The sequence below is a fragment of the Streptococcus pseudopneumoniae genome (assembly GCF_001074565.1).
GTDB lineage: Bacteria > Bacillota > Bacilli > Lactobacillales > Streptococcaceae > Streptococcus > Streptococcus pseudopneumoniae_J.
Window position 1 is genome coordinate 1 of record NZ_JUQX01000072.1, and the last position, 44,818, is coordinate 44,818.

The 44,818-nt window shown below is 36.6% G+C and carries 48 protein-coding genes and 1 pseudogene; 48 read left to right on the forward strand and 1 reads right to left on the reverse strand.

Annotated features, from left to right (window positions below; all coding sequences use genetic code 11):
• Positions 1-174: 174 nt before the first annotated feature.
• The 43 genes and pseudogenes from ADI74_RS10305 to gap all read left to right on the forward strand — a co-directional run bounded on the left by ADI74_RS10305 (position 175) and on the right by gap (position 39,972).
• Entirely contained in the window at positions 175-2,007 is a 1,833-nt protein-coding gene (locus ADI74_RS10305; protein WP_049538724.1) for an SEC10/PgrA surface exclusion domain-containing protein, read from the forward strand.
• Between the two features lie 151 nt (positions 2,008-2,158).
• Complete coding sequence (locus tag ADI74_RS10310) at positions 2,159-5,281, forward strand: SspB-related isopeptide-forming adhesin (protein ID WP_049538725.1); 3,123 nt, start codon at positions 2,159-2,161, stop codon at positions 5,279-5,281.
• A gap of 94 nt (positions 5,282-5,375) precedes the next feature.
• The gene (locus ADI74_RS10315; RefSeq protein WP_049538726.1) at positions 5,376-5,684 is read left to right on the forward strand and encodes a hypothetical protein; all 309 of its coding nucleotides are present in this window, start codon (positions 5,376-5,378) and stop codon (positions 5,682-5,684) included.
• 23 nt (positions 5,685-5,707) lie between these two features.
• The gene (locus ADI74_RS10320) at positions 5,708-6,136 is read left to right on the forward strand and encodes a hypothetical protein (protein WP_049538727.1); all 429 of its coding nucleotides are present in this window, start codon (positions 5,708-5,710) and stop codon (positions 6,134-6,136) included.
• 19 nt (positions 6,137-6,155) lie between these two features.
• Positions 6,156-7,913 (forward strand): FtsK/SpoIIIE domain-containing protein, encoded by a 1,758-nt coding sequence (locus tag ADI74_RS10325; protein WP_049538728.1) that lies wholly within the window; start codon positions 6,156-6,158, stop codon positions 7,911-7,913.
• 463 nt (positions 7,914-8,376) lie between these two features.
• Entirely contained in the window at positions 8,377-9,594 is a 1,218-nt protein-coding gene (locus tag ADI74_RS10330; protein WP_049538729.1) for a replication initiation factor domain-containing protein, read from the forward strand.
• Positions 9,563-9,817, forward strand: a complete 255-nt coding sequence (locus ADI74_RS10335; protein ID WP_049538730.1) for a hypothetical protein — start codon at positions 9,563-9,565, stop codon at positions 9,815-9,817. Before ADI74_RS10330 ends, ADI74_RS10335 begins: the two co-directional genes overlap by 32 nt.
• A gap of 11 nt (positions 9,818-9,828) precedes the next feature.
• Positions 9,829-10,023, forward strand: coding sequence for a hypothetical protein (locus ADI74_RS10340; protein WP_152906322.1), 195 nt, complete (start codon positions 9,829-9,831; stop codon positions 10,021-10,023).
• On the forward strand, positions 10,020-10,352 hold the full coding sequence (locus tag ADI74_RS10345) for a hypothetical protein (RefSeq protein WP_049538732.1): 333 nt from the start codon (positions 10,020-10,022) through the stop codon (positions 10,350-10,352). Before ADI74_RS10340 ends, ADI74_RS10345 begins: the two co-directional genes overlap by 4 nt.
• 3 nt (positions 10,353-10,355) lie before the next feature.
• Positions 10,356-10,799 carry a helix-turn-helix domain-containing protein gene (locus tag ADI74_RS10580; protein ID WP_053092585.1) on the forward strand — a complete coding sequence of 148 codons (444 nt, stop codon included), beginning with the start codon at positions 10,356-10,358 and terminating at the stop codon, positions 10,797-10,799.
• Positions 10,800-10,875: 76 nt separating this feature from the next.
• Positions 10,876-11,148, forward strand: a complete 273-nt coding sequence (locus ADI74_RS10355) for a hypothetical protein (protein WP_049538733.1) — start codon at positions 10,876-10,878, stop codon at positions 11,146-11,148.
• A 59-nt stretch (positions 11,149-11,207) separates the two neighbouring features.
• Complete coding sequence (locus ADI74_RS10360) at positions 11,208-11,708, forward strand: hypothetical protein (protein WP_049538734.1); 501 nt, start codon at positions 11,208-11,210, stop codon at positions 11,706-11,708.
• A 13-nt stretch (positions 11,709-11,721) separates the two neighbouring features.
• Complete coding sequence (locus ADI74_RS10365) at positions 11,722-12,090, forward strand: hypothetical protein (RefSeq protein WP_049538735.1); 369 nt, start codon at positions 11,722-11,724, stop codon at positions 12,088-12,090.
• 19 nt (positions 12,091-12,109) lie between these two features.
• Positions 12,110-12,322 carry a hypothetical protein gene (locus ADI74_RS10370; RefSeq protein ID WP_049538762.1) on the forward strand — a complete coding sequence of 71 codons (213 nt, stop codon included), beginning with the start codon at positions 12,110-12,112 and terminating at the stop codon, positions 12,320-12,322.
• Between the two features lie 23 nt (positions 12,323-12,345).
• Complete coding sequence (locus ADI74_RS10375; protein ID WP_049538736.1) at positions 12,346-12,813, forward strand: antirestriction protein ArdA; 468 nt, start codon at positions 12,346-12,348, stop codon at positions 12,811-12,813.
• Positions 12,810-13,284 (forward strand): annotated as a pseudogene (locus tag ADI74_RS10380) (hypothetical protein). Before ADI74_RS10375 ends, ADI74_RS10380 begins: the two are co-directional and overlap by 4 nt.
• A gap of 25 nt (positions 13,285-13,309) precedes the next feature.
• Positions 13,310-14,245, forward strand: coding sequence for a conjugal transfer protein (locus tag ADI74_RS10385; RefSeq protein WP_049538737.1), 936 nt, complete (start codon positions 13,310-13,312; stop codon positions 14,243-14,245).
• A gap of 5 nt (positions 14,246-14,250) precedes the next feature.
• Entirely contained in the window at positions 14,251-14,469 is a 219-nt protein-coding gene (locus ADI74_RS10390) for a TcpD family membrane protein (RefSeq protein WP_049538738.1), read from the forward strand.
• Between the two features lie 8 nt (positions 14,470-14,477).
• On the forward strand, positions 14,478-14,870 hold the full coding sequence (locus ADI74_RS10395; RefSeq protein WP_049538739.1) for a TcpE family conjugal transfer membrane protein: 393 nt from the start codon (positions 14,478-14,480) through the stop codon (positions 14,868-14,870).
• Complete coding sequence (locus ADI74_RS10400; RefSeq protein WP_049538740.1) at positions 14,854-17,358, forward strand: ATP-binding protein; 2,505 nt, start codon at positions 14,854-14,856, stop codon at positions 17,356-17,358. The genes ADI74_RS10395 and ADI74_RS10400 overlap by 17 nt, the downstream gene beginning before the upstream one ends.
• 10 nt (positions 17,359-17,368) lie before the next feature.
• Entirely contained in the window at positions 17,369-19,411 is a 2,043-nt protein-coding gene (locus ADI74_RS10405) for a hypothetical protein (protein ID WP_049538741.1), read from the forward strand.
• The gene (locus ADI74_RS10410) at positions 19,411-20,511 is read left to right on the forward strand and encodes a phage tail tip lysozyme (protein WP_049538742.1); all 1,101 of its coding nucleotides are present in this window, start codon (positions 19,411-19,413) and stop codon (positions 20,509-20,511) included. The genes ADI74_RS10405 and ADI74_RS10410 overlap by 1 nt, the downstream gene beginning before the upstream one ends.
• Positions 20,512-20,528: 17 nt before the next feature.
• Entirely contained in the window at positions 20,529-21,323 is a 795-nt protein-coding gene (locus ADI74_RS10415) for an LPXTG cell wall anchor domain-containing protein (protein WP_049538743.1), read from the forward strand.
• A 12-nt stretch (positions 21,324-21,335) separates the two neighbouring features.
• Positions 21,336-21,563 (forward strand): hypothetical protein, encoded by a 228-nt coding sequence (locus tag ADI74_RS10420; protein ID WP_049538744.1) that lies wholly within the window; start codon positions 21,336-21,338, stop codon positions 21,561-21,563.
• Entirely contained in the window at positions 21,560-22,057 is a 498-nt protein-coding gene (locus ADI74_RS10425) for a YgjV family protein (RefSeq protein ID WP_080980413.1), read from the forward strand. Before ADI74_RS10420 ends, ADI74_RS10425 begins: the two co-directional genes overlap by 4 nt.
• Before the next feature lie 92 nt (positions 22,058-22,149).
• On the forward strand, positions 22,150-22,377 hold the full coding sequence (locus ADI74_RS10430) for a hypothetical protein (RefSeq protein ID WP_004244165.1): 228 nt from the start codon (positions 22,150-22,152) through the stop codon (positions 22,375-22,377).
• Positions 22,378-22,440: 63 nt separating this feature from the next.
• The gene (locus ADI74_RS10435; RefSeq protein WP_049538746.1) at positions 22,441-23,574 is read left to right on the forward strand and encodes a tyrosine-type recombinase/integrase; all 1,134 of its coding nucleotides are present in this window, start codon (positions 22,441-22,443) and stop codon (positions 23,572-23,574) included.
• A 170-nt stretch (positions 23,575-23,744) separates the two neighbouring features.
• On the forward strand, positions 23,745-24,116 hold the full coding sequence (gene rnpA / locus ADI74_RS10440; RefSeq protein WP_000739254.1) for a ribonuclease P protein component: 372 nt from the start codon (positions 23,745-23,747) through the stop codon (positions 24,114-24,116).
• The gene (locus tag ADI74_RS10445) at positions 24,091-24,918 is read left to right on the forward strand and encodes a YidC/Oxa1 family membrane protein insertase (RefSeq protein ID WP_192833044.1); all 828 of its coding nucleotides are present in this window, start codon (positions 24,091-24,093) and stop codon (positions 24,916-24,918) included. Before rnpA ends, ADI74_RS10445 begins: the two co-directional genes overlap by 26 nt.
• A gap of 14 nt (positions 24,919-24,932) precedes the next feature.
• A complete protein-coding gene (gene jag / locus ADI74_RS10450) occupies positions 24,933-25,919 on the forward strand; it encodes an RNA-binding cell elongation regulator Jag/EloR (RefSeq protein ID WP_049538748.1) in 987 nt (328 codons plus the stop codon).
• 51 nt (positions 25,920-25,970) lie between these two features.
• Positions 25,971-26,594 carry a hypothetical protein gene (locus ADI74_RS10455; RefSeq protein ID WP_049538749.1) on the forward strand — a complete coding sequence of 208 codons (624 nt, stop codon included), beginning with the start codon at positions 25,971-25,973 and terminating at the stop codon, positions 26,592-26,594.
• Positions 26,595-26,712: 118 nt separating this feature from the next.
• On the forward strand, positions 26,713-28,689 hold the full coding sequence (gene tkt / locus ADI74_RS10460; RefSeq protein ID WP_049538750.1) for a transketolase: 1,977 nt from the start codon (positions 26,713-26,715) through the stop codon (positions 28,687-28,689).
• A gap of 129 nt (positions 28,690-28,818) precedes the next feature.
• Positions 28,819-29,139, forward strand: coding sequence for a preprotein translocase subunit YajC (yajC, locus tag ADI74_RS10465; RefSeq protein WP_025168480.1), 321 nt, complete (start codon positions 28,819-28,821; stop codon positions 29,137-29,139).
• A 48-nt stretch (positions 29,140-29,187) separates the two neighbouring features.
• Positions 29,188-29,631, forward strand: a complete 444-nt coding sequence (locus tag ADI74_RS10470; RefSeq protein WP_049538751.1) for a low molecular weight protein-tyrosine-phosphatase — start codon at positions 29,188-29,190, stop codon at positions 29,629-29,631.
• Positions 29,618-30,031 carry an MORN repeat-containing protein gene (locus tag ADI74_RS10475; RefSeq protein ID WP_049538752.1) on the forward strand — a complete coding sequence of 138 codons (414 nt, stop codon included), beginning with the start codon at positions 29,618-29,620 and terminating at the stop codon, positions 30,029-30,031. Before ADI74_RS10470 ends, ADI74_RS10475 begins: the two co-directional genes overlap by 14 nt.
• A 295-nt stretch (positions 30,032-30,326) precedes the next feature.
• A complete protein-coding gene (adhE, locus tag ADI74_RS10480; protein WP_049538753.1) occupies positions 30,327-32,978 on the forward strand; it encodes a bifunctional acetaldehyde-CoA/alcohol dehydrogenase in 2,652 nt (883 codons plus the stop codon).
• A gap of 124 nt (positions 32,979-33,102) precedes the next feature.
• The gene (locus ADI74_RS10485; RefSeq protein ID WP_049538754.1) at positions 33,103-34,023 is read left to right on the forward strand and encodes a helix-turn-helix domain-containing protein; all 921 of its coding nucleotides are present in this window, start codon (positions 33,103-33,105) and stop codon (positions 34,021-34,023) included.
• 244 nt (positions 34,024-34,267) lie between these two features.
• Positions 34,268-34,558 carry a hypothetical protein gene (locus tag ADI74_RS10490; RefSeq protein WP_061410132.1) on the forward strand — a complete coding sequence of 97 codons (291 nt, stop codon included), beginning with the start codon at positions 34,268-34,270 and terminating at the stop codon, positions 34,556-34,558.
• A gap of 490 nt (positions 34,559-35,048) precedes the next feature.
• Complete coding sequence (locus tag ADI74_RS11025) at positions 35,049-35,633, forward strand: ABC transporter ATP-binding protein (protein WP_152906323.1); 585 nt, start codon at positions 35,049-35,051, stop codon at positions 35,631-35,633.
• 11 nt (positions 35,634-35,644) lie between these two features.
• Entirely contained in the window at positions 35,645-36,892 is a 1,248-nt protein-coding gene (locus ADI74_RS10500) for a hypothetical protein (RefSeq protein ID WP_049538756.1), read from the forward strand.
• A complete protein-coding gene (locus tag ADI74_RS10505) occupies positions 36,834-37,517 on the forward strand; it encodes an ABC transporter ATP-binding protein (protein ID WP_049538757.1) in 684 nt (227 codons plus the stop codon). The genes ADI74_RS10500 and ADI74_RS10505 overlap by 59 nt, the downstream gene beginning before the upstream one ends.
• Entirely contained in the window at positions 37,486-38,787 is a 1,302-nt protein-coding gene (locus ADI74_RS10510) for an ABC transporter permease (protein ID WP_192833045.1), read from the forward strand. Before ADI74_RS10505 ends, ADI74_RS10510 begins: the two co-directional genes overlap by 32 nt.
• Before the next feature lie 177 nt (positions 38,788-38,964).
• Positions 38,965-39,972 carry a type I glyceraldehyde-3-phosphate dehydrogenase gene (gene gap, locus ADI74_RS10515; protein WP_000260681.1) on the forward strand — a complete coding sequence of 336 codons (1,008 nt, stop codon included), beginning with the start codon at positions 38,965-38,967 and terminating at the stop codon, positions 39,970-39,972.
• 78 nt (positions 39,973-40,050) lie between these two features.
• On the opposite strand, the gene ADI74_RS10520 is transcribed toward gap, so the two are convergent.
• A complete protein-coding gene (locus tag ADI74_RS10520) occupies positions 40,051-40,926 on the reverse strand; it encodes an RluA family pseudouridine synthase (RefSeq protein ID WP_080980415.1) in 876 nt (291 codons plus the stop codon).
• Positions 40,927-41,012: 86 nt separating this feature from the next.
• Between ADI74_RS10520 and pbp2a the strand changes: the two genes are divergently transcribed.
• From pbp2a to ADI74_RS10545, 5 genes are all read left to right on the forward strand, one after another.
• Entirely contained in the window at positions 41,013-43,208 is a 2,196-nt protein-coding gene (pbp2a, locus tag ADI74_RS10525) for a penicillin-binding protein PBP2A (RefSeq protein ID WP_049538759.1), read from the forward strand.
• A gap of 52 nt (positions 43,209-43,260) precedes the next feature.
• Positions 43,261-43,413, forward strand: a complete 153-nt coding sequence (gene rpmG, locus ADI74_RS10530) for a 50S ribosomal protein L33 (RefSeq protein ID WP_001809375.1) — start codon at positions 43,261-43,263, stop codon at positions 43,411-43,413.
• 9 nt (positions 43,414-43,422) lie between these two features.
• Positions 43,423-43,599, forward strand: coding sequence for a preprotein translocase subunit SecE (gene secE / locus ADI74_RS10535; protein ID WP_000505776.1), 177 nt, complete (start codon positions 43,423-43,425; stop codon positions 43,597-43,599).
• 52 nt (positions 43,600-43,651) lie between these two features.
• Positions 43,652-44,188: a transcription termination/antitermination protein NusG gene (gene nusG / locus ADI74_RS10540; RefSeq protein WP_000376729.1), complete on the forward strand. Its 537-nt coding sequence runs from the start codon at positions 43,652-43,654 to the stop codon at positions 44,186-44,188.
• Between the two features lie 120 nt (positions 44,189-44,308).
• Positions 44,309-44,782 carry a hypothetical protein gene (locus ADI74_RS10545; protein ID WP_049538760.1) on the forward strand — a complete coding sequence of 158 codons (474 nt, stop codon included), beginning with the start codon at positions 44,309-44,311 and terminating at the stop codon, positions 44,780-44,782.
• The last annotated feature ends 36 nt before the right edge of the window (positions 44,783-44,818 follow it).

Sequence of the window (44,818 nt, forward strand, 5' to 3'; positions counted from 1 at the left end):
TGCTGTAGGTCAACTTACACGAAGTTATTACAGTAAGATTATGTCTAAGATTGAAAGAACATATAATCGTTTCAGAGAAGATGGAGTGATTATTGAATTTTAAAATAATAAAATTTATTTTTAAAGAGATATGATATAATGTATATAACATTTTAAAAAAAAGGGGATATTTGAATGAAATATAAAAAGTCAATAGCTTTTTTATCAACTGCTATATTGTTGGCATTTAGTAGTGTTGTTCATGCTGATTCTGCAAGACAATCTAAGATTAAAGAATTAGATAATCAAAGAAGTGAACTTGCTAAGAAGAATGGTGTTACTGGCTATCTAGGTGATGGTCGTTGGTATTCACTTGTTGAGTCTGAGAATAAGGTTGATACCTTGAAGAAACAAGTTGAAGCCTTGAAAGTTCCATATAGTGAAAAGAATACTATAAAGGTGAGTCCTGCTTATGTGAAAGCATTAAAGGATCATTTTGTTTTTAGTAAGAGTGAACAAGAACGAGATCAGGCAGAAGAAATTTTGAAAAGCGAAAGTGCGAAGTTAGCTTTACAAAAGAATGACTTTGTAACTGTTGGTTCAGATGAAGCTGAGGTCTATGATCTAGATAATCTTCCTAAAGAAGTATTGATTGAATTGAACTATTTTGCCTTTGATATGATAAATCAAGTAAGAAGGCAAATGGGAACTAAGGAACTAGTTCTTGCTGAATCGTCGATTGATTTTGCTAGTAAACTGTCTGTTAAAATGCAAAAAGCAGATAGAAGTGTACGAGATTGGCACTATGTAAAAGGAATCAATGAGGTGGCTAGAGAGTATGGTTTGCTTACCTCTACTAAGGAAGATGAAGAAAAAAAACATGGTGATCAATATTATGAAAATGCCGCAAGTACTAGTTGGCGATTAAAAGAAGTTACGAAAGCAGAATTAAAACGAGTTATTTATGATGCCATTTTAGATTTTATGTATAGTGGTTATGAATACCTTCATGCTCAATCTATTGCTGGTGTGAATTGGGGGAAGCCGAATGATGTAGATTATTTTGGTCTTTCAATGTTCTTGTTGAAAGACGGAACTCGAATGAGTTTTATTACTGTTTCGGACAAGGAAATTTCAAAATCAACTAAGAATAATTTTAGTACAAAAACTCCTGCTAATACTACAGAAAGTAACAGAAAATCAACTCTTAGAAAGAAAGAGAAGGAGTTGGAATCAGAAAAAGGGAAGTTGGATAAACTAAATACTTCCTATAAAGATTATGAAAAAATTTCTAAAGAAATTGATAAGTTAAACGAAGAAGAAGAAAAAGAAAAGGAGAAAGAACGTAAAGCGAAAGAAGCCTTAAAAGAGAAAAAAGGCTGGATAAGAGAAGGAAACGATTGGTATTTTTATAAGAATAATCAACCTATAAAGAATACATGGGAAAGTGATTATTGGTTCGGTTCTGATGGAAAAATGGCTACCGATTCATGGGTAGACAATGGACGTTATTACGTTGACAAGTCAGGAAAATATGTTCAAAATAAAAATCAAAAGTATGGCTGGGTTCAAGAAGGAACAGCATGGTATTTCTATAAGAATAATCAGCCATTGAAAAATACATGGCAAGGTTCATATTTCTTGAAATCAGATGGGAAAATGGCTGTAAGTGAATGGGTTTATGATTCATATTATCAAGCATGGTACTATTTGAAGTCTGATGGAAGTTATTCACGTAGTGCATGGCAGGGTTCATATTATCTGAAATCTAATGGAAAGATGGCAGAAAGTGAATGGATTTATGATAGTTCTTATCAAGCGTGGTATTATCTAAAATCGAATGGAGTTTATGCGAATAGTGCATGGCAGGGTTCATATTATCTTAAATCCAATGGTAAGATGGCAAAAAGTGAATGGATTTATGATAATTATTATCAAGCATGGTTCTATTTGAAGTCTAATGGTATCTATGCTCGTTCTGAATGGGTACAAGGCTATTGGGTTGATAATTTTGGTAAATGGAAATAGATTAAGAGTCAGTTTTACTGGCTCTTTTTATTTGTAGAAAAAAAGGAGAAAATATGATTGAAGTAGTTTATAAACGCTCTCGCTCACCGTCTTAAAGAGTGAAAGTAGATAAAAAAAAATAGATTTTAAAATAAAAAGGAGAAAAAATATAATGTCAAAGACACAAGAATTTAAGGCTTACGGTTCAATTCGTAAAATGAAGGTTGGTGGTGCATGTGGGGTTATCCTTGCACTTGCAATGTTGGGTATGGTAGTTTCTACAGGTTCGGTTTCTGCTGATGAAGTTGTATCGGATAAAACTGTAGCTGTTGAGAAGAAAAGTGAGGTAGATGTTCCTATTTCTCATGATTTTCTTGATAAAGCTGTAAAAGAAGCGAAAGAAGCTGGTGTCAAGGTAGAAGTTGGCGCTGTTCAGGATAAAGGAGTTGCAACCTCTGAAACAGTCGCAGAAAAGCAAAAAGAAATTGAAGCTGATTATGTTAATCAGGAAAAAAATGTCAAAATTGTGACTGATGATTATTCTTCTAAGGTAGATAAAACTACTAAAGAACGTGAAGTAATCGAAAAAGAAAACAAGGAAAAACAAGATAAGTTTGAAAAAGCTGTAAAAGATCATGAAGCAGAAATCAAACGTATTGAAGCTGAAAATAAGGCTATTCTTGCCGACAATGATAAGAAGAAAAAAGAAACTGAAGCAGAAAATTCACGTATTAAACGTGATAATGCTCAGAAAGAAGCTAAATACAATAAAGATTTAGCTGACCAAAAAGCTTACAATGAGATGGTCGAAAAGGAAAACGCTGAGTTAAAGGCTGATTATGACAAGAAATTTGCAGTCTATGAAAAAGCGCTCGCTGAGTACAATAAGCAAAAAAAAGAACTTGCTAAGAAGGGTGTAAAAGCTGAAAAACCTCATATCAAAGTTTATGGTGATTATGATGAATCAAACCGTGGAAGTGTAAACTATTATAAGAAAATGACTGCTTCATTTGAAGGGGTAGAGGGGCTTTTAAAAGTAAAAGACTATATTGGATTGCATTCAGATTCAACTATTTCAGGTAGTCGTGAAGGGTTGGTATCTTTTGGTAAAGGTCTTTTAGGAGAAATTTTTGAGCCAAAATCAGGAGATTCGTTTACGATTCATAATGTAGCTGAGACTGAAAAGGGAGAAAAAATTTCTGCTCGTTTTACTTTACAAAATGTTGTTCGTGAATGGGTTGAAAATGGGAAATCTTTAATGGATACTAAAATCAGGATTTATGAATACGAAAAAGATGGTTCAATCAATTTTGGTTTTTGGAATCTTGTAGAATTTAATCCTAAGATTGAGTTTTTCCTTGAGAAAAATAAACAAAAAGCTATCTTGACTATGGCTTCAATGTTTAATGACATTGACTACGGACAAGAGTTGCGTTTGACTTACGAAGATGGAACAGAAGGGATTGTATTGAATCCTAAAGGTTCTGATGTGAAGAAAGTTAAGCGTGATGGCAAAGATTATTACAAGGGAGAATATAAAACAGCTTGGACTTATGATGTTCCTGATCTTGGTGTTAAGGCAGGTGATCTTGGGTACACTAATGTTAATGATGAAGCTGATATTCCCCGTGGTTCAATTCTTTCTGTTGGTTATGGCTCTACATTAAATCTTTTTTATTATAATGGAGTAGGTGTGCATTCTCAATCTGAAATTGATTATGTTCGTAAAAAAGCTAAAAATAAAGCACTTAAAGAAGGTAAAGCTATTCCTTCAGATAAAGAAATCTTTGATCCTACGAACTGGGCTGTAGGTATTTTTGGTAAAGCAAGCGCAACTGTTCCTACTGTAGTTTGGATTTATCCACTTAATAAACCTGAGTATAAGCCAAAAGATACTAAGGAAATTCCTAAACCTAAATTGGAAAAACCAAAAGAGTTTGTACCTCGTCCAACGCTTCCAACTCCACCAGCTCCAACTCCACCAGAGAAGAAAAAAATTCCTGAAATGCCTTTACCTGCTAAAGTAAAAGTGAACTACTCACGTTTGCGTGTGAAACCATCAACTCCAAAACCTGTGAAGGCTATCAAAGATACTTATGAGCGTAGTATTGACGGTTCAAACACATTTGATAAAAATGTGAAGTTCAGTTTGACAACTGATTATAAGCCATATTCAACGTTTACAACTGATTCTAAAACTTATGGTAAAACATGGGCTATGGTAGATGATGTTCAAGATGGTGCTTACAAGGTAGATGAAAGTAAAATCACTATGAAGGATTCTACTGGTAAAAATGTTAAGGATTTGTTTAAGATGTACCATGTTCTTTCTGATAAGGAACGTACACAAGAAATTCAAAACATTTTGAAGGAAGCTGGTTTGAATCCAAAAGGTGAGTTCTATATGTTTGTAGCTAAAGATTCTGCTTCATTCTATAAGAACTATGTAAAACAAGCTAAGAATATCACGATTGATCTTCCTGCTCGTTTGCTTGTTAAGAAGGCTGAGTTGGTTAAAAATGACTTTTATCAAGTTGATTATGGAAATAGCTATATTTCTAACTTGGTAAGTGTTCAAGTTCCTGATGGGAAGCCTGAAAAACACGCTGTGGATCAAAAAGATGATAAGAAGATTCGTGATGGTCAAGAAATTCAAATTGGTGAATACCTACGCTATCTTTTGGACGGTGTGACCGTCCCTAGTAAGCACGATACACTTTATCAGTATGATGGTATTGATAAGTTAGATGTGAAGCATGATCGCTATACTGGCAACTGGAAGGGTATCATTCGTGGTACAGAATATCTTGCTGAAAAAGACCTGGTTCTCCCTTATGATGTAGTCTTGTCTGACGGTAAAGTGGTCAAGGCAGGAGATAAGATTGTCAAGGGTTCTTCTTATGCGTTCCAATTTGAGTTTGACCAAAGTACAAACTCTGACTTTATCAAGAAAATTGTTAAAGTAACTTGGAACGAAAAAGATGGTAAGTGGGCTTATACGATTGACAAAGAGTTCTTGAACTCTCTAGGTGTTAAAGGTACGTTCGACGCTGACTTCTATATTGAAGTAGAACGTATTGCAAGTGGTGATGTTGAAAATACATTTGTGAATGTGGTTAATGGTCAAGAAATGGAAGCTAAGGTTGTGACTAACACTCCTGAGCAACCTAAACCACAAGAACCGAAAAAACCATCATTACCGAATACTGGTACAGCTTCTAGTATGCTTGGATTCGTTGGTACGGGTATCTTGTCAATGCTAGGTCTAGTTGGTATGAAGCGTAAGAAAGATTAAGAATGTTGTCTATAGGACGGTAAGTAAACAGGAATTATCGTCCTTTTTTTTTAAAAAAAAGAAAAAAATGTAAATAGAAAAGGAAATTAAAAAAATGGCAAAAATTAAAAAAATCCCTGTTGGGTTGGAAGCGATTGGAACAAAAGTAGTAGTGAATCCAAAGTTTCGTGAAGTGTTGACTGGTAACGGAGAAAATTTCGTTCCTTACCGTGAGTTTGAAGTTTCAGGTGATCAGCAAAATAGTGTTACTATTCGTGTTTATGGGATTGGAAATTCTGACATTCCAAAAACAAAAGGTTTGACAATGGTTAAGTCTGTTAATGGACTTAACTTTGTAACTCGATTGGTTGGTCGTAAAGAAGAAATTCAATTTGAAGCAAGTGAATTGCGTTTTGAAAAATAATTAGAAGATAGGAGAAAAAAATAATGGCTTTTAATATTCGTAAATTTAATAGTGCGGAAATCCCTGTGAATGTAAAGGAAAAGTTTGGTACATTGACTTTCCTTGGTTTTGATGAAAACTGGAAAATGGTAGATGGAAATCAAGTTGATTATCCTACACATGCTGAAGTGTTCTCTGAAAAAATGCAAGAAACGATTGCTATCAAATTGGAAGAAGGGATTGTTATTGAAGAAATTCCTTTCATGTCTGAAGTTGAAATTGTTGGTGAAGCGACAATTTGGATTTATGACTATGAAGATACGGTTTACCGTGGGAATAACAATGTATCTGAAATCAAGGCGCTTGCTTTCTCATTGCGTGCTGAAAGTGTTAAGCGTGTAGGTGCTGGTCAACCAAAACAGGAACAGAAGCACGATCAAAAACCTGAGCAAAAACAGGAACATAAGGGATAATTTCTAAAGGAGAAAAGATATGAGTTTATTTCCTGCATATCGTGGAATTAAGATTAAACCTTATATGGTGAATCTAAGGTACTATATCTTTTCTTTTTTCTTTTTGTTGTTTAGTCCTATACTAGCTTTTTTTGTTTATTCCAATTTTGAGAAAATCAAGAATGTAGATATTTTTTCTATTGTTGTTTCAGTAGTTATGCTGATTTTGATAGTTAGTGTAAGTATTTATTTGACTTGGTTATCACAAGAAAGAGTTTTCCTCTTTCAAAAGATAGAAAGACTTGCTAAGTTAGCTTTCTTCCTTAAGGAGAATGGCTATATCTATAATAAAAAGGTTAAGACAGAATCAGGAACTAGAGATAAAGTTGTTTTTCCTGTTGTTTACATGAAGCAAAATCGCTATGATTTGGAAATTGCTTTTAAAATGGCTGGAAATAAGTTTCAGGATAAGTTTAAGAAGATTGGTAGTGATTTAGAAACTACTTTCTTCATGGACTTTATGGAAGTTCAGGACGATATTAAGTTCAAAACCTATAAGATGGCTTATTCTGCTTTCTTGAATCGAATCAAGGTAACTGATGTGGAGTATTCTGATAAGGGTATTCAACTGATGAAAAACCTTTGGTGGAATCCTATTGATGATCCTCATTTGTTAGTTGTCGGTGGTACTGGTGGTGGTAAGACTGTACTATTAAGAACATTGATTCGTGCATTGGCAAAAGTCGGTGTCGCTGATATTGGTGATCCGAAACAAGCAGATTTTGTAACAATGGCTGAACAGAAGGCTTTTGAAGGGCGAATTTCATATAAGGCAGAAGATATAGTAGCTATGATTGAAAGAGGAGTAGATATTATGTTTGCTCGATATGCCTATATTCGTCAAAAGCGTGCTGAAAATGGCGACAAGGACATGAAGAAGTTCTATGAGTATGGTCTTGAACCTTATTTTTTAGTCTGTGATGAATATAATGCTTTGTGCGCTATGCTTGATTTTCAAACTAGACAGCGTTTGGATAATGCGATGGGACAATTTTTGCTTCTTGGAAGGCAAGCTGGCTGTTTTGGAATAATAGCTATGCAGAAGCCTTCACGAGAAGATTTAGGCTCAAAATTGCAAGCGAATATCAATTTCCGAATTTCTGTTGGTCGATTGGACGAGGTTGGATATGATTTAGCCTTCGGAGAAGTCAATAGGAATAAGGAATTTAAGTATGTGAAATATCTAGCTGGTAAGCGAGTATATGGTCGAGGTTATGCTTGTGTGTATGGAGAAGTAGCAAGGGAGTTTTATTCACCATTACTTGAAAAGAAATTCTCTTTCTATGATGAATATGAGAAAATTGAGCGACGAGAAAATCCATTCAATCCTTTAGAAAATCCTAATGCTGAATTATCAGAAGAAGAAAAAGAAAATCTTCAAGCTGAAATGGAAGCACAAGAGGAATTGGAAAAAGGAGAAGTTAAGAAGGCTGATCCTGGGTTTGTTCAGGAATTGATGTCTAGTAAACAAAAAGAAACTGGAAATGATTTAGTAAGAACGTTTGCGTTTTCTAAAGAAATTGGTGTGTCTGCTGGTTCAATGAGGAATTTAGTAGATAAGTTAGATGGTATTTTAGAATTTGAAAAGGAAGATAATGTAGTGTATTTGGACAAAGTTCAAAGAAATATTATAAAAGATTTGTTTGAATTGAAACAGAGTACAACTCAAAATTGGAGCGAGATTTTGGAGGATTTTCCTCTCTTGCGAAATTTGGTTAAGAGAAAAGTATTGCTCTAGGATTATGTCACATTTACACTAAAAAAGACGGAGGTTTTAGAAAAACCACCGCTTTTTTTGTGTCCTCTGGAGTGGTAACGGAAGACAATCAGCGCTTATTTTTGAAGTAGGACTCCAGATAGGAGCGTATAACAGCCTTGTCTTCCTCTCAAAATTGGAGTGAGATTTTGGAAGATTTTCCTTTTGATGAATACGATTTTAGTTAGTTTTGAGGGGATTTCCCCCTCTTTTTGGTTACTGTGCTAGTTGGTGCAATCCAGCTTGCTAGTAGCTAGTAGCAGGAGCGAGGAAGCGAGTGCGACGAGCGACTGCGTGTACTAGCGTGTACTAGCAAGCTGGATTGTGCGAATTAACCCCCTATGACTAATAGGGGGGTAGAAGATGTGCATAGAAGCATAAAGCCTTGATAATACTGACTTTTTGGCTTCAAAAAATGCGACACTATTGAAAAGTAAGGAGAAATATGGAATTTGAGAATCTAAACAAGGTGCAAAAGATGTACGCTTTTTCAGATCAAGAAATGTCTAGCTATTTAGAAATAGACAGGGCGACATTCTATAGATGGAAAGAAGCTGGGGAGATTCCTGAGTTTTATGACTCAAAAGTGAATGCGTTGATAGCTTTTAAGGAAGGTGTCCGAGATAGTGGGTTTTCTTTGGAAGGGAAAGTTGACTACGTGAAGGTTACATTTAAAACGCAAGATTATATAGATGTGATAGCAAATGTTTTGTGTCTGCAAAATAAGCCTTTTCTTGAAGAAGAAAAGGGTGGTTCAGGATATGATACAAAATTTACATTTCAGAATATAAATGTTTTCATTTCAAAGAAAAGGGAAGATATGGGCTGTATGATTGAGTTAAAAGGTCAAGCATGCAGACAGTATGAGTGGTATTTTGAGAATGAGCAGAAGTCAAGCTGGAGAGATTTCTTTATTCGTTGTTTCGAGTATGAACGTGCCATTTCACAAGGTGAAGGGAAATTCATGAATATTCCTCGGCTTGATATAGCGCTAGATGAAAAATATAGTGAAAATGGAAATTTTGAACTTGGTAAGCTGGTTGACCTTTGGGATAGTGGTTTTGTTGAAAGTCGATTGACAATGAAACAGATTGAAGATAATGGTCAATATGGAAAAGCAAAAACGATTTACTTTGGTTCTCGTCAGTCTGCTTATCATTTCTGTTTTTATCAAAAGGATATTGAGCAGGCAAAGAAGCTAGGTCTTGATATAGATTTGATTCATTCGTCATTGAAATTCAAAAATCGTTATGAAGTAAGAATGTGTGATGATGTCGCTTTGGACTTTGTTAGAAAATCATTGAATGAAAGAATTGATATGGCTAGACTTGCTGTTTGGGTGATTAACAGTAAGATAAAAGTATTTGAAAGATTGAATGGAGATAAAATTCTGAATCGTGAGTGGTATTCACTTCTAGGTGAAGTTGATAGAATTGGTTTTTCAACCTCACCTGTAGAAACTGGTTTCTTTGACAAACAGTATAGATGGCTGAATGAAAATGTTTCAGGTGTGACTGCTTTGATAAAAAAGTGGGAGAATATCACTGGTGATAATAAGCTAAAGAAGATACTCTTTGATGGAGAAATAAGTGATAAAAATTGGAAAAAATTGGAGCAAGCGAGGGTAGCTTATGAGAAAAGTATACAAGAAAGTAGGTACTGATTTTGTAGTAGTAAATAACAGTAACTTGGTATGTTCAACTGTTCGTGGGCTAAAATCAATTAGTCATTATTTACCTTCATTTGAAGGGAATGAAAATCTAACAGTTATACCTATAGAATCTGAGCGAATGTTTTTGCCTTATTTTAGAGATTATGTGATTGACTGGTCAAGAATGCCTGATGAAGTGAATGCGATTCTTGATATTAAGAAGAAGGCAGATTGAGAGGTCAGTATATGAAAAATGAGAAGAAAAAACCTGTTGGTAGTTTGTTGGCGCAGAAAGTTTTAAAAGCTGAAGTTATTAGTTCAGAAGAAGAGTTTGCATTTTGTGTAGGTCTAGTGTTTGCTTTTCTTATAGTTATACTAATTCTTACTATGCTTATAACAAAATGGAGTCCTTTTGATATATTTGAGGATATTTATCTATGAGTAAGAAAAAAATTACTGATGAAAAATTGAGAAAGTTAGTTTTTTTAATTCCTGCTCGGTATTTCTATGAAGGGGTCGTGACAAGTGATAAAGCTAGAAATTATCAAGATTATATAGATATTCAATGCCAGACCTATAGAAAAACGAAAAGTCGTAAAGATTGGCAAGAGGTAAAAAGACTTACTAAAGAGTATGAGGAGTTTTTAGCCAATGAAGTAGATATTAAGCGAAAGTTGTTGCTTTTTGGGTTGATGAAACGTGATCAGAAAGAAAGACAAAGTGTGTATTTGTTGCTGGTTAAGAAATATCATTTAGAAAGATGGGTTTAGAATATGGAGAAATTTCATGAAAAGTTAAAAGTGTTGAGGAAGAAAAAAGGACTTACACAAAAAAGTCTTTCTAATATGTTAAACATATCTCAAAGTGCTTATGCACATTGGGAACAGGGAAATGGTGAGCCTAACTTTGAGAAATTAAGTATGTTAGCTTGTATATTTGATGTTTCTATTGATTATTTGTTAAGTGAAAATTTAGAAATATCAAAAGAAAGTTATTTAAAGTTAAAAGAAGAAAAAAAGAATTTATTTTCAGTCAGACTAAAAGAATTACGTTTACAGCATGGATTTAGTCAAGAAGAATTATCAGAACAAATTAGTATAAAACAGAGTTCTTATAGTGATTGGGAAAATGGTAAGTGTAAACCTAACTATGAAAAATTAGAAAAAATAGCTGATTATTTTGGTGTTTCGTTGGATTGGTTGGTTGGGAGAAAATAAATGAAAGTTAAGAAGCGTTCTCCTGCTTAGTTGCTGGATAATGAAAAAAAATATAGAGAAATAAGAGGTATAAAAAATGGCATTACAAGGAAAAGATAAACAAGTTATTGAATTGTCGAATGAACTTGCTAAAAATTTGAAATCAAAAGAATTTGATTTGGCTTGGAAGCATGCTGGTGAATTAAGTTCACTACTTAAAAATGATGAAGAATTGCAACTACCGTATCAAGTTATTGAGTGTATCAAGCGTGATTTGAACAGTTACTATGATATGAACAAGCAACTGAACAAGGTAACAACTCGTGCTTTTGCGATTGGTAGTAGCTTTGAGCGTTCAGCTTCAATTTAAGTAAAGGAATGAAGGAAGTCAAGTTTGGCTTCCTTTTCTATATAGAAAGAAGGAGTAAAATGGAATTTAGTTGTCAAGCAAAGGGAATTTTTCCTATTGTGGATAGAGAAAGTGTTTTTGACATTGTTTTGGTTCAGCAAGCATTTGTGGTATGTAATGCTTTACGGAGTGAAGCGTATTCTTATGAAAAATTTTTGGTAGAATATGAACTTTTAAAATCAAATGTATTCAAGGTTTTAAAAATTAGAGAAGAAGAAGGTTTTCCAGATGATTTATCTTATCTTGAAGAAGGTTCAGATATGTTTTCTCGTGTTTATCAGACTTATCTTTGGTCTAAATTCAATGTGAATATGTGTGAATTGTCAGAAGAAGATTTCTTAAAAGAATTATCTAACCTTCAAATTGGAGTTAAAGTGGACGATCCTATGGAAGTTAATAATATGTTTTGGACTCTTTCTGATATTCTTAGTCTGTTGAAAAAAAAATATGTTCATTTTGAAGGTATAAAAGTTGTAGAAAGTGATATTGAAAATTATTCAATGATTTTAGATGATTTTTAGTAAGGAGAAAAAAATGAGTATTAAAGTAGTTTACGATAACTATTCTGATGTATGTAAAAATTATACTTTTGGAAAAAAGTTGCTTGACGAACCTGCGAAGATTATTGATCGCTTAGATGAACACTTTGACGGTGTGGAGTTTGGACAATTTGATGGCTGCAATCCTGACAATGTGTATATCAATTCGTTTACAGAAGTTGATACGCAGGAAGCATTGATTGATTTTGCAGGTATTTTGAATCATGGAGAATATGAGCAGTTAGTCAATGAAGATCGTTTGTCAGCTTATGTAGAAGAACACGAAGAAGAAATTACTAGTCGTTTAGGAGATTCCTATGTGTTTCTCGGTCATGAAGGCGATAGCTGGTACTTCTTGCAATAAAGAATGGTTGGTGCTGAATATGGCTTCAAAAGTATTGATTAGGAATCCAAAGAATCGAAGGCAGGCTTGGTTTGTGTTGCCTTTGTATTTTGGAAGGTTATCTCATATTGGTTTGACTGGCTCTTATGATGAAGAAATTCAAATTGTTGATTATGAGGGTTCAGCATTTATTGGTTACGGTCTATTTAGTGTTGCTGATTTGGAACAGTTAAATAAGCAGGTAGAAGGTTAATAAAGGAAGGAAAAAATAAAAAAATGGATTTAATGGCTTTAGTTATTTATAAAGGTGTTGCTAGACGAGTTTTGCTTCCAATTTCTAGTGAAGAACTTGCTGAACGCTTTGGCTATGAAGGTGAAGAAATTGAGGTTGCGTTTGATTCGATTGAATCTTTACCTACCTTAGATTGTGAACGCTTGACCTTAGATTTAGCGAATGAACTTGCTGAAAATTTGGAAGATGTAGATGAAGATTTGGTTCTATCATTTATTGAATCAAACAGTTCTGATCCAAAGTATTTGGCAAGTGCTGAATTTGATGATTGTAACTTATATCCTGATATTTCTACGGATAGAGATTTAGGCGAATATGTTGTAGAAGAATTGGGTTTTGAATTGTCAAGAGAACAATTAGAACGCTATTTTGACTATGAAAAGTATGGACGTGATGTTCGCCTTTCAGAAGGTGGTAGCTTTGTAGATAAAGGTTACTTTGTATCAAGATGATAGCAAATATACGAGTTTTAAGAGAAGGAAATTTTGAATTTCTCTGTGAACTGGATATTATGAAATACAGTCAAGATCAAGTTCACGAAAGAATGAATGAAAGAGGGATTGATAAAGGTAACTTTTTTGTCTGTGGTATATCTGATTGGGAAGTAGATAAGGTGATGTCTTTGGACGAAGTTTACTTACTGAAAAAAAGCTGTATTGGAATTGTATGATGGCGACGAGTTCATTGTGAAATTTCAATTACAACGTTATGTGCCTGTAACTCAAATTGTAACTACATATTATAGATTCTGTTCTAAAGATGAAGTTAAGACAATGGTTGAGTTGACAAAAGAGTTAGATTATGAATCAGTTATCAATTACTTTTTTAGCTGTGGGAACTGGTTGACAGTATTTCAGGGATTCATAGATCAGGGAGAAGTTTTAAATACTCCTGCAGGATTTTATAGAAAGGTTGTTCTTTAAATTTTTAAAAAAGGAAGGAAAGATATTGAGAAATTTTGAGTTGAAGAAACCACGAAAAGAAAAACAAAAGCAAGTCAAAATGAAGAAGATTAGTCAGAAAAATTCCAATCGGATTTTTTTAGTTGGCTTATCTTTTTTTGTTTTTCTCTGTGGTTTGACAATGTTTATTTCAATCAAGAGTGCTGTTAAGGTAAATGAAAAATTGTCAAAAACAGAAGTGGTTGAAACAAAGAAAGAAACTGACCGTAAGTTGGAACAGTTTTTAGATGGTTATGTAAGTCGATATTTTACTTACAATTCACAAGCTGGTTCGTCTGATGATGATGTTTCAAAACTGAATAACTATTATGGTAGTGTTCCTGATGTTAAGAATCAAGGTCAGTTGAAACAAGAAATGTCAGTAGTTAGCGCAAGAATGCTGACAGCAAAAGACGGTATTGCTGTTTATCGTGTTGTTTATGATACGAAGAAAGATGATAAAAGTCAGCGTGTAGGAATTGAATTTTCGATTCCTTATGGTGAGAAAGATGGTAAATATTATGTAGCTGGCTTGCCTTGGTTTTCTCCTGTGAGTGATTTTAAAGCTGATGGAGTAGATAAGGACAGTATGGTATCTTTGATTGCTAAAGATGATTTAGAAGAGGGAAAGCGCAAGAAATTGATTTCTTTCTTAGAACTATTCTTTAAGAACTATACGACAAGTCAAGCAAACCTAGACTTGATTTCAAAAGATATTAAGTCTATTGGTGGTGCGACATTCAAGAGTTTAGATTATACCTACTTTAAAGAAAAAGATGGTAAGATTCTTGCCTATGTGCAAGTAACCTTTGAAGTTGCAGGTACAACTCATAGTGAAAACTTTAGCTTTGAATTAAGAGAAGATAAAGATAGCTATTTCGTAGAAAAAATGGATCATACAATTCCATTAGATTATAACAAGAAAGATGATGAAGGAGAATAAAATAAATGGCATTATTTCAATTTTTAGTAGCAAAACTCGGTATTCCAGCAGTATCATTCTTTGCTGGTACAAAAGCATTGAAGGCATGGAAGGATCAAAAATTGGGAACTATTTTTGTGACAATTATGATTGCTGGTTTTATTATTTACTTTTTAGACAATCCTGAAACTGTATTGAAGGCTACTGGCTCGCTTTGGTCTAAACTTGTAGAAGTGTTTAAGTAGGATTTTGAATGGAAAGAAAAGACAAGAAGCTGTATGTCTATACTACAGCATTTAGACAGCCTGTGTGGGTACATAAACTGAATGAAGATTTTAGTTTGCCATTTGCAATAAAAATGTCTGCGATTGTCTATTGCCTAGTGATTCTTGTTGTTGTTTGGTTTTTACTAGGCTTTATTCCTTCCTTGGAATGGGGTTGGCGGTTTATGGGTTCTGCTTTTGCTGGTTGGAAACTTGGAAATTTGTTAGCTGATTATAAGTTAGATGGTAAAACCCTGTTTCGATTCATTTATGAATATTTGATTTTTTGGAAGGAATACGATAGTCAAAGAAAGGAAATATATATTTGTAAAGGTATTAAACATGAGAAAGTGAGAATGATTAAGCGTGGAATTAACGAATAGTATTTGGTCAATCGCTGATGGTTTGATTTTGTTGAAAGATGGAACGGTTTTGTCCGTATTTGAGGTTGAATCACAAATTGTCAATACGATTGAAGATAATAAGAAAGAAACAAGTAAAGATTTAGTCTATAATTGTTTGGCTAGTCTGCATGAGTACAATGATGTAAGTATTCATAGCTTACATATTGATTTAGAACTGGCTAAGAAGATTTCTTTATTGGCGCAAGATATTGAGCAAGGTCAAGGGACAAGTCCTTTGGGGAACTATGTGATTTCTACAATGAAGTCGCGCTTGGAAGAAGAAGTAAGCTATCTCTTTGAGTATAAGCATTATATTGTAGTTCCTTTGAAGTCGGTCAATGTGACCTCTGATTTCAAACTGACGATTGAGCAGACGATTGCAACGTATCGAAAAAATGTGTTGAAGATGGCTGGTTTTGAAGAACTACCAAAAATTGATTGGTGGAAAACGTGGCAGAATCAGAAAGATATGGTTCAGACGAAACTTCATTCCTTGAATGTGAAGGAAGTTGCGAAAGCAGATTTGGAATTGTTGAATCGACTTCATTTTCTTGGTGGGCAAGCCTATGATAAAGAGAGTGAGTTGATCGCTCTTGAAAACTCTATTGAGAATGTAGATGAAACGATTATTGAAGTAGTGGACGGAAATGCCTTGAAGTTGACCAATGGTCAGGGAACAAGTTATGTGGCGACAATTCCTGTTGTTTCTTATCCTAAAAATGTATCTTATCTTCACTTGCAAGAAGAACTTCAAAATCTTGAATTTCCTGTAGATAGTGTCTATAAGATTCGATTTTCGACTCAAAAAGGTTTCTTTTCTTTGCTTTCAAGGGCAAGAAACAAACGTAAGAATCTTGGAAATACGGTAGAGGAAACAGCAGAAAATGATGATGTTCAAAAGATTGAAGTCTTGGAAAGCCATCAGTTACTAGAAGATTTTCAAGAGAAACATGATAATAAAGAATTGATGATTACCTATCTTCATACCTTGACGATTACAGCAGACAGTTTAGAAGAACTGAATCTTAAGTTTGATATTCTGTTTGCACGTTTGAAAGAGTTGGAAGTTGAGGTTGTCAAGGCTGTTGCTGATCGAATCTATTTGTTCTATAAGAGTAGATTGACAGAAATTCTTGATAACGGAAGGGAATCATTCCTTCAATACGGAAGTCTGCGTGGACTGTGTGAGAATCTGATGTTTACTACTAAGAAGGTTGGGACAGAAATTGGTTTTCCTATTGGTCGAGTCGATAACGAGATTTCCTCATGGTATGGAGATTTTCAAAAGGCTCTTGATTCAAGTACGAATGTTGTATTTTCAAATTTGTTACAAGCTAACAAAATTGGAATTAAGGGGAAGGAAACAAGCAATCCTCATACAGCAATAACTGGATCAACTGGAAATGGGAAGTCATTCTTGACTAAGTTACTATTTACCTATCATTCATTATTGAAAACGAAAGTGTTGTATATTGATCCAAAAGCAGAAATGAAAAGACAATATCAAGCTGTGCTTTCAAAATTAGAAGATGAAGGTAAATTTGAGGAATTGCAGGACTATATTAAGTCAATCAACTTTGTTACTTTGGATATGAAAGATAAGAATAATCAAGGTGTACTTGATCCATTCTCATTCTTACAAGATGAAGCTGAATTGACGGAGTTAGCAACCGTACTTGTTGGCTCTGTATTGGATAAAGATACCTATATCAAGGTTCAGCCTTACTTGTTAGATTCGATTGACAAAGTGCTTGAACGTAGAAATGGTGGTGAGAAAGTCGGTATGTTACAAGTCTTTGATGAATTGGAGAAAAATTCAAAAGAAGAAGTTGTGACTGCTGGTTATTTCCTTAAACGGATTTCAAGAAATTCCTTGTTGTCACTTTGTTTTTCTGATGGTAGTCAAAATGTTTTGAGGGTTGATAATAAAATTACAATCGTTGAAATTACAGGTTTGGATATGCCAAAAGGAACTGATAAAGATGAAATGACTGAAACACAATTACGTAGTCTGACAGTTATGTATTCTTTGACCTACTTCTGTGCGATTTTTGGTGAACGTGAGAAAGATAAGGAAACAATGTTATTCCTTGATGAAGCATGGCAGATTATGTCAACTCCTGCTGGAAGGCAAGTAGTCAATCGTATTAAACGTACTGGTCGATCATTCAATAACTTCCTAGCGCTAGTTACTCAGTCTGTAAAAGACTTGAAAACAAGCGAAGATGGAACTGGTTTTGGTACGGTATTTGCATTTCCTGAGCATTCTGAAACAGGGGCTATTTTGGAACACTTACGAGTAGAAGATGATGAATTATCAAGAGCATGGCTTGAAAATCAAATAATGGGACAATGTATTTACTATGATACATTTGGTCGTAAGGAACGAATTACAGTAGATGGTACAATCTATCCTGAATTGATGGAGTTGTTTGAAACAGTAGAAACAGAATTGGTTGCAGTTTAAAGGGGGGAATATGAGAAAAAATATTTTACTAGTGTTTATTTGTTCATTCTTCCTTTTTCCTATATTGGTTAAGGCGAATCCTGTTTCAGATTATCTTCCAAACAATAATTTCAATATTATTGAATTTGATAAGAATACCAATAAACCAAAACTGAAAGAAAGTTCTGAATCGACAAAAGAACTCTTAGACAATGCGAAAAAAGCAAAAGAAAAAGAAGCTGAGATAAAAAAGCAGAATGAAAGTAAAAGTAAGCTAACTTATGAGAATTATAAGTCGAGAATGTCTGATCTTACAAGTAAAGCATACTTTGACAAAAAGTTCTTTGGATTTGATTCCAATATCAACTACTTTTTTAATTCGCTAGTTCAAGCTGTATTTTGGGTTGGGAAACTGACTTTCTATGTAGTTGCAGAAGTTTATATTGCTGTTGAGGGAATGAGTGATGTTTCTTCACTATTGAATGAAGCAGTAAAGAACTCTAGTAAGGTATTTTCTTCCTTATTTAGTCAAGAAATAATCTATATGGTTGGCGCAAGTATGGCAGTCTATCTATTGTATATATTTGCGACTGGAAAAGGAAGTTTCCTCAAAACATTGATAAAAATGTTGTTGATTTATACTTGTATTGGAGTGTACTTTGTTCAGTTTCCTGTTAATGGTCAAAATAAATATCTGTTGACTCATGTTTATGACGCTTTTAGGACAACGACAATAACTCTGAATGGTGAAATTACGAAAACTTTAACTGGCGAAAGTAAAGATGGAGTAGAAACATACTTTTCAGAAACTTTATTGAAGGGTTATAAGTATATGAACTCTCCTGTGAATGATAAAGGGGAGTTTGTACTTTCTGAAAAAGAATTTGAAGATTTAGCTGACTATAAGCAAGGTGACGGAGATCATTTAGTTGGTGAGAAGAAAATCAAGGATATTGCAAAAGATAAAGATCCTGAAAATAAAATGTTGAAGAATGAGTGGGGCTTGAAATTCATGTATGCCTTTGCTTCTGATGTCGATATTGTCGTGATGGGAACGATTTATCTATTGCTCGGATTGTCACGATTCTTCTTCTTGATTGTATTTATTTTACTGATTGTATTGTTGCCATTTATCCTTCTATTGAGTTTGTTTCCTAAGATGGAACACTTACTGGTAGGATTTAATAAGAAAGCTATTTCAATGCTTGCCTTATCATCTATCATGCTTTTAGCAACTACATTATTTGCTTTCTTTTATAATACTTTAACTAGCTTTATTTCTAGCGCTGTAAGTGGAGATTTATTAGTTACGGTATTTCTAAAAGGTGTCTTGTTGTTCTTAATGTGGAAATATAGATATTCTCTTTTATCTACATTTTCAAGAGTTACTGATAGTCCTGTTGGTAAGATTGGTAGAGAGATCAGCAATTCTCGTGTTATTCGGAATCTTGAAGGAAGATTATCAAGATCAGATAAGATTGGTTTAAAATCAGTGAAGGACGGTTTGAAAGTTGGTAGTCAGTTTGCTAAAGGTGGCTTGAAGTTGGGTAAAGATAAGTTGAGTGAAAATCTCAAAACTTTACGAAAAGAAAGTCCATTGGTAGATAAGGTTGCTGAAAAAGGAGAAGCGGTTAAAAATCGAATGGATTCGATTAGAGAACGTAAGAATAGTTCAGTCAATGCTTTGAAAGAAAAAGGAAATAATGCTTTGTCTAGACTTTATGGAGTACGAGCCAATGCCTTTAGAGAAGATAGTGCTGATAGAAAAAGACTTGAAGATAAAGAGACGTTTAGAAATAATCAAGCAGTGAAATATGCTGGTCAGAAAAATGCTTCTCGTCAAGCAGTTCAGCGTTTAAAGGAAGAAAGAGCCAAAAAACGCAAAAAGAGTTTTGAGGAAAAACAGGAACGTTCTGTAAAACAGAAAATGCAGAACACAAAGACTAGCATTCCAAAGGCACTTGGCAGAAGAAAATCTGTTGAATCAGCTTCTAAAACTGATGTAACTGGTTCTAAACAATATAAGAGTAAGAAAGAAAAGAGGTTGAAAGCAAGAAGAAAGGTTGATATTTAATGGGTAAAAAAACAGCTAAACGATTAGGGTTATTGGTTGGAAGTCTTTTACCTATTCTCCTAGTGGTTATTTTAGTGATTGCAAGTATTATTGGAATCGTTTCTGCTAGTGGTTCATCAGGAAGTACAACTGGCAAGAGAACACGTTTGACAGCGCAAGAAGTGGCAAAAAAAGCCAATATTTCTGTTGAAAGAGCAGAAGATGTTATTAAGATTCTAAACTGGCAACTATCAAGAGAAAAGTTTACTTTGGAAGGTGCTAGTGGTTCTCTTGCCAATGCAGAAAGAGAAAGTGATTTTGATCCTACTGTAGTCAATCCGTCAGGTGGAGTTGCTGGCTATTTTCAATGGTCAGGCTGGGACGGAAATACAATCAATGGTGATCGCTGGAGAAATGCTAGTTCTCGAACGTTAGATAGTATAGTTCAACTGGAATTGATGTCCTATGAGTTGAATCATGGCTATAAAAAAGTAAAGGACTACATGCAAAAGGCGACTGATCCTTTTGAAAGTGCTAAGTATTGGTCTGAACATTATGAGGGTGTATTGCTTTCAGACGGTCAGACAAAATTAGAGAAGCTGGAAAAGGACAGCAAGAAGTGGTATGAAGTCTTTAAGGGTACGATTGAATCTGATGGATCAAGTGGAAATGCAATAGCTGGTAGTTTGGATATTCCTGCAGGTCAAGTTGCTATGGAGATACCTAGTGGCTATTCGATTGATAAGGAAATTACTAAAGAAGGCTATATCACGCAATCTTATCCTTATGGAGAATGTACGTGGTATGTTTTCAATCGTGCTAAAGAATTTGGAATACAGTTTGATCCATACATGGGAAATGGTCAAGATTGGGCGCATAAGTCAGGTTACGAAGTAACGAATACTCCTACGAAGCATTCAGCAGTTAGTTTTCAAGGAACGCAAGCTGGTGGTCACCGTCTTTATGGTCATGTGGCATTTGTAGAAGATGTGAAAGATGATGGTTCAATTTTGATTTCAGAATGTAACTTTGTTAGAAGTGGTCAGGGAACTGGAATAACGAACTATCGTGTATTTACTGCTGATCAGGCAAAAGAATTTTTATATGTAACTGGAAAATAAAGAAAAGAGGAAAAGAAATGAATAAGAAATTTGTAACATTGTTGTCTGTAGCTGTATTGAGTACAGTTGCTAGTGGAGTATATGCTGATGAAATTACTTTGGGTGGAAATGTTGCTTCTACAGAAGATAATGCTGGGTTAGTTGTGGAAGAAAAACCAGCAGAAACTCAACCATCTGTAAGTACAGAAAGTCCTGCTACAGAACTTGGTAAAAATGTAGAAAAGGAAGAAAAGGATAATACAGGTGTTGTGGTAGAGGAAAAAACTCCATCAGAACAACCGAAGGAAGAAAAACCAAAAGAGGATAAGCCTTCTGAAAATCTCGGTAAAGATGTAGAAAAGGAAGAAAAGGATAATACAGGTGTTGTGGTAGAGGAAAAAACTCCATCAGAACAACCGAAAGAAGAAAAACCAAAAGAGGATAAGCCTTCTGTAGAAGATACTCCTGAAATCAAGGAACAGAAACAAAAGGCAGAAGAAAATGTTGGTGTGAAAGAAACTGACGATCCTAAACCTTTGAATGTGACGAAGGAAGAAATTCAGGAACAGCCTATTGAAACCAATACAGGTCATAAAGTAGTTTCTACGAATCAAAGTAAGGTCGTTGTTGAAACAGAACAAGGTGACTATCAAGAAAAAGAACCTTATGAGGTTGGGGCTGTAAAGCAGCAAGACGGTACAATCGCTCTGAAAGATAAAGAAGGGAAGTTGAAAGTTTTACCTGCAACTGGAACAGCAAGCACTATTTTTGCGACTATTTGGGGATTTGTAGGTTTGGTTGCGACTGTTTGGGGTCGACGTAAATTGAATTAAAGGAGATGAATTGTGACATATGGCGATGCGTTAATTGATTGGGTTCCTGGTGATTTAGTTGATATTGGAACTTATCATGAAAAAGTGTTAAATATTTCTGATGAGCGTCTGTTAGAAGAGTATCCAATTGGGAGTACTTTTGCAGAAAATGTTAATCTTTGTGAGGTGGTATCACATTTTAAAAACGAAGATGAGCGACTATGCATAGGCTATAGAATTGTAGGTTTTGTATTCGAATGATTTGGTATGTAGCTCAAGGTATATCTTTTTTATCAACTTTTCTATTTTTATATTCAATAACGACTAAGTCTACAAAGAAATTGTTCATGTTAGGTACATTTCAAGCATTATTAAATGCACTAAAGAATTTTTTGCTTGGCGGATACGGTGGTTCTATTGTTCAAATATTGGGTATGTTTAGAAGTTTTTTGAAAGCTTATGACAAGTTTAATGGACTATTTGCATTTTTAATTGTATTTGCTCAGATAATCTTAGGAGTTTATTTGAATAAGCAGGGTTTAGTGGGTTATTTACCTATTTTTGCTTCAGTGGGTTATTCAATTTTATTAACTCGAACCAAGAATATCTATATTATTAAAAATGGATTAGTTATCAATTTGATTTTATGGTCGATATATTATGGTATATTGTTTGATGTTGTTGGAGTTTTAACCAATGTTGCCTATGCTATTTATACAGTAATAGTGATAATGGTGAAGGTAAGAAAAGAATAGAGTTTTTGATTGAAAGAATTAAAATTAAGTGATTTCGTGTGGCAAGGCAGAGTAAAATCTGCCTTTTTTTTGCTGTTTTAAGGAGAATGAAAATGGAAAAATCATATAATAATTATCCTGATATTTGTGTATCAAAGAAGGATTTAAAAGCAAATTATTTCCCTTCGATTAGTATTAAAACTATTGAAAGACGATTAGACGAAAGTCAAAAGACGAAAGAATTTAAAGATATATCTTTTAGGACAGGACAAAAAGTATTGATAAATGTGAGAGGATTTTATCTATTTCTTTTGCATAGAGAGAGAGTTAGATATATTTGATTGGAAAAAATGATATACTATAGTTATTGACTAGAGATATACTCATTTGAAAAGGAGTATAAAATGTTTTTTAGAGAATTGGAGAATGGAAAATATAGATATTATGAAAAATATTTTGATTTAGAAGATAATAAGTGGAAACAAGTTTCTATAACTTTAACTTCTAAGACAAGGCAAGCGCAGAAACAAGCAAGAATCTTGCTAGATGAGAAAATAGAAAAAAAGAGGGAGAAAATAGAAAAGAAGAAGGAAGTAGTCAGTGATATTACAGTTAAACAAGCCTACGAAGAATATTTGAAAATTCGTGAAACAGAATTAAAAAGAAGTACGTTTAAGTCTCAGAAATATACTATTATAGGTGAAGTTAGAAAGTTAGAAAATTACTTATTAGTAGATGTGACAAGTCATATAGTTCAGAATATATTGTTGGAGCTGGAATGTTCTGCGGTTCATAGAAAAAATAAGAAAGTTTTATTGAATCTGTTTTTTAAGTATTGTTTAGATGTTGGTTATATAATTGAGAATCCTGTTGAAAAGGTTGTTTTACCAAAAAGAAAAAAGAATGTAAAAGAGATTAGGAGAAAACAAAATAAGTATTTAACAAGGGTTCAAATGTTTCAGTATTTGAATTTTTTAGAAAAGGAAGAAAAGAATCACCGAGTGCGTTTAATTGTTGAATTTATGTATTTGACAGGCTTGCGGTTTGGAGAAGTCTTGGCTTTGACTATAGACGATATTGATTTTGAGAATAAAACGTTAGAAGTTAAATATACATTACATACAAGCGGAAGTAAGGCAGAGATATTTTTAGATAGTCCTAAAAGTTTAGCTTCTTATAGAGTCATTGGTATTAGCGATAGAGTGTTAGAGATCATAGAAGAATATCTTCTCATTGAAAAAGAAGGGCGATTTATATTTACGAAAAATGGGAATCCTTTTATGATTTTTTCTTTTAATGATTTTTTGAAGAGAAGTTTTAAAAGAAGTGGAATTCAAAAAGAAGAGGATTTTGTATTGACTACTCATGTTTTTAGGCATTCACATATTAGTTTACTTGCAGAATTAGAAGTTCCAATCAAGGCGATTATGGAACGAGTAGGTCATACGAACGAGAAAATGACTTTGGGAGTTTATACTCATGTTACGGAGCAGATGAAGTTTAATATAACTGAAAAATTGGATAAATTGGACTTGTAAAAGCTAACCAAAAAGTAACCAAGAAATGTCTAAAAATGTCTAAAATAGTCCATAATCTTTGGAGTAAGAATGTAGAAAAAAGCCTTTATGTCTGTAATTGACGGTATTTGTCTAGCTTTTATTGAGGGAAATTGTTATAATAGTAGTAATTTAATAGATGGAGTTGAGTTTTGAAGAAAAACTTTCGTGTAAAAAGAGAGAAAGATTTTAAGGCAATTTTCAAGGAAGGAACAAGTTTTGCCAATCGAAAATTTGTTGTCTACCAATTGGAAAACCAGCAAAACCATTTTCGAGTAGGACTGTCCGTTAGTAAAAAACTGGGGAATGCAGTTACCAGAAATCAAATTAAGAGACGAATCCGACATATCATACAAAATGCAAAGGGAAGTCTGGTAGATCATGTCGATTTTGTTGTGATTGCTCGAAAAGGGGTGGAAACCTTGGAATATGCAGAGATGGAGAAAAATCTACTCCACGTATTAAAGTTATCAAAGATATACCAGGAAGGAAATGGGAGTGAAAAAGAAACTACAGTTGACTAGTTTGTTGGGTCTGTCCTTGTTTACCATGACGGCCTGTGCAACAAATGGTACAGCTAGCGATATAACGGCAGATTCGACAGATCTTTGGAGTAAATTTGTCTATTTTTTTGCTGAAATTATCCGCTTTTTGTCCTTTGACATTAGTATCGGAGTGGGGATTATCCTCTTTACAATCTTGATTCGTACGATTCTATTACCAGTCTTTCAGACTCAGATGGTTGCCTCTAGAAAAATGCAAGAGGCTCAACCACGCATCAAGGCTCTGCAAGAACAATATCCGGGTCGTGATATGGAAAGTAGAACCAAGCTAGACCAGGAGATGCGGAAGGTCTATAAGGAATTGGGGGTCAAACATTCGTCCTCAATTTGGCCGATTCTAATACAAATGCCGGTCCTTTTGGCTTTGTTCCAAGCCTTGAGTCGAGTGGAATTTTTAAAAACAGGGCATTTCTTATGGGTGAACCTAGGGGGAGTAGACACAAGCTTTATCCTTCCGATTTTGGCGGCAGTCTTTACCTTCTTGAGCAGTTGGTTATCAAATAAGGCTTTGCCTGAAAGAAGTGGAGCTATGACAGGGATGATGTACGGGATGCCGGTACTGATCTTTATCTTTGCCATCTCTGCGCCTAGTGGAGTCGCCTTGTACTGGGCAGTATCCAATGCTTATCAAGTTTTGCAAACCTATTTCTTGAACAATCCTTTCAAGATTATTGCTGAAAGAGAAGCGGTAGTCCAAGCAGAAAGAGATTTAGAAGGTAAGAAGAGAAGAGCCTTGAAGAAAGCACAGAAAAAGAAAAAATAAGGAGGAATCTGGTAATGGTATTATTTACAGGTTCAACGGTTGAAGAAGCAATCCAAAAAGGGTTGAAAGAATTAAATATTTCAAGAATGAAGGCCCACATCAAGGTCGTTTCAAAAGAGAAAAAAGGTTTCTTGGGCTTGTTTGGTAAGAAACCAGCTCAAGTTGATATCGAAGCAATCAGTGAAACAACAGTGATTAAAGCCAATCAACAGGCTGTCAAAGGTGTTCCAAAAGAAGTCAATGAAAAGAATGAGCCAGTGAAAACCGTCAGCGAAGCGACAGTTGATTTGGGATATGTGGTTGAAGCCATCAAGAAAATTGAAGAAGAAGGCCAAGGTGTCTCTGAAGAGGTCAAGGCTGAAATCTTGAAAAATGAAAAACATGCCAGCACGATTTTGGAAGAAACAGGTCATATTTCAATTTTAAATGAACTGCAAGCAGAAGATGTTGCTGAGGAAGTTAAGGCTGCTCCAGAAAAAGAAGCTGAAACGCAAGAAGTAGCGAGCCAATCGTTGGAAGATTTGGGCTTAAAAGTAGAGCCAAGTTATGATACCGAACAAGTGGCAACAGAAGTAGCTAGCTACGTTCAAACCATTGTGGATGATATGGATGTTGAAGGTACGATTTCAAGCGACTACAATCGTCGTACCATCAATCTTCAAATTGACACCAACGAACCAGGCCGTATTATCGGCTATCATGGAAAAGTCTTGAAGGCCCTTCAGCTCTTGGCACAAAATTATCTTTATAATCGCTATTCAAGAACTTTCTACATTACGATTAATGTCAATGATTATGTTGAACACCGTGCAGAAGTGTTACAAACCTACGCTCAAAAATTAGCGAATCGCGTTTTGGAGGAAGGTCGTAGCCAGCAAACAGATCCAATGTCGAATAGCGAACGCAAGATTATCCATCGCATTATTTCACGCATGGATGGAGTGACTAGCTATTCTGAGGGTGATGAGCCAAATCGTTATGTTGTCGTAGATACAGAATAAACAAAATCAGGCTTGACCTGATTTTTTGCTAGAAAAAAGGAGAAGAGACCGATGATGGAAACCATCAGAAACTATCTATCTTACGCGGGGATCCAGTATCGTAATCCAGATAAGTCTGGAGATGAGCGAGAGAAGATGCTGGAATTGCGCCACAAAGGCCAAGAGGCTCGTAAGGCTTTTACAAACCTAGCCAAGGCCTTCCAAGCAAGTCATCCCGAATGGGAATTGCAACAGACTAGTCAGTGGATGAATCAAGCGCAGCGCTTGCGACCGCATTTCTGGGCCTATTTACAGAGAGAGGGGCAGGTAACAGAACCCATGTTGGCGCTGCGTTTGTATGGGGAAGGTTCAGATTTTGGGATTTCCTTAGAAGTCAGTTTCATCGAGCGCAAGAAGGATGAGCAGACGCTGAGCAAGCAAGCCAAGGTTTTAGAGTTTCCAGTGGTAGAAGGAATCTATTATCTAGCATACACCGATGGTCAAAGTCAAAAAGTAGAAGCTAATGAAGAAAACCGTCGGCTCTTACGCGAGAAGGTGCGCAATCAGGAAGTTCGTAAAGTCTTAGTCAAGTCAGATGTTTCCTTCATTGAAAATCAGTCAGTAGAAGCGATATTGGAGGAGCTAGAAGACGCTTATACTCGCTTGCTCCCGTACTATGAAGTGACGAGGGGATAGACAAATCAAATCTGTTAGATGAACGCAAATTGTTTTATTGCTATTCTATGCATTTTTTCATATAATAGTAAAATAGGTTGTGTGATTCATTAATCACCTCAAAGAGAAAGGAAATTCTATGTCAAATCTATCTGTTAATGCAATTCGTTTTCTAGGTATTGACGCCATCAACAAAGCAAACTCAGGTCACCCAGGGGTGGTTATGGGGGCTGCTCCAATGGCCTATAGCCTCTTTACAAAACAACTTCGTATCAATCCTGCTCAACCAAACTGGATCAACCGCGACCGTTTTATTCTTTCAGCAGGTCACGGCTCTATGCTTCTTTATGCCCTTCTTCACCTTTCTGGTTTTGAAGATGTTAGCATGGACGAGGTCAAGAACTTCCGTCAATGGGGTTCCAAAACACCAGGTCACCCAGAATTTGGGCATACAGCAGGGATTGATGCTACTACTGGTCCTTTAGGTCAAGGGATTTCGACTGCCACAGGTTTTGCCCAAGCAGAACGTTTTCTAGCAGCAAAATACAATCGCGAAGGCTACAATCTCTTTGATCACTATACTTATGTGATCTGTGGAGATGGTGACTTGATGGAAGGTGTCTCAAGTGAGGCGGCTTCATACGCAGGTTTGCAAAAACTCGACAAGTTGGTTGTTCTTTATGATTCAAATGACATTAACTTGGATGGTGAGACAAAGGATTCCTTTACTGAAAGTGTTCGTGACCGCTACAATGCCTACGGTTGGCACACAGCCTTGGTTGAAGATGGGACAGACTTGGATGCAATCCATGCTGCTATCGAAACAGCTAAAGCTTCAGGAAAACCGTCTTTGATTGAAGTGAAGACTGTTATTGGATACGGTTCTCCAAATAAACAAGGAACGAATGCGGTACATGGTGCTCCTCTTGGAGCAGATGAAACTGCGGCTACTCGCCAAGCCCTCGGTTGGGACTATGAACCATTTGAAATCCCAGCTGAAGTTTACGCTGATTTCAAAGAAAATGTTGCAGACCGTGGTGCATCAGCTTATCAAGCTTGGACAAAACTAGTTGCTGATTATAAAGAAGCTTATCCCGAACTTGCAGCAGAAGTCGAAGCCATCATAGACGGACGTGACCCAGTTGAGGTAACTCCAGAAGACTTCCCAGCTCTAGAAAACGGCTTCTCTCAAGCAACTCGTAATTCAAGCCAAGATGCTTTGAACGTTGTGGCGGCTAAGTTGCCAACCTTCTTAGGTGGATCCGCTGACCTCGCTCACTCAAACATGACTTATATCAAGACTGACGGACTTCAAGATGATGCCAATCGCTTGAACCGCAACATTCAGTTTGGTGTGCGTGAATTTGCAATGGGAACGATTTTGAACGGGATGGCCCTTCATGGTGGACTTCGTGTGTACGGAGGTACTTTCTTCGTCTTCTCTGACTATGTGAAAGCAGCTGTCCGTTTGTCAGCCTTGCAAGGACTTCCTGTGACTTATGTCTTTACCCACGATTCAATCGCAGTTGGTGAAGATGGTCCAACTCACGAACCAGTTGAACACCTAGCAGGTCTTCGTGCTATGCCAAATCTCAATGTTTTCCGCCCAGCAGATGCGCGTGAAACTCAAGCAGCTTGGTACCTTGCGGTGACAAGTGAAAAAACACCAACTGCCCTTGTCTTGACACGTCAAAACTTGACTGTTGAAGAGGGAACAGACTTTGGCAAGGTTGCTAAAGGTGCCTATGTTGTCTATGAAAATGCAGCAGACTTTGATACGATCTTGATTGCAACAGGTTCTGAGGTAAATCTCGCTGTCGCAGCTGCCAAAGAATTGGCTGGTCAAGGTGCAAAAGTCCGCGTAGTCAGCATGCCATCTACAGATGTCTTTGACGCACAAGACGCAGCTTATAAGGAAGAAATCCTTCCAAATGCAGTTCGCCGTCGCGTTGCAGTCGAAATGGGAGCAACTCAAAACTGGTACAAATATGTTGGTCTTGATGGTGCAGTTCTCGGTATTGATACCTTTGGAGCATCTGCCCCAGCACCAAAAGTATTGGCAGAGTATGGATTTACTGTTGAAAATCTAGTCAAAGTAGTTCAAAACTTGAAATAATCGCAGAAATCAGAGTGAAAACTCTGATTTTTTTATTGGCATAAAAACAAGGCACAACCTTGTAAAAGTAGTTGAAATTTGATATAGTAGTCCTATGTAAAATACAAAGGAGAAAATACTATGGAAAATATTAGTCCAAATTTAACATTTGTGATCATGCTTGTAGGTATGTTTGCCTTGATGTTCTTTATGCAACGTTCTCAAAAGAAACAAGCTCAAAAGCGTATGGAAAGCTTGAACAAGCTTCAAAAAGGCTATGAAGTGATCACAATCGGTGGACTCTATGGAACAGTGGACGAAGTAGATACTGAGAAACGGACAATCGTACTAGACGTAGATGGTGTTTATTTGACTTTTGAATTAGCTGCTATCAAGACAGTGTTGCCACTCAAAGAAGCTGTGACACCAGAAGGAGCAGTTATCGACGAAAGTGGAGCAATCGAAGAATAAAACGGGATCCTATCACTCCCGTTTTTCTATGATATGAGAGGAAAAGGGATGAAAAAAATAGTATTTGTGTGCTTAGGAAATATCTGTCGTAGCCCTATGGCAGAGTTTGTGATGAAGTCCATGACGAGTGATTATCAAGTTGAGAGTCGTGCAACTTCGTCTTGGGAACATGGCAATCCGATTCATAAGGGAACGCAGGGGATTTTCCAGCAGTATCAGATTCCCTACGACAAAGACAAAACATCGCTTCAGATTGGCAGAGAAGACTTTGAGTCGTTTGATTATATTATCGGTATGGATGCTTCAAACGTTGCAGATTTGCGTCAAATGTGTCCTCAGGAACAAGAGCACAAGATTTATGCTTTTGCATCTGAAAGTGTTCCAGATCCATGGTACACAGGAGATTTTGAGGAAACCTATGCGCGCATCACAAGTGGATGCCAAAGCTGGTTAGACCGTTTAGAAAATGAGAGTGACAATGGAAAAGTTTAAAGAAATCTTCGAAAAATATCGAGTATATCTAACTCGCCCGCGTATAGAGATTGCAACCGTTCTTCTAATCGTTATCTGCGCCGTGTCAGTTTTTCTATTAAACACACCAAAAAAGGGTGTACTGACACTTGACAATGGTGCGCTTGTTTATGATGGAACCTTGGTAAGAGGGAAGATGAATGGTCAGGGGACTATGACCTTTGAAAACGGGGACCAATACACAGGAGAGTTCAATAATGGGGCTTTCAATGGTAAAGGAACCTTCCAGTCCAAATCTGGTTGGAAATACGAAGGCGATTTTGTAAACGGCCAGGCTGAAGGTCAAGGGAAATTGACGACCGAGCAAGAAGTTGTCTATGAAGGAAGCTTTAAACAAGGCGTTTTCCAACAAAAACAATAACCTCCTGATTAGGGGGTATTCTTACAGACGAAAAAGAAAGCGCTTACTAAATACTTGTTAGCGAAGCATCCTCAATGTAGAAAAAGTTTGTGAAATAAAAATATTTTTATTCTAATTTCACAATCATTAGAGTAAAATCCCGTAGTATTGCAGTATTGAGAAATATTTCACAAATAAATTAAATTTCTTTGTGAAATCTACATGAAACTGTTTACAAAGTTTGAAAAAAGAGTTATAATAAACTTGTGAAAAAATTAACAAAGGGTTTAAATCCTTTAAGGCTATGGAGGAAAATATGGCTGATAAAAAAACTGTAACACCTGAGCAAAAACAACTCGCTGCTGAAAAGCATGTAGACGGACTAGTACAAAAAGCTTTGGTTGCGCTTGATGAAATGCGCAAGTTGAACCAGGAACAAGTTGACTACATCGTAGCGAAAGCTTCAGTTGCAGCTCTTGATGCGCACGGTATCCTAGCACAACACGCAATTGAAGAAACTGGTCGTGGTGTATTTGAAGATAAGGCGACAAAAAACCTTTTTGCCTGTGAACATGTTGTGAATAACATGCGCGGAGTTAAAACTGTCGGAGTTATTGAAGAAGATCCCGTTACAGGATTGACTAAGATTGCAGAACCTGTCGGTGTTGTGTGTGGTGTCACTCCAACAACAAACCCAACATCAACAGCAATTTTCAAATCATTGATTGCTTTGAAAACACGTAATCCAATCGTGTTTGCCTTCCACCCATCAGCTCAAGAATCTTCTGCTCATGCAGCACAAATCGTTCGTGATGCGGCGATCGCAGCTGGAGCTCCTGAAAACTGTGTTCAATGGATTACAGAGCCATCTATGGAAGCAACTGGAGCGCTTATGAACCACGAAGGTATTGCGACTATCCTTGCAACAGGTGGTAATGCCATGGTTAAGGCTGCTTACTCATGTGGGAAGCCAGCTCTTGGGGTAGGTGCCGGAAACGTTCCCGCCTATATCGAGAAATCAGCTGACCTTCGTCAAGCTGCCCATGACATCGTTATGTCTAAATCATTTGATAATGGTATGGTCTGTGCATCAGAGCAAGCGGTTATCATTGATAAAGAAGTATATGACGAATTTGTAGAAGAATTCAAATCATATCACACTTACTTTGTAAACAAAAAAGAAAAAGCCCTTCTTGAAGAATTCTGTTTTGGCGTTAAAGCAAACAGCAAAAACTGTGCTGGTGCTAAACTAAATGCCAACATCGTTGGTAAACCAGCTACATGGATTGCAGAACAAGCAGGATTCAGCGTTCCAGAAGGAACAAATATCTTGGCTGCAGAATGTGCAGAAGTAGGACCAAAAGAACCATTGACTCGTGAGAAATTGTCGCCAGTTATTGCTGTCCTAAAAGCTGAAGATACAGAAGACGGTCTTACAAAAGCTCGTCAAATGGTTGAGTTTAACGGACTTGGTCACTCAGCAGCTATCCATACAAAAGACGAAGAGCTTGCTAAACGCTTTGGTACAGAAATCAAAGCTATGCGTATTATCTGGAACTCTCCATCTACTTTCGGTGGTATTGGGGACGTTTATAATGCCTTCATCCCATCATTAACACTTGGATGTGGTTCATACGGACGCAACTCAGTTGGTGATAACGTGAGCGCTATCAACCTTCTAAACATCAAGAAAGTAGGGAAACGTAGAAATAATATGCAGTGGTTTAAAGTTCCTTCAAAAATTTACTTCGAACGCAATTCCATCCAATACCTTCAAACATGTGAAGATATTGAACGCGTTATGATCGTTACGGACAAATCAATCGAAAAACTCGGTTTCGTTCAACGTGTTATCGATCAATTGAACGCACGTAGCAACCGTGTAACTGTCCAAGTCTTCTCAGATGTTGAGCCAGATCCAGATATCACAACTGTAGAACGTGGTACTGAAGTGATGAGAGCTTTTGAACCAGATACAATTATCGCTCTTGGTGGTGGTTCTCCAATGGACGCAGCGAAAGTTATGTGGCTCTTCTATGAACAACCAGAAATCGACTTCCGTGACTTGGTTCAAAAATTCATGGATATCCGTAAACGTGCCTTCCGCTTCCCATCACTTGGTAAGAAAGCGAAGTACATCGGTATCCCAACAACTTCAGGTACTGGTTCAGAAGTAACACCATTTGCCGTTATCTCTGATAAGAAAAACAACCGCAAATACCCATTGGCTGACTACTCATTGACACCAACGATTGCGATTGTTGACCCTGCTTTGGTTGAATCAGTTCCAGATTTCATTACTGCTGACACAGGTATGGACGTCTTGACTCACGCGACTGAAGCCTACACTTCAAACTTCGCTAACGACTACACAGATGGTATTGCCCTTCAATCAATCAAACTTGTCTTTGAATGGTTGGAAAAATCTGTTAAGACAGCTGACCCAGAAGCTCGTGAAAAAATGCATAATGCTTCTACAATGGCAGGTATGGCCTTCGCCAATGCCTTCCTTGGTATGAGCCACTCAATGGCCCACAAGATCGGTGCGGTTCACCATACTGTTCACGGACGTACAAACGCTATCTTGCTTCCATACGTTATTCGTTACAACGGAACTCGTCCATCTAAGACTACTACATGGCCTAAATACAACTACTGGAAAGCTGATGAGAAATTCCAAGACATCGCGAAAATGCTTGGCTTGCCTCACTCAACTCCAGAAGAAGCGGTTGAAGCATACGCTAAAGCTGTTTACGAACTTGGTGTTGCAGTAGGTATCAAGATGAACTTCAAGGATCAAGGAATTGATGAAAAAGTTTGGAAAGACAGCTTGCATGAAATTGCTCTTCTAGCTTATGAAGATCAATGTTCACCTGCTAACCCACGCTTGCCAATGGTAGCTGACATGGAAGAAATCATGGCAGATGCTTACTATGGTTATGCAGAACGTCCAGGACGTCGTAAATAATCGTTTATCAGCCTAGAGACAGGAGAAATCCTGTCTCTTTTTTGTACATTATTTTGAAAAATGGTATAATAAGCGTATATATTTATTTGAATATCAAACATTTTTATGACATTGTGAGGAAGAAATGGGACAAGTGAATGAATTAGGAGAGAAGGTACGGCTTCTTAGAGAGGAGAAAGGGCTTAGTCGTCCAGTCTTTTGCGGGGATGAGTCAGAGTTGTCCGTTCGTCAGTTGGTCCGCATTGAAAAGGGAGAGTTTCGTCCTACGATAAAAACACTGGAATATATTGCGGATAGGCTAGGTATTCCATCCTATGTCTTGATGCCAGACTACAAGGAATTACCCAAGCGTTACCAAGAATTAAAGTACTTTCTTCTTCATCATCCTGACTATGGAGACAAAGAGTTGCAGGAACAAAAGGAAGAATATTTTGATGAGATTTTTGAATGTTTTTATGATGATTTGCCACGTGATGAGAAAGTGGTAGTGGATTGTCTTCAAGCTATAGATGAGGTGAGGGCGACTGATGATGAACAGTATGGCCTTGCGCTAGTAGATGAGTATTTGGACGAACTTTGTAATCAAGGTGAGTTTTCATTTTCAGATTTTTTAAAAATTAGATTGTATTTTTTATGTAGTTATTTAGAAAATATTAAAAAAGGACACTTATCTATTGATAAGCAGACAAAACTTCAATCAATGTTTCAAAAGGTTTGTGATAGAGTAGAGAAAAGTAGTGCCAAAGATTTATTTCTAGTTCGAGACGTGTTATTTGCAGGATTAGGTAGTTGTGAACTGCTTAACAACCTAGAGTTATTTAAGTTGGCGGTGGAAAAACTCAATTGGATTGCTGAAAAAACACGAGATTTTCAAAAACAACCGATTGTCTTGATGGTAGAGTGGAAATATTATATTCAGACGGATTATGAAACAGCCAAACAAAAGTATGAAGAAGCAAAAATGATGGCGAGAATGTTTAGCAATGAGAAGTTGCTCGTTAGTTTAGATAATGAATGGGCCGAGGATCTAGAAAGATATCGTTAAAGAGTTTATAGGAGTGACATTTCTGTCATTGGAGGCTTTTTAAAAAACTGATATAATTCTAAATGTAAGCAAAAATTATCCTAGGCTTGCTTATTTGAAGAGTTAATGAATAATGTTTTATTTCAGTAACTTAAGCTATATAATATAAAGGAGGGAATTAAAGATGATTAAGTTTTTTTCACTTTTAGTGTCATTGCTTTGGTGGAAATAGAAAATCATTACTATTTTTATGAAGGTAGAAAACGTGCTAGAATTTGAAAGAATAAACAATGTTTTATTGACTGGCATGTCAGAAGTAGGAGATGTACTGCTCATTCGACAAACATTATCAAATCTTATTCAAGTAGAAATAAGAGTTAATGGCTATTTAATGGATCTGATTACAATAAAACCCCAAAAGTTAAAAATTTATCCTTTAGTAGGCATTAAAAAAAATGCACTTATTCTCGTTCAAGAAGTAAGTGTAGGACTGGATATGACGTTAGAGAATAACAGGACATTTAGGAATTTTAATTTTTTTAGAAGATTAAAATAAGAATCAAAGAAAAGGAGAAAAATATATGTGGCGTTGGGTATGGAGAATTGTAAGATGGATTTTAATTAATTTACTATGGGAAGCTCTCTGGGGCTGGGTAAAACAATGGTTTAGTAAATAGGAGGAATTGTTATGTGGCGTTGGGTATGGAAAATTGTAAAATGGATTTTAATTAATTTAATGTGGACAGCTATGTGGGCTTGGGTTGCACAGTGGTTTAGTAAATAGGAGGAATTGTTATGTGGCGTTTCGTATGGAGAATTATTAAATGGATTATTATTGACTGGATTTTAAGAGCAATTTGGGGCTGGGTAAAACAATGGTTTAGTTAATAACAGATGATAAATAATTTCTATTAGAAATTACTAGAATGATTATAATTGAATAAAAAAATAATTGATAGTTATGTCTCGGTTTGAAAATGGGCATTCTCAAAAAGATTATAGACATAACTATCAACTATTTTAATTATAATATAAAAGGAGAAAAAATGAAAGTAGAAAACATTTCGTATCGGGTAAACAGTCGTATACTTTTTGATAATATTTCTTTTGATGCTTCAAATTCAGGTCTCACACTGATTACTGGGAAAAATGGTGCAGGGAAGTCAACATTATTAAAAGTATTACTAGGAATTGTTCAACCATATTCTGGCTCAGTGATTTCTGACGAAAAGGTTAGCTATGTTCCAGATTCTTCGGACAACTATTTCATCGGTTTATCTCCTAATTTATTATTCGAATTTTTACAGAAACAATTTTTTATTGAAACAAATTTGTTTGAAGAACGGTTAAGAGAATTACGAGAACAATTTTATTTGAATGAGAAATTGATGACACAAACAATTCAATCATTGTCATTAGGAGAAAAGAAAAAAGTAATGCTTATAGCAGCATTTTTATTGGATTCTGATTTGTATGTTATGGACGAGCCTTTATCGGGATTAGATCAAATTTCGGTTGAAAATCTTATTCATTTGATTGAGCAAAAGATAAATCTAGGTAAACACTTTATTATTGTAAGCCACGAGAGACAGGAAATTTTACCGACAGTTGATCAGATTATTTCTTTGTAGAGGGAAATTGTATGGAAAAGTTTTATTATTCTATTACTCTGTTGTTCCTATCACGGCAAGGATACTGGAACGATTCGAATAATGTCAAGGAATTATCGCTAATTCAATTGACTTACAAATATTTTTTATCTTCTATTGCCTTGGTTTTTATTTTTTTGATTGCTAAATCAGAAATTTATAATATATTAAAAGAAAATCAAATTTGGGGAATCTTATCATACTTTGAATTAGCAACAATATTGGTTCCTGCAATTCTGTTATTAGGAATACTTTATGAAAATATTTATGTTTTAAAAACTAAAACAGAAAGTACAATGAGGATATTTTTCAATATAACAGGGAGAGAATTTTGGAATATAGTATTCTTTAAGAATTTAATTCTAGTTTTGCCCATCTTAGTAATTATTTTTTTCTATAATATTTCTTTAGGAATATTTGCGTGCCTACTTGTTTTTTTACTTAATAATATATTTTTTATACCGAAAATCAGGTATGTTAGACCAAGATTTAAAAAATCGTTCAGTATGTCCTATTTATTATCTGTTGTTGATGGTTTGACAATGTTTAAAGCGATTACTATACCTGTGTTTTCAACTTTTATGTTTATGTTCATGTGGTTGGTTTTACCAGATTTTTTAGGAATTGATACCACGAATAAAGTGATGATATTGAATACAGCTTTATTCTCAGGGACAGTATTTTTTAGCAATAAAGGGATAAATTTTTATTTTCTTACTTTAAATAAGGATTTCCCTTATCTGAAGGCTGTGGGAATCAATCTTAATAAATTTATAAAAAAAAGAATTTGGTCTTTAAATGTTATTAGTATCTTAGTTCCTGCAACCTCACTATATTTCTTTTTAAATTATCTGGGGTACGGTTTTATAGATATTTTCCTATTTCTTTTCGGAGTCTTTCTAGCATACTTTTTATGCCAAGGAATACAAATGATAGAGGTATTACTATTTCGAGAATATCATTTTCGAGATGCGAAAGAGCTAGAAGCTTTTTCGCTCCCTTTAAAGATGAGGGTGACAATGTATATTATTCGTTTTCTACCAATCCTAGTCTGTCTTTTGGTTAACCAAATAAGAATATTCGGTTTTTTGACTCAGATTTTCTTAAATATAATTTATATTGGTATTGTTTATTTTAGTTTGTATCGGTACACGATAACACAAGTGATTAAAGGAGATTATAATGTCCATTTTATCCATGAAAAATATTTCAAAATTTTACGCTTTGGACGGCAAACATAAAGAACAGGCTCTAAGAAATATTAACCTGCAGATTTCTGAAGGAAAAATTACAGCGATTTATGGTCCGTCAGGCTGTGGCAAAACCAGTCTACTGAATATCATCAGTGGTCTTGATAGGGAGTACGAGGGAGTTTTAGATTTTAAAGGGGAGTCTCTCAGAGAACTATCGGAGATTGAATTGACTCAATTTCGCAAAGACAACATTGGGTTTGTCTTTCAAAACTTCAATCTCATCCCCCATCAATCTGTTCTGGATAATGTCAAGTTACCTCTCTATGTCAAAGATTTATCGGATAAAGAAATGACAAGGATTGCTCAGGAGCAACTTCTCGGTCTAGGGATGGAGCCTTTTATGGCTAAGAATGTGAAACAGCTTTCTGGTGGGCAAAAGCAACGTGTAGCCATTGCACGTGCTCTGGTAAACCAACCAGATATGATTGTAGCTGATGAGCCGACTGGATCACTCGATTCTCAATCTCAGGAGATGGTTTTGGAAGTGTTCAAAAGTTTGGCCCAAGCTGGGAAAACAGTACTGATTGTTACTCATAACCCAGAGGTTACTGAATATGCAGATGTGATTATCAAAATGAAGGATGGTGAAGTCGTTGAAGAAGTCAAAAAATAAAGGATTGTCCTTTAAAAACAAATTCAAACTTTCCTTAAGTAACTTTTTAGAAAGAAAGTGGCGTAACTTGTTGATTGCAGTAGCAACCTCGATTGGTTTTGTAGGCGTGTTGATTTCTTTTGGTCTAGGAAATGCCTTGATTTCAATGATTGATGAAAATACCAACGGTGGCAAGCTTCCTTCCCAAGTTCAGATTGCACTGAATTCCAGTGTTGCTGGCAGAGGTTTTCTAAACCAAGATGATAAGAACTATATCACAGATACGATTGGGAAAGAAAACATTAAATATCTAGAGAGTCCTTTTGGTATGACCATGTCAAAGATTAGCATAGACGGACACGAAGTGGATTTTAGCCAAGCCCTGCCTTCTTATGCTCAGGTTGTGAGTTTATATGAAGATACAAGTATTTCTGTTAGTAGCAATGAAAAAGAAAAAGTGCTAGCAGGATCTCTTTATACGGATGTTAACGAGGAGGGATTGACGATTCCAATGAGTTTGCTCAAAAATTGGAATGAACAAACCGGGAAGAATCTGACAGCTAGTGATGTGATTGGCAAACCAGTCTCGGCAACCATTGTAGAAAATACTGCTGAAGGTAGCAAGTTGGCAGGTTTTCAGACTCATATTGTGCGTGTCATCAATGACGAAGATGATACAGAGGATAGTAATAGTTTTATGGCTTCCAAGCAGATGGAAACGATTTTAAAAGAAGCTGAATTCACAAAGGCCGTATCCTATTTTATTTTTGAGCTTAAAGACCCATCTCGTACGAAAACAGTAACAGAAGAATTGCAGAAAAATAAGAAGTACACAGTTCTTTCTCAACAAGCTGTTCTTGATATTGTGATTACCTTTATTCGTGTCATCCAAGGACTACTGATTGTGCTTTCTTCACAAGCGATTGTGGTGGCAGCAGTTATGATAGGCATCATCATTTATATCAATATCATGCAACGTTCTAAGGAAATCGGTGTCATGAAGGCCGTTGGCTATCAAAATAGAGATGTGAAAGGAATCTTTATCTACGAAGCTCTTTGGATTGTAGGAATTGCCTTGTTTATAGCTTTCATCATTGCTCAAGGGATAGGCAGTCTAGCGAATGTTATTGTTCACCATTTCTATCCATCAATCTCTAAAGTTTTTGAATTAAATCTTCTCTCTATTTTAGGAACCTTCATTTTTGCTTTGTTTCTTGGCTATATTTCTGCCTTCTTCCCAGCACGTAAGATTAGCAAAATGGATCCAGTGGAATCCTTACGCTATGAGTAGAGAAAGAAATTACAGAGGCATCCTATTAAAAAGAAACTGACATAGAAAATCAAGGTCAGCACTTGCAATTAAGCTCAAATAGTTATATAATAGGTTCGTTGAAAGGTGATTTGTAGTGATTCAAGTTACTCTTTTCACAATAAAAATTTCATGATTTTCATAAGGAGGAAATCACTAATGGTAGTTAAAGTTGGTATTAACGGTTTCGGCCGTATCGGTCGTCTTGCTTTCCGCCGTATCCAAAACGTAGAAGGTGTTGAAGTTACTCGCATCAACGACCTTACAGATCCAGTTATGCTTGCTCACTTGTTGAAATATGACACAACTCAAGGTCGTTTCGACGGTACTGTAGAAGTTAAAGAAGGTGGATTCGAAGTTAACGGTAAATTCGTTAAAGTTTCTGCTGAACGTGATCCAGAACAAATCGACTGGGCTACTGACGGTGTAGAAATCGTTCTTGAAGCAACTGGTTTCTTTGCTAAGAAAGATGCAGCTGAAAAACACCTTAAAGGTGGAGCTAAGAAAGTTGTTATCACTGCTCCTGGTGGAAACGACGTTAAAACAGTTGTATTTAACACTAACCACGACGTCCTTGACGGTACTGAAACAGTTATCTCAGGTGCTTCATGTACTACAAACTGCTTGGCTCCAATGGCTAAAGCTCTTCAAGACAACTTCGGTGTTGTAGAAGGATTGATGACTACTATCCACGCTTACACTGGTGACCAAATGATCCTTGACGGACCACACCGTGGTGGTGACCTTCGCCGTGCTCGTGCTGGTGCTGCAAACATCGTTCCTAACTCAACTGGTGCTGCTAAAGCTATCGGTCTTGTAATCCCAGAATTGAACGGTAAATTGGACGGATCTGCACAACGTGTTCCAACTCCAACTGGATCAGTTACTGAATTGGTAGCAGTTCTTGAAAAGAACGTTACTGTTGATGAAGTAAACGCAGCTATGAAAGCAGCAGCTAACGAATCATACGGATACACAGAAGATCCAATCGTATCTTCAGATATCGTAGGTATGGCTTACGGTTCATTGTTCGACGCAACTCAAACTAAAGTTCTTGACGTTGACGGCAAACAATTGGTTAAAGTTGTATCATGGTACGACAACGAAATGTCATACACTGCACAACTTGTACGTACTCTTGAATACTTTGCAAAAATCGCTAAATAATTCATGAGTCGATAAAAGCAAGACTAATAGGTCTTGCTTTTTCTATTTTTAGATAAAACAAAATGGATGATTTAGCGGTCATCCATTCTTTTTTAATTCTCTCTCAAATGTATCAGAAAGGGCAGTGAAGCTCAACTTTTCTAAGGTGAGTGGATGGGTAAGGGATAGTCGGAAGGCATGGAGCATGAGCCGGCTCGTTTTTGATCTAGAGTTATAGAGAGGATCGCCCAAGATAGGGTGCTTGTGATGAGAAAGGTGAACACGGATTTGATGTGTTCGACCGGTCTTTAGTTTGCAACGAACAAGAGAAGTCTTATTTGGAAATTGTTTTAATCGACTTACCTGGGTTTCGGCATGTTGCCCATTTTTGGGATCTACCACTCGTTTTCTGCGATCGTGTCGATCACGACCGATTTTATCTCGGAAGATAAGTTCTTTACTCCCTACTTGCCCCTCTACGAGTGCCCAGTACTCACGAGCGATTTCCTTTTTCTCCAACAAACGATTGAGAATGGGAAGGATAAAAGGATTTTTAGCGAAAAGCACTAAACCGCTTGTTTCCATATCCAGACGATGAACAACATAGCAAGTTTGACCAACGTAGGAAGAGACGTGGTTGAGAAGGGCGATTTCATCTGGTTGATTGCCGTGAGTTTTCATGCCTTCGGGTTTGTTGACAACAATGAGATGTTGGTCTTGGTAAATCTCTTGAACGAGGTCTGGCTTGCCCCAAAGGATTTCTTTTGGGGGATAGTCCTCCTCGTCAAAAGTCAATTGGCAAATATCCCCTGGTTTGACCATCTCGTTCCAGTGAACTTGTTTTTGATTGATCAAGATGCTCTTCTTGATTCTTAGAAAATGGCGGATTTTTCTAGGAATGAGGAGTTGTTCCTCTAGGAATTGCTTGACCGTCATTTGAGGCAGGGATGATGGTAATGTAAATGTGAATTGCATACAGATATTGTAACAAAAAAAGGTCTATTTGGATAGGGAATAGCTAAATTCTTGAGTTCCTATGGTGAAGATGATAAAATAAACGCATGAAATTAGATAAATTATTTGAGAAGTTCCTTTCTCTCTTTAAAAAAGAAACGAGTGAATCAGCAGAGTCTGATTCTACTAGTATGCGTCGTTCACGGAGCGATAGAAAAAAACTAGGCCATGTAGGTCCGATTCGGAAATTCTGGCGTCGCTATCATTTAACAAAAATTGTTCTTATCATCGGATTGAGCACAGGATTGTTGGTGGGGACTTATCTGTTTGCTATAGCCAAGTCCACTAATGTCAATGACTTGCAGAATGCCTTGAAAACAAGAACTCTGATTTTTGACCGCGAAGAAAAAGAGGCTGGCGCCCTATCCGGTCAAAAGGGAACTTATGTTGAGCTGACAGATATCAGTAAAGACTTGCAGAATGCTGTCGTCGCGACAGAGGACCGTTCCTTCTACAAAAATGACGGAATTAACTATGGTCGGTTCTTCCTAGCTATTGTCACAGCAGGTCGTTCTGGAGGCGGTTCTACCATCACCCAACAGTTGGCGAAAAACGCCTATCTGTCTCAGGACCAAACCGTTGAACGGAAGGCCAAGGAGTTTTTCCTAGCTTTAGAATTGACAAAAAAATACAGCAAGGAGCAAATCCTTACTATGTACCTCAATAACGCCTACTTTGGGAATGGCGTCTGGGGTGTAGAGGATGCGAGTAAGAAATATTTCGGTGTATCGGCTGCGGAATTAACCCTTGATCAAGCGGCAACTCTAGCCGGGATGCTTAAGGGGCCAGAGTTGTATAATCCTTTGAATTCCATTGAAGATTCAACTAACCGCAGGGATACTGTATTACAAAACATGGTTGCGGCAGGCTATATTGATAAAAATCAAGAAACGGAAGCAGCTGGAGTAGATATGGCTTCTCAACTCCAAGATAAGTATGAAGGTAAGATTTCTGATTATCGTTACCCATCCTATTTTGACGCAGTTGTCAACGAAGCAGTCTCTAAGTACAATCTAACAGAAGAAGAGATTGTCAACAACGGTTATCGAATCTATACAGAACTTGACCAAAACTATCAAGCAAACATGCAGGTTATTTACGAAAACACTGCGCTATTTCCAACGGCAGAAGACGGAATGCATGCTGAATCAGGTAGTGTTGCTCTAGAGCCTAAAACGGGTGGGGTGCGTGGAGTTGTCGGACGCGTAGCTGGTGATGACAAATCAGGCTTCCGTAATTTTAACTATGCAACTCAGTCTAAACGCAGCCCAGGCTCGACGATTAAGCCTTTGGTCGTTTACACTCCAGCTGTGGAAGCTGGATGGGCTCTGAACAAGCAACTGGACAACCACACCATGCAGTATGACAGTTATCAAGTAGACAACTATGCTGGCATTAAGACTTCTCCTGAAGTACCTATGTATCAAGCCTTGGCAGAATCACTCAACCTACCAGCGGTTGCGACTGTAAATGATTTGGGGATCAATAAGGCTTTTGAAGCTGGAACGAGATTTGGTCTGAATATGGAGAAAGTTGACCGCGTTCTCGGAGTTGCCCTAGGTGGAGGAGTAGAGACGAATCCTCTCCAAATGGCACAAGCCTATGCAGCCTTTGCTAACGAAGGTCTGATGCCCGAGGCGCATTTCATCACTCGTATTGAAAATGCCAGTGGTCAGGTCATCAAGAGTCATAAGAACTCTCAAAAACGAGTGATTGATAAGTCGGTAGCCGATAAAATGACTAGTATGATGCTAGGAACATTTACTAATGGGACAGGGATTAGTTCATCGCCAGCAGATTATGTTATGGCAGGGAAGACAGGTACTACTGAGGCTGTTTTCAATCCGGAATATACCAGTGACCAGTGGGTGATTGGTTATACTCCAGATGTGGTAATTAGCCACTGGCTTGGCTTCCCAACGACAGATGAGAACCATTATTTAGCAGGTTCGACATCTAATGGCGCTGCCCATGTCTTTAGAAGCATGGCCAACACCATCTTGCCTTACACTCCTGGCAGCACCTTTACGGTTGAGAATGCCTATAAGCAAAATGGTATTGAACCAGAAAATACCAAGCAACAAGTCGTTGAAAATGAAACAAATCAGACAGAAGATCCGTTAGGAGATATTCGTAGTCGTGCTCAAAATCTTGTAGATGAAGCAGGTCGGGCGATTTCAGAAGCCAAGATAAAAGAAAAAGCCCAGACAATATGGGACTCAATCCTCAATCTATTTCGCTAATAGGCTTGTCAAAGCCTAGGTTTCTTGTTATAATAGATAAGATGGAGGCGTTATGGCACTAAAAAAAGCAAGCCTAGCTTGTGCAGTTTGCGGTTCAAGGAATTACTCAATCAAAATTAGTGGGAACCCCAAGCCAACACGACTAGAAGTAAATAAATTTTGTAAACATTGTGGAAAATATACGACACATAGAGAAACGAGATAGGAGAGAACGATGGGTTTTATTAAGGATATTTTTAAACTTCTTAAAGAAACAACTTGGCCAACTCGCAAAGAAAGCTGGAGAGATTTTCGCTCTATTATGGAATACACAGCCTTCTTTGTGGTCATTATTTACATTTTTGACCAGTTGATTGTTTCAGGTTTGATTCGATTTATTAACATTTTTTAGAAGAAAAGCGGAGAACTTCTGCTAGCTTTCTTCTATTATGAAAGGAAATATCATGGATAGTTTTGACAAGGGATGGTTTGTTCTACAAACTTATTCTGGCTATGAAAATAAGGTAAAAGAAAATCTATTGCAACGTGCGCAAACTTATAACATGTTGGATAATATTCTACGCGTTGAGATTCCAACACAAACTGTGCAAGTTGAGAAAAATGGAAAGAAAAAAGAAATTGAAGAGAATCGCTTTCCGGGTTATGTCCTTGTAGAAATGGTCATGACAGATGAAGCATGGTTCGTTGTTCGAAACACACCTAACGTAACAGGATTCGTCGGGTCACATGGGAACAGATCAAAACCAACCCCACTATTGGAACAAGAAATCCGTGATATTCTGGTTTCAATGGGACAAACTGTTCAGGAGTTCGACATTGACGTTGAAGTTGGTCAAACCGTCCGAATCATTGATGGTGCTTTTGCAGACTACACAGGTAAAATTACTGAAATTGATAACAACAAAGTGAAGATGATGATTTCTATGTTTGGTAATGATACGATTGCAGAAGTGAATCTCAACCAAATTGCAGAATTATAACCCCCGAGAGGCGCTGCCTCTCTTTTTATGTGCCGTTGAGGGCGGAAGAAGTATAGAATAGAGGAAAGAGACCCATAGGCTCTCGCATTCTGCTAGACTAAAGGCAGAAAGGAGAGATCTATGAATCTAAAAGAATTGTACGAAGAAAGCAAAGGGATTGTCCATAAGTGTCGAAAAGATTATCACCTCCATCTGTGGGAGATAGAGGACTGGGATCAGGAAGGTATGATGTGCCTCTATGAACTGATCAGTCATCATCCAGAGTTACTAGCGGGTGAACGCCACCAACTATATGTCTGCTTTAAAACTAAATTCCGAAATCGTATCCTAGATTACATCCGTAAACAGGAGAGTCACAAGCGTCGTTTCGATAAAGAACCCTATGAGGAGGTGAGTGAGATTAGTCACCGCTTAGGAGAAAAAGGGCTGAGACTGGATGATTATTATCTCTTTCACGAACTTCTGAAGACATACAAATCCGAGCAGAGTAAGGAAAAACAAGAGTTGGTGGACCGTCTCATGGGAGGAGAAATCTTCAGAGGACGCAAGGCCCTACTGAGGGAGCTTTCTATCGTCTTCCAAGAATTTGCATAGGTTGAAAAAAAGTTCTTGACAAAGTAGGAAAAGTAG

Bases quoted from the DNA above. Each gene is read 5' to 3' on its own strand.
- ADI74_RS10415 (WP_049538743.1), top strand. From the start codon at position 20,529: ATGAATAAGAAATTTGTAACATTGTTGTCTGTAGCTGTATTGAGTACA.
- ADI74_RS10430 (WP_004244165.1), top strand. From the start codon at position 22,150: ATGGAAAAATCATATAATAATTATCCTGATATTTGTGTATCAAAGAAG.
- ADI74_RS10315 (WP_049538726.1), top strand. From the start codon at position 5,376: ATGGCAAAAATTAAAAAAATCCCTGTTGGGTTGGAAGCGATTGGAACA.
- ADI74_RS10545 (WP_049538760.1), top strand. From the start codon at position 44,309: ATGAATCTAAAAGAATTGTACGAAGAAAGCAAAGGGATTGTCCATAAG.
- ADI74_RS10475 (WP_049538752.1), top strand. From the start codon at position 29,618: ATGGAAAAGTTTAAAGAAATCTTCGAAAAATATCGAGTATATCTAACT.
- ADI74_RS10435 (WP_049538746.1), top strand. From the start codon at position 22,441: ATGTTTTTTAGAGAATTGGAGAATGGAAAATATAGATATTATGAAAAA.
- ADI74_RS10405 (WP_049538741.1), top strand. From the start codon at position 17,369: ATGAGAAAAAATATTTTACTAGTGTTTATTTGTTCATTCTTCCTTTTT.
- adhE (WP_049538753.1), top strand. From the start codon at position 30,327: ATGGCTGATAAAAAAACTGTAACACCTGAGCAAAAACAACTCGCTGCT.
- rpmG (WP_001809375.1), top strand. From the start codon at position 43,261: ATGGCACTAAAAAAAGCAAGCCTAGCTTGTGCAGTTTGCGGTTCAAGG.
- tkt (WP_049538750.1), top strand. From the start codon at position 26,713: ATGTCAAATCTATCTGTTAATGCAATTCGTTTTCTAGGTATTGACGCC.
- ADI74_RS10310 (WP_049538725.1), top strand. From the start codon at position 2,159: ATGTCAAAGACACAAGAATTTAAGGCTTACGGTTCAATTCGTAAAATG.
- jag (WP_049538748.1), top strand. From the start codon at position 24,933: ATGGTATTATTTACAGGTTCAACGGTTGAAGAAGCAATCCAAAAAGGG.
- ADI74_RS10425 (WP_080980413.1), top strand. From the start codon at position 21,560: ATGATTTGGTATGTAGCTCAAGGTATATCTTTTTTATCAACTTTTCTA.
- ADI74_RS10410 (WP_049538742.1), top strand. From the start codon at position 19,411: ATGGGTAAAAAAACAGCTAAACGATTAGGGTTATTGGTTGGAAGTCTT.
- ADI74_RS10505 (WP_049538757.1), top strand. From the start codon at position 36,834: ATGTCCATTTTATCCATGAAAAATATTTCAAAATTTTACGCTTTGGAC.
- ADI74_RS10510 (WP_192833045.1), top strand. From the start codon at position 37,486: ATGGTGAAGTCGTTGAAGAAGTCAAAAAATAAAGGATTGTCCTTTAAA.
- ADI74_RS10360 (WP_049538734.1), top strand. From the start codon at position 11,208: ATGGAATTTAGTTGTCAAGCAAAGGGAATTTTTCCTATTGTGGATAGA.
- ADI74_RS10370 (WP_049538762.1), top strand. From the start codon at position 12,110: ATGGCTTCAAAAGTATTGATTAGGAATCCAAAGAATCGAAGGCAGGCT.
- ADI74_RS10305 (WP_049538724.1), top strand. From the start codon at position 175: ATGAAATATAAAAAGTCAATAGCTTTTTTATCAACTGCTATATTGTTG.
- ADI74_RS10470 (WP_049538751.1), top strand. From the start codon at position 29,188: ATGAAAAAAATAGTATTTGTGTGCTTAGGAAATATCTGTCGTAGCCCT.
- ADI74_RS10355 (WP_049538733.1), top strand. From the start codon at position 10,876: ATGGCATTACAAGGAAAAGATAAACAAGTTATTGAATTGTCGAATGAA.
- ADI74_RS10500 (WP_049538756.1), top strand. From the start codon at position 35,645: ATGGAAAAGTTTTATTATTCTATTACTCTGTTGTTCCTATCACGGCAA.
- ADI74_RS11025 (WP_152906323.1), top strand. From the start codon at position 35,049: ATGAAAGTAGAAAACATTTCGTATCGGGTAAACAGTCGTATACTTTTT.
- ADI74_RS10395 (WP_049538739.1), top strand. From the start codon at position 14,478: ATGGAAAGAAAAGACAAGAAGCTGTATGTCTATACTACAGCATTTAGA.
- ADI74_RS10340 (WP_152906322.1), top strand. From the start codon at position 9,829: ATGAAAAATGAGAAGAAAAAACCTGTTGGTAGTTTGTTGGCGCAGAAA.
- ADI74_RS10485 (WP_049538754.1), top strand. From the start codon at position 33,103: ATGGGACAAGTGAATGAATTAGGAGAGAAGGTACGGCTTCTTAGAGAG.
- ADI74_RS10455 (WP_049538749.1), top strand. From the start codon at position 25,971: ATGATGGAAACCATCAGAAACTATCTATCTTACGCGGGGATCCAGTAT.
- ADI74_RS10520 (WP_080980415.1), bottom strand. From the start codon at position 40,926: ATGCAATTCACATTTACATTACCATCATCCCTGCCTCAAATGACGGTC.
- nusG (WP_000376729.1), top strand. From the start codon at position 43,652: ATGGATAGTTTTGACAAGGGATGGTTTGTTCTACAAACTTATTCTGGC.
- ADI74_RS10375 (WP_049538736.1), top strand. From the start codon at position 12,346: ATGGATTTAATGGCTTTAGTTATTTATAAAGGTGTTGCTAGACGAGTT.
- ADI74_RS10365 (WP_049538735.1), top strand. From the start codon at position 11,722: ATGAGTATTAAAGTAGTTTACGATAACTATTCTGATGTATGTAAAAAT.
- secE (WP_000505776.1), top strand. From the start codon at position 43,423: ATGGGTTTTATTAAGGATATTTTTAAACTTCTTAAAGAAACAACTTGG.
- pbp2a (WP_049538759.1), top strand. From the start codon at position 41,013: ATGAAATTAGATAAATTATTTGAGAAGTTCCTTTCTCTCTTTAAAAAA.
- ADI74_RS10580 (WP_053092585.1), top strand. From the start codon at position 10,356: ATGGAGAAATTTCATGAAAAGTTAAAAGTGTTGAGGAAGAAAAAAGGA.
- gap (WP_000260681.1), top strand. From the start codon at position 38,965: ATGGTAGTTAAAGTTGGTATTAACGGTTTCGGCCGTATCGGTCGTCTT.
- ADI74_RS10325 (WP_049538728.1), top strand. From the start codon at position 6,156: ATGAGTTTATTTCCTGCATATCGTGGAATTAAGATTAAACCTTATATG.
- ADI74_RS10320 (WP_049538727.1), top strand. From the start codon at position 5,708: ATGGCTTTTAATATTCGTAAATTTAATAGTGCGGAAATCCCTGTGAAT.
- ADI74_RS10330 (WP_049538729.1), top strand. From the start codon at position 8,377: ATGGAATTTGAGAATCTAAACAAGGTGCAAAAGATGTACGCTTTTTCA.
- ADI74_RS10390 (WP_049538738.1), top strand. From the start codon at position 14,251: ATGGCATTATTTCAATTTTTAGTAGCAAAACTCGGTATTCCAGCAGTA.
- ADI74_RS10335 (WP_049538730.1), top strand. From the start codon at position 9,563: ATGAGAAAAGTATACAAGAAAGTAGGTACTGATTTTGTAGTAGTAAAT.
- ADI74_RS10345 (WP_049538732.1), top strand. From the start codon at position 10,020: ATGAGTAAGAAAAAAATTACTGATGAAAAATTGAGAAAGTTAGTTTTT.